This window comes from Ventrimonas sp. (genome assembly GCF_048380235.1).
GTDB lineage: Bacteria > Bacillota > Clostridia > Lachnospirales > Lachnospiraceae > Brotaphodocola.
The window spans coordinates 1-57,671 of the sequence record NZ_DBFCCJ010000050.1; the positions used below are offsets into that span (position 1 = coordinate 1).

Here is a 57,671-nt window from a genome sequence, read left to right on the forward strand (position 1 = left end):
AGCGCGTGCGAGTTTGGGTCGCAGGTCTGACAATAGGCGGCGCAGTGAACAAAGCGCAAAATTCCACCGTTTCTGCGTTTCTGTACGCGGTTTCCGGAACTTCGGACCTTTTAGTGGTTCCGTCTCAATATTTTTATTTGAGGTATTTCTCCATCATCGGGCACACATCCAGTGTCGCAAAGTAATCCTGCGGGGTCTCTGCTCTGCGGATCATCTGTACGGAGCCATCCTCCTTTAAGAGCAGCTCAGCGGATTTCAGCTTTCCGTTGTAGTTGTAGCCCATAGCGAATCCGTGTGCTCCGGTATCGTGAATGACTAACAAATCACCCATATCTATCTGCGGAAGCATGCGGTCGATGGCGAATTTATCGTTGTTCTCGCAGAGAGAACCTGTTACATCGTACTTATGATCGCACGGAGCATCCTCTTTTCCTGCTACGGTAATGTGATGGTAAGCACCATACATAGCCGGGCGCATGAGGTTTACTGCACAGGCATCTACGCCGATATACTCTTTGTGAGTGTGCTTCTCATGAATGGCCCTGGTCACCAGACAGCCGTAAGGTGCCAGCATAAAACGGCCAAGCTCGGTATAGATTGCCACATCGCCCATACCAGCTGGAACAAGAACCTCCTCATATACCTTGCGGACACCCTCACCGATCGCCATAATATCGTTCGGCTCCTGCTCCGGGCGATATGGGATTCCGATTCCGCCGGACAGGTTGATAAAGGTAATGTGTGCACCGGTCTCCTCTTTCAGCTTGACAGCCAGCTCAAACAGAACCTTTGCCAGCATCGGATAATACTCGTTAGTTACCGTATTGCTTGCGAGGAATGCGTGCATACCGAAGTTCTCCGCACCCTTTTTCTTTAGGATCTTGTAGGCCTCAAACATCTGCTCGGTAGTCATGCCGTATTTTGAATCTCCCGGATTATCCATGATGTCGTTGCTGATCTTAAAGATTCCGCCCGGGTTATAGCGGCAGCTGATCGTCTTCGGGATAAAGCCCAGAGTTTTCTCTACGCACTCGATGTGGGTGATATCATCCAGGTTGATGATAGCGCCCAGGTCATTGGCCAGCTTGAATTCCTCCGGCGGAGTATCATTGGAGGAGAACATGATGTCATGGCCGGAGAAACCGGTTGCATCAGACATCATCAGCTCAGTTGCAGAGGAACAGTCCGTACCGCAGCCATACTCCTGCAGGATTTTCAGAATATAAGGATTCGGAGTTGCCTTTACCGCAAAATACTCCTTATATCCCTTGTTCCAGGAAAATGCCTCTTTTAAACGCTTTGCGTTCTCACGGATTCCTTTTTCATCGTACAGATGAAACGGTGTCGGATAGGTCTTTGTGATCTCCTCTAACTGTGCTTTGGTTACAAATGGTTTCTTCTCCATGGTATCTCCTCTCTAAAATCAACGGATGCGCCAATGGCGTTTCCTCAATATACAAAATAAAAGAAAGAAGCCTGATCAGGCCGCAATCAAACTGATTGTAACCTATATCAGACTTCTTTGTCCAGTTCTTTCTATGAATATGAAAAATTATGAAAAATTACTCAACAACTACCACACGCATGATATTGGTGCTGCTTGCCGGCTCGTGGCGGGTGTTCTTGCTTACCACGCCTGCGGTTACAACTGCCACATCTCCGCTCTTGACTACATTTTTTTCTTTCAGAAGCTCAACCGAGGACTCAATCAGAAGGTCTGTGGAGTCTGCGCGTCTTGCCTGGAACGGCTTTACGCCCCAGTAAATCTGCATCTGGCGTACTGCGGTTGCGCTCGGGGAAAGGCCGATTACGGTTGTGCTCGGTCTCCACTTGGACAGCAGACGGGTGGTAAATCCGCTGATGGACGGAGCGATGATAACATCTGCCTCCAGGTCATGAGCGGTGGATACAGATGAGTAGCAAACTGCGTTGGAAATATTCTTGCGATTTGCGGTGGAAACTCTTCTCATGCGGTATGCATTATAATCCAGGTACTGCTCGGAAGTCTCACAGATCTGAGCCATCATCTTCAGAGCCTCTACCGGATATTTACCCATAGCGGTCTCACCGGAAAGCATTACTGCGTCAGTTCCGTCGTAAACTGCGTTTGCAACGTCAGTTACCTCTGCACGGGTCGGACGCGGATTACGGATCATGGAATCCAGCATCTGGGTTGCGGTGATAACCGGCTTGCATGCCAGATTACATTTGCGGATGATGGTCTTCTGGATATGCGGAACCTGCTCAGCCGGAATCTCTACGCCCATGTCACCACGCGCTACCATGATGCCGTCGCTGGCCTCGATGATGTCATCCAGGTTCTCGATACCCTCTGCGTTCTCGATCTTTGCGATGATCTGGATGGAAGAACCAGCCTCATTTAACATAGCGCGGATCTCGCGGACAGCATCTGCGGTACGGACGAAGGAAGCTGCGATGAAATCGAAGCCCTGCTCGATACCGAAGCGGATATCTGCTTTATCCTTCTCAGTCAGTGCCGGAAGCTTGATCTTAACGTTCGGTACGTTTACGCCCTTGCGCATGCCGAGCTCACCGCCGTTTACAACGGTGCAGACGATATCGGTGCCGTTTACTACTTCCTGAACCTTGAGCTCAATCAGGCCATCATCGATGAGGATGGTGTTGCCTGCCTCAACATCTGCCGGAAGTCCGTTGTAGTTGATGAAGCCGATCTGGTCGTCGCCGACAATTTCACGGGTGGTCAGGGTGTAGGTCTGACCCTCTTTTAAGGTTACTTTCTTCTCGTCTTTTAACAGGCCGGTACGGATCTCCGGTCCCTTGGTATCCAGAAGTGCTGCGATCGGGAGATCCAGCTCATCACGAATGCTCTTTAACATATCCAGGCGGGACTTCTGCTCTTCATAATCACCATGGGAGAAATTGAAACGCGCGATGTCCATGCCGTTCTCAGCAAGCGCCTTCATCAGATTGCGGTCGTTGGTGTTTGGTCCCATAGTACAAATGATCTTTGTTTTTTTCATTGATGTGTTGTCCTCCAAAATAGTTTTATAAATCTGTTAACATGAAACTAATCTATTTATTGCACAGAATCCTTTGTAACATGCTGATGCGTGTACAAATGATCCTGACAATACTCATAATTGCCCTCGCATTTGGAACAGTACCGGAACTCTAACTCCGGACCATCCAGCTCGGTTCTGCCGCACACCGCACAGCGGTGACGGGTCTTGCCCGGAACGACGATCTTCGCCTGCTGTTTGAATTCCTGCCGGCGTTTGATCTCCTTCGGCGCGTAGCGCCTGTAGTTTCGGGTCATCAGGAAAAACAGGATAATGGTGATCATGGAAATCACCAGCTCTACCTTCACGGCGATTCCTCCTGTGATAAAATCATACAGATAAACGGCTGTCTCCGCAACTGCCATCCATTTTGCCTTGACCGGAAGCACAAAAAACAGATAAAACTGCGCATCCGGGTTGATGATGCAGAAGGCCAGGAACAGAGAAGCGTTCAAAAATCCGGTGGATAACAGCCAGTACTGATGAAATACCAGGTAGCCCACAAAGGATGCCGCAATCTGTGCCAGCACTCCCATAAAGAAGAATACGTTGAAGCGGAAAGAGCCCCAGACATATTCCAGTGTCTGTCCCAGATTATAATATAGAAATAACGCGATCAGTCCATAAAAGATCTGGGTGAAGCTAAAAGAGCCAAAGGCCGGCGGATAGATCAGAAAAGTGACCAGGCGCCAGATCTGTCCATGCAGGATCATACCCACATTCAGGCTCAAATAGTTATAGTAGATCATGGGATCTAGCATCCACACGATCAGGCCGACCGCATAAAGAATGGTGATGTAATACATCAGATTGCGGATCGCGTATTTCTGATACTTTCGTTCAAAATCCGAAAAAAATTTCATGCAGTTTCCTTCCTTATAAAATATCATCAGAACAGGTTCCGTTTTGCAAAGATCCACGCTACCGCGCAAGTCAGGATCACGGAAAGTACGATGACGATGACGAATCCATAGGGATTCGTTGCAAACGGCATACTGCTGCTCAAGACATTCATGCCGTAAAAGCTGGACACCATGGTCGGGATCGACATGACGATGGTGATGGTAGCCAGAAACTTCATGACGATATTCAGGTTGTTCGAAATAACCGATGCAAACGCATCCATGGTTCCGCTTAAAATGCCGCTATAGATGTTGGCCATCTCGATGGCCTGCTTGTTCTCGATGATGACATCATCGAGGAGGTCTGTGTCTTCCGGATACTTCTTGATCTTCTCACTCTTTAAGAGCTTCTCCAGCACCACCTCATTGGAACGAAGGGAGGTAGTAAAGTACACAAGGCTCTTCTGCAGCTCCAGGATCTCGATGAGCTCCTGGTTTCGTGGAGATTTGTAAAGTTCTTTTTCTACAATATCACTCTTTTTATCAATAATACGCAGATACTGCAGGTAAAGGGACGCATTCTTGTACAGGATCTGAAGAATAAAGCGTGTCTTCATATAAGTAAAGAAGTCACGGACTCTTCCATCCATAAATGCGTTCAGGACCGGAGTTTCCTCCAGGCACACGGTAATGATGATGGTGTCAGACATGATAATGCCCATAGGGATGGTTACATACCAGTCTTTTTCGTTTCGTTCCTCGATCACAGGGATATCCACGAGGATCAGGCTGTAGTGATCTTCAATTTCAATACGGGACCGTTCTTCCTCATCCAGAGGTGCCCGGACATGATCCGGGTCGATCTCATAACGTTCCGCGATCTCGAGGATCTCCGTCGCTGTCGGGTTGGTTAATGCAATCCAGCAGCCAGCTTCTGCTTCATCGATCTGATGGATCGCGCCATCTTCCGTTTTAAATATGCGTATCATGCGTCTTTGGTTCCTTTCCCCTGTTTCGGCTATCTTATTATAAATTCTGAGTTCCTGTTTGTCAAATCTATTGACCGTTCTTTTTCACTTCTGACAGAAGTTATACAATTTCTTAACTAATTTTTTACGCTCCTATAAATTGTAATATGGAAGATTTTATGTTAAACTCTGCACTGTACACTGAGAGAGTGTGTGTTTTTAGATAAGGAGGCAGGGGTTTTCCCCGCATCAAATGAATTTATTACATAATAATACCCTAGGAATCGATATTGGTTCCACAACCGTTAAAATCGCAGTATTAGACAGTGAACAGCATATCTTATTTACCGACTACGAGCGCCACTATGCTAACATTCAGGAGACGCTCGTTCTTTTATTATCAAAGGCAAAAGAAAAGCTCGGTGAGATGACTGTTTCCCCAAGCATCACCGGCTCCGGCGGACTGACACTTTCCGGACACTTAAACGTGCCCTTCACCCAGGAGGTCGTAGCCGTTGCTACTGCCCTTCAGGATTATGCCCCGCAGACCGATGTGGCCATTGAGCTTGGCGGTGAAGATGCCAAGATCATTTACTTTACAGGAGGCATCGACCAGCGCATGAACGGCATCTGCGCAGGCGGCACAGGTTCTTTCATTGACCAGATGGCATCCCTCTTACAGACGGATGCAGCCGGTCTGAACGAATATGCCAAAAATTACCAGATGATCTACCCGATTGCAGCCCGCTGCGGCGTTTTCGCAAAATCCGATATCCAGCCGCTCATCAATGAAGGAGCTACAAGGGAAGATCTGTCCGCATCCATTTTCCAGGCGGTGGTCAATCAGACCATCAGCGGTCTGGCCTGCGGCAAGCCGATCCGCGGCACCGTGGCATTTCTTGGCGGCCCGCTCCACTTTTTACCGGAGCTTCGCCATGCCTTCATCCGCACCCTGAACCTGGATGCCGATCACATTGTCGCACCGGATCATTCTCATCTGTTTGCTGCCATCGGCGCAGCCATGAACGCAGACGAGAAGGTGACCGTATCCTTAAGCGATATGATCAGCCGCCTCACCTCCGGCATCAAGATGGAGTTTGAAGTCAAGCGTATGGATCCGCTCTTTGCATCCCAGGAAGATTATGACGCATTCCAGGCCCGTCATGCACAGCATCAGGTGAAAAAAGGTGACTTATCCACCTACAGCGGCAGCTGCTACCTGGGCATTGATGCCGGTTCCACCACCACCAAGGTGGCTTTGGTCGGCGAAGACGGAAGCCTGCTTTACAGCTTTTACGACAACAATAACGGAAGCACCATTGCCACCGCCATCCGGGCTATTTCCGAGATTAAGGAAAAACTGCCAGAGACCGCTCATATTGCCTGGTCCTGCTCCACCGGATACGGTGAGGCCCTGTTAAAATCCGCCCTGATGTTAGACGAGGGCGAGGTGGAGACCATCTCCCACTACTACGCAGCTGCATTCTTTGAACCGGATGTAGACTGTATTCTGGACATTGGCGGCCAGGACATGAAGTGCATCCGCATCAAAGACCATACCGTAGACAGCGTCCAGTTAAACGAGGCCTGCTCTTCGGGCTGCGGCTCCTTCATCGAGACCTTCGCAAAGTCCTTAAACTATTCTGTCATCGACTTTGCGAAAGAAGCTCTCTTTGCAAAGAATCCGACTGACCTGGGCACCCGCTGTACCGTATTCATGAACTCCAACGTCAAACAGGCCCAGAAGGAAGGGGCTACCGTTGCGGATATCTCCGCCGGTCTTGCGTACTCCGTCATCAAAAATGCGCTGTTTAAGGTTATCAAGATCACCAGCGCATCCGACCTGGGCAAACACGTTGTGGTTCAGGGCGGTACCTTCTACAATGATGCTGTTCTGCGAAGCTTTGAGAAAATCGCAGGCTGCGAGGCCGTCCGCCCGGACATTGCCGGTATCATGGGTGCATTTGGAGCCGCTCTCATCGCGAGAGAACGCTGCAATCCGCAGAAGGGCACTTCCATGCTGTCCCTTGACCGGATTCTTTCCTTAAAATATGAAACCTCCATGGCACGCTGCAAGGGCTGCACCAACCACTGTGTCCTCACCATCAACCGGTTTGACGGCGGACGTCAGTTCGTCAGCGGCAACCGCTGCGAGCGCGGCCTTGGAAAAGAAAAGGCCAAAAAAGAGATTCCGAACCTGTTTGACTACAAGTATCACCGCATGTTCGACTATGAGCCCCTTCCGGCAGATGAAGCCGAACGCGGTACCATCGGTATCCCGCGGGTCCTGAACATGTACGAGAATTTCCCATTCTGGGCTACTTTCTTAAAGGAACTGAAATTCCGTGTGATCCTGTCCCCGCAGTCCACCAGAAAGATCTACGAGCTGGGCATCGAGTCCATCCCGAGTGAATCTGAGTGCTACCCGGCCAAGCTGGTGCACGGTCATATTTCCTGGCTCATCCGTCAGGGTGTACGCGATATCTTCTATCCGTGTATCCCCTACGAGCGCAACGAAACTCCGCAGGCAGGCAACCACTACAACTGCCCGATGGTCACTTCTTACGCCGAGAACATCAAAAACAATGTGGAAGAGCTCACTGAGTTTGATGTCCACTTCATGAATCCGTTCTTCGCCTTCACCAACGAGGAAGTGCTGACAAAACAGCTCATCGTAGAATTTGGCAAAGAATATGATATATCCTCTGTCGAAGTGCAGAAGGCAGCACACGCTGCATGGGAGGAGCTTCTGGCATCCCGCCGCGACATGGAGAAAAAAGGAGAGGAAACCATCGCCTGGTTAAAGGAGCATGAGCGTCACGGCATCGTGCTGGCCGGCCGGCCTTACCATGTAGATCCGGAAATCAACCACGGTATCCCGGAGCTCATCACCTCCTACGGTTTTGCGGTTCTTACCGAGGATTCCATCTCCCACCTGGCTGACGCAGAGCGCCCGCTCATCGTTACCGACCAGTGGATGTACCACTCCAGACTCTACCGCGCCGCAACCTATGTGAAGAACAGCGAATGCCTGGATCTGATCCAGCTTAACTCCTTCGGCTGCGGCCTGGATGCCGTCACCACCGACCAGGTACATGATATCCTGACCGGTTCCGGCAAAATTTATACCGTATTAAAGATTGATGAGGTCAATAACCTGGGCGCGGCAAGAATCCGTATCCGTTCCCTTATCGCAGCCTTAAAGGTGCGCCAGCAGAAGCATTTCGAGCGCAAAGTTGTATCCAGCGCTTACAACCGTGTCATCTTTACCAAGAAGATGAAGAAGGACTACACCCTGCTCTGCCCGCAGATGTCTCCCATCCACTTTGAACTGATCGAACCGGCTATCCGCGCCTTCGGCTACAAGATTGAGGTTCTGAAAAATGACAGTAAAAGTGCCGTAGATGTGGGCCTGCAGTATGTCAACAATGACGCCTGCTACCCGTCCCTGATCGTCATTGGCCAGATCATGGATGCACTATTATCCGGCAAATATGACTTAGACCATACAGCCGTCTTCATGAGCCAGACCGGCGGCGGCTGCCGTGCCTCCAACTATATCGGATTTATCCGCCGTGCACTGGACAAGGCAGGCATGCCGCAGGTTCCGGTCATCTCCGTCAATGCCAACGGCATGGAGACGAATCCGGGCTTTACCTTCACCCCAAGCCTTATCACCAAGGCTATGCAGGGCGTAGTTTACGGCGATATCTTCATGCGCGTGCTCTACGCAACACGTCCTTACGAAAAAGTGCCGGGCTCCGCAAACGCGCTGCATGAAAAGTGGAAGGCACGCTGCATCAAGAGTCTCTCCACCCGTTCTGCAAATATGATGGAGTTCGGACGAAACATTAAAGGAATCATCCACGATTTTGATGAACTGCCACGTTTAGACGTGAAGAAACCGAAGGTCGGCATTGTCGGTGAGATTCTGGTTAAGTTCTCCCCACTGGCCAACAACCACATCGTGGACCTGCTGGAATCCGAAGGAGCCGAAGCTGTGATGCCGGATCTGATGGACTTCTTACTTTACTGCTTCTACAACAGCAACTTCAAAGCAGACCATCTTGGCGGCAAGCGCTCCACTGCCCGCCTGTGCAATTTAGGAATCTCCTTACTGGAATACTTCCGCAAGACTGCACGAAAAGAACTGGAAGCCAGCAAGAACTTCACCCCGCCGTCCCGCATCTGGGAACTGGCAGATATGGCAAAGCATTATGTATCCCTGGGCAACCAGACCGGTGAAGGCTGGTTTTTAACAGGCGAAATGCTGGAGCTGATTCACAGCGGTGTCAAAAATATCGTCTGCACCCAGCCGTTCGGATGTCTGCCGAACCACATCGTAGGAAAAGGCGTCATCAAAGAACTGCGCGCATCTCATCCGGAAGCCAACATCATCGCAGTCGATTACGACCCTGGTGCCAGCGAAGTAAACCAGTTAAACCGGATCAAGCTGATGCTGGCCACAGCGCAGAAACAGCTGCTCGCGGAAAATGACAAAGCGATTTCATAAAAATAGCAATTATAGGACGGAACTAATAAAGGTCCGGAAGAGAACGAGACCGCCTTCCTCTATTTTCACATATCCTTGTTTGCATCTTGATATGCTGAAAATCCCGGAAGGCGGTCTCATTCATTTCCTATTGTATTGGCTCCGCTACAAAAGACATGGACTACAACCCATATTCACTCTGCCATAAAATAAAACACTGCCAGAACATTACTATTCCCAAACAGTTACAGCTGCGGGGATAAAATTTTCAGCAGTTCTTCCCTGGTGAGGCTGCCGATGGAAACCTGCTCCCCGGATATAATCTGGTCTGCCAGATCCTGCTTCTGCTCCTGAAGCTTTAAGATATTTTCCTCTACGGTATCTTTCATGATCAGCTTAAATACCGATACCTGTTTTTCCTGACCGATGCGGTGTGCGCGGTCGGTTGCCTGGTTCTGGGCTGCCACGTTCCACCACGGATCGTAATGGATGACAACATCGGCAGCAGTTAAATTCAATCCGGTTCCTCCGGCCTTTAAGGAAATGAGAAAGACCGGTGTATCATCAGTCTGAAATGCTCCGGCCATGCGGATACGCTCTTCCTTCGGGGTTGCCCCCGTCAGTTCATGGAAGGTGATACCCTCTTTCTTTAAGCGTGCTCCGATCAGTTCTAACATGGATGTAAACTGGGAAAACAACAGAATCTTGTGTCCGCCTGCGATACCACCCGTGATCAGCTCCATACAGGTATCGAGTTTTGCAGAACCGCCTTTATAACGGTCAAAGCACAGTGACGGATCACAACAGATCTGGCGCAGCCTGGTGAGCTCTGCCAGCACCTGGATACGCTCGCTTCCATAGGTATCGCCGCTCATCTGCTCCAGTTCTTCCTTTAATGCCAGCGCATGAGCCGTATAGAGCTGCTTCTGCTCATCCTCTGCCATAGAATAAACCACAGTTTCCAGCTTGTCCGGAAGATCTTTTAAGACATCCTTCTTTAAACGCCGCAGAACAAAGGGCCCGGTAAGGCGCCGCAGACTCTCCAATGCATACGTATCTCCGTCTTTAACAATGGGTGCTTCAAACTGCCTGCGGAAGTGGGAATAGGTGAATAAAAATCCCGGCATCAGGTAATCGAAAATGCTCCACAGCTCCGCCAGACGGTTTTCAATCGGCGTACCTGTCAGCGCGCAGCGGGTCTGAGCCTTGATCAGCTTCACTGACTTGGCGCTCTGGGTCAGCGGGTTCTTGATATACTGCGCCTCATCAATGACCTGAAAACGGAACTGGAATGGTTCATAGCAGGTGATATCGCGCTTTAGCAGATCGTAGGAAGTGATGAGGATCTGAGGGTGGCGGATTACTGCTGTTTTCAAGGCTGCTTGCGTAGTTTCCATTCCTGTTTGCACTGCAATGCGCAGAATCTCTTCCCGCTCCGGCGCAGTGCCGGTCACAGTCTGCACCGTGAGTCCCGGCGCAAACCGTTTCAGCTCATTCTCCCAGTTGTAAACCAGGGATGCCGGACAGATGATCAGGGACTGAGACTCCGGATGCTCCTGGGCCTCGGCCTGCAAAAGCGCAATGATCTGGATCGTCTTTCCAAGTCCCATATCGTCTGCCAGAATTCCGCCAAAGCCATTCACATCCAGAGTCTTTAACCATCGGTAACCAGTTTTCTGGTAACCGCGCAGCACCTGCACAAGAGACGCCGGAACCACATAGTCACTGTCCTCCACTGACTTCATACCGCGGACCACCGCCCGAAACAGATTATCCCGGTAAAAGGTAATGCCGCTGCCCTCTTTTAACACACTGTCTAAATAAAGAGCACGGTAGACCGGAACCTTGACAGTGCCGGATAACAATTCTTCCCGCCCAATACCAAGACTGTCTGTCATACGGGCTACCGTCATCAGCCCGTTTTCACCGACATCTAAAAATTCTCCGTTCTTTAAGCGATAATACCTCTTCTTCGGATCGTAGCCGGCCAGGATATCTAATAGCTCGCTCCGGCTCATACCCTCTGCATCCACGTTCAGTTCCAGCCATCTTCCCGATGTCTGAATGCCTACCTTCACCTGCGGTGACGGCAACACGCGGATCTTTCTCGCCGCATCTGTTATCAGGACCTGCCCCAGGGAGATGAATTCTTCCATTCCCTCCGAAAGCAGGCGGTACAATGCTTCCTCGTCATTTCGGATCACCAGATATTCCGACTCGCCATCCCGGTACTGGAAATACCGGGTAATCACCTGACTGATCTTAAACTCCCCCGGCACGTCACGGCAGATGATCCGCGGCACCTTGTCATCATTGAGGGGCGAGAAAGAAAAATCGCCGTAGGACAAAAGCGGTTTCATGGTAATCTCGTCCGGTCCGGAACTGTCAAAGGAGAATTGCGCTTTCAGCTCCTTCGGTCGGTAGCTTTCCAGGTCTACATCGTGGACGGCAAGCTCCGCGTAGGGAAGGATTTTCTGCAGCACACGCTCATAAAACAGCGGAATATCACGCTCCTGAATGTCCAGGGTGTGGCTCTTTTTATCTTTCAGCACCTGCTCTAAAAACACGCCAAGTTCCCGAGATTCATTCTCATCAAGACACACCAGGCTTGTATCGTTGCCCACATACCAGCCCCGCTCTCCGGGAATGCCAAAGAGCTCCTGGTCTACGGAAACGGCAATACCGTCGCGTCCTGCCCGGCAAATCTGTATCGGAAGGCGCATGCAGTCCTGCTTCACCTGCACCGTGCAGTGGGTTCCGTCACCGAACTCCACCTCCAGATTCCGGTTCTCCATCAGCTGAAAGAAACGGTCCCGGTTGGCCCGGTTTAAATTCAGGGTGCGAAGTCCCTGCATGGTGACAAAGGAGCTTTTCCGAAACTGCTCAAAATGCTCCTGATAGACCTGCACCAGCTCCAGCAGCAAGGTGCAAAGCTCCCTGTCCTCCTCCGCAAAAGCGTTCAGGCTGTGATGAAAGGTCAGCTGCTTTCCGTAGGATACGCTGGCCCCCGTACGCACAGCCTCAGCAAAGGCCATCAGGTCCTTTATAATATAAAAACGATCCCGACCCAGTTTGAATTCCAGACTGGCAGAACCGTTTTTTAACATCAGGCGCGGCACCAGCCGAATTTCTGTCTCTTCAGCATCTTCAATGATCTTTGCCACTTCCCGGTTGGTATACTCCCGGATCATGGTACGAATTTCCTGAGACGTGGAGACAGGACGGCCGGAATGCTGCTCCTGTTCTTTTTTCCATTGTTCCCACACAAGCTTTGCGTGCGCGCACATGCCTCTGCAGGAATTTCCATTTACACAAGAACAAGAGTAGTCACGAACCTGACTACCCTTGACATATAAGCTCACCTTATATAAAGTATCTCCGTCCTGGACAGAAGCCCGGATTCCCTGCTCCCCCTTCCAGAACGTGCTGGTGGCGGACTCCGTTATCTTCATAAAGTGCCTCCTTGCGCCTATACATGCCTCAGCTCGATTCCGCTTCGCTCCATCTCGCTGCGCGGGCTTCGCCCTATAGATGCCAGCAAATCCCAAAGGCTCTGCGAGCAAGCTCACTCGCTTTCGGGATTCACTGTCCTCTGCATGTCACTGCTGTAACATCACATTCTAGATGGCGCCTCAAATCCGAGTACCTGGATGCATGCCTCCAGCACGCGTTTTACCAGAGTAATAAGGGCGATCCAGCCTGCCTGGCGCGCTTTGTCTTCCTCTGCCAGGATACGGGTATCGTGGTAGAAGCTGTTGAAGGCATTGGACAGGTCGAAAATGTACTGACAGATCTTGTGAGGTGCGGTCTCTGCGAAGGCGTTCTCCATCACATCGTTGTACTTGGACAGTTCCAGCATCAGGGTCTTCTCCGCGTCGCTGACTGCCGGAAGAATCGTCTCTGCCTTTATACCCGGATTCTGTGCCTCATACTTGCCCAGAATGGATTTGATGCGGACAATGGTGTACAGAATATACGGGCCGGTATTTCCCTCGAAGGAGATGAAACGGTCAATATCAAACACATAATCTTTGGCTGCCTGATTGGACAGGTCACCGTATTTTAAGGCTGCAAGTCCGACAATCTTTGCTGTCTCCTTGGCCTCTGCCTCGTCCATGCTGCGATTTTCCATGATACGGTTGTAAACAGCCTCATCGATATCCGCGATGAGGTGTTCCAGACGCATCACACCGCCCTCTCTGGTCTTAAACGGCTTGCCGTCTTTACCGTTCATGGTTCCGAAACCGATATGGATCATAGGAGTTTCCGGTTTTACATAACCGGCCTTCTTCGCCACACGGAATACCTGCTTAAAGTGAAGCTCCTGACGCTTGTCTGTAATGTAAACATACTTAACCGGCTGAAAATCCTTCTCACGCTGGATGATGGTTCCCAGGTCAGAGGTTGCATACAGAGCAGCTCCGTCAGACTTGCGGACGATACACGGCGGCAGCTCCTTGGAGTCGGTCGGTTCGGTGACGTCTACAACCAGAGCGCCCTGGCTCTCGTATGCCAGGCCTTTGTCCTGCAGATCCTGGATCAGCCACGGAATATACTCTTCCGCATCGCTCTCGCCTTTCCAGAGTTCGAAATGAACATCCAGGTTGTCATAGTTTCTCTTTAAATCAGCCAGGGAAACGTTCATAATGTGCTTCCAGATGGCAGTAAACGGCGGATAGCCTTTCTGAAGCTTAAAGGTAGCAGTCTGGGCGCGCTCCTTAAAAGCCTCGTCCACTTTGGACTTGCCGCTGGCGGTCGGGTAGATGTCTTCCAGCTCACTGATGGTAAATGGTGGCTCAGACGGATACTCTCCGGTGTAATTCTCATCAAAATAAACCAGATCCGGCTTACGGTCACGCAGTTCCTCGATAATGAGTCCCATCTGCAGACCCCAGTCACCCAGATGTACGTCACCAATCATATTGTAGCCTAAATATCGGCCCATGCGCTTTACGCTTTCACCAATAACAGCAGAACGCAGATGGCCGACATGCAGCGGCTTTGCCACGTTGGCTCCGCCGTAGTCCACAATGATGGTCTCACCGTGGCCTTCTTCCTCCACACCAAGCTTCTCTTCCCTGGCCATGCCGTTCATGAAATCAGCAAGATAAGCGGCATTTAAGCGGATGTTGATGAAACCAGGCATCACGGCATTGATCTCGGAAAACATGGTGTCGCCGTTTAACTTCTCTACCACCTCATTTGCAATGTCGATGGGTTTCTTTTTATAAGCCTTGGCTGCAGCCATAGCACCATTGCACTGGTACTCACATAAGTCCGGGCGGTTGGATAAGACAACCTTTGCATAAGACGCATCGTAGCCACAGGCGGTAAATGCAGACTTCATCTCGTCTGCGATCAGATCCAGAATTCTCTTCACCTTTTTCTCTCCTTTGATCTTAGTTCTTCCTTTTATCCTGATGTATTATTATACCTGATTTACGGGTAAAATGCAAGAAAAGGGATCGCACCGCACGGCACAATCCCTTTTCTGTGACAGCTGTTCACACACTATGCAGACAGCCACATCATTTTGCTGCTTCTGTTACGCGATCCACCGGCCATTCTCATCTACAGAATAGCCATCCGGAGTCTGTTCCTGACAGAACATGCTCCCTGCCGGATACTGCACGTGATCATACGGTGCGAAATAATACCATACGCCGTCAATCTGCTGCCATCCGGTGAGCATAGAGCCTTCACCCGGAAGCAGGTAGTACCAGCGTCCGCCGGATAAGATCCAGCCGGTCTGCATAATGCCTTCTTCGTTGAAGTACCACCACTTGCCGCCTCGGTACATCCAGCCGGTCTGGTATCCGCCGGTCTGTTTTGCAAACTGCCAGGTTCCTGCCTCAGTCAGGATCCAGGTTCCCTGGGTTCCGCTCACAACCGGCCGTCTGTTGCCTCCGTATGACGGGAATCCAATCTTTGTGATATTTCCGCCCTTACTTGAAATATTGTAATGGGGAGTTGCAAAGATTTTTGTGTTTCCATCCTTATCGGTAATGGTGAAGGTGTAGCGGATGAAGGTATCGTGGCCGGTTCCGCCTTCCAGGTAGAACGGAGCGCCGCTCATCCACAGATGCCAGGTGTTCTCTCCGCCCTCGGTGGAAATATCCAGCTTATGCTGATTTCCTGCTCCCATCATGCCGCTCTGGGCCTCTCCTCCATTTTTACCTGAGTAATCAAAGGTGTACTCCATGTCTTCTTCATCGTCCACCGCTCCACCCAGGATAAAGGTATCACTGCCATTTCCAGTTCGGATGATAGTCTCTGCCATAGTAGTTACTACGTTAATCCGGTTGTTTCCGCCCGGTACCAGAACAAACAGGCTGCCCGGGATCCGGCTGAACTGCAAGAGCGCACTGTTTGCGCCGCCTGCGATCTTCACACGGTTTCCGAAGAGATCAATCTGCTCATCCTCCATGGTGGTGGTCAGCTTCACGCTGCCCGGTGTAGCTAACGTAAACTGCTGTTTCTCAGAAGAACTTTCCATATCCAGAGAAATATCGGAAGTTTCACTCTCTGAGGTTGCCACATCCAGATTGCCGATCTGATCGGTTACGCGGACATTTACCTGATCCGCGCCGGAAAGCTTCGTGTTCTTTGCTTCCAGGCTTCCGCTGATATCCAGGGTTCCTCCGTCTGTGCGGATTTCCACGGTATCACCGGCCTGCAGACGGTTTTTCACACTGAGGTTTCCTTCATTATCCAGAGCCAGATTTCCGGATACCACTCCGGTCATCTCATTCACGCGGGTCTTTAAGTCTGCGTTGTCCGCTTTTACAACCAGGTGATCTGCTTTCACAGTTGTACCAGCAGATGTCAGGTTTCCGGATACTTCCAGTTCCATATCTGCTGTTGCCTCTGCCTTACTCAGATTCAGGCTTCCCTGATTCTTTAAGTAAATGTTTTCTGCCGTGAGAGCTGCATTCCTGGCCTTAGTCAGAAGCACATTGTCCTTCGCGCCGATATTTCCATCTGCCCGGAGGGAAATCTCCTCTGCTGATACATTCACGCTGTTTTCCTGATCCGGAATACCGTTTACAATATCTCCGGCAGCTGTCAGGGTGATCCGGTCAGCTGCTTTCAGACTGCCAAGCTTCAGCATGCCTTCTGCCCTACTGTCTTTTAACCAGATCTGACGGTCAGTCTCTGCATTTAAAACGCCTTCCGTCTCCGTGGTGATCCAGTGCTCTGAAGATCCGATATTTCCAATGTTTCCAGAATCATCGGCTTTCGCAGTCAGAGTAATATTGCTGCCCCGGAAGTTGGTCTGGTCTTCTTCCTCTTCTGCGAGACCGTTTAACAGATCACCGCCGGTCACAGTAAAGGTGATGTCATTACGGTCATCCTCCGTGCCTGCTTCCACATGGCCGATGGTAAAGGTTCCATTCACATTTCCGGTAATGGTTCCGGTCGCGTAAATATTCACCTGTTTTCCAGCCGTCATATGATTCACCGTATAGTCGCCCTGTACATGGCTGGTAATGCTTCCGTTTTCTGCTTTGATACTCTCAATAGCAGTGCTGCGATCCATGCGTAAGAAAATGCCACCGTTTGCGGAACTTAACTCGGCAATCGGGAGAATTCCTTCGGTTCCGATATCGTGAAGGTTGATGCTGCCGTTGGCCTTTACGATCAGCGCATTCTGTGCCGGATCCAGACTCTTATCCACGATCAGGTTAGTGGTCAGCGCTTTTTCATCCGTTCCAACAGTATCTGCTTCCAGAACAATGTTTCTGGCAGTGACATTAGCCTCAGTGTCCGTGTCTTCCAGACCATTTTCCATAGCTCCGACTGTCTTAATCTTCACGTCACTGCTGTCAGAAGAAACTTTCTTCAGTTTCAAAATCTTGCTGTTATCCTGGATATACACGCCTGTCATGGTTTTCACCTGCAGTTCCAGTTCAGCCTCACTTCCGTAACCTTTCACTTTCAAGTAACTGGTGTCTTCCGCGATCTGCTCTGCGATCATATCCAGTTTCTTGGTTGTTGCATGAACATCATCGTTTCCAATGCTTCCTGCAATTACCTTACCAGCTGCCTTAACCAGAATATGCTCCGGTGCAGTCAGCTGCTTCACAGTTACATTTTTCAGTGCTTCCAGCTCAATGCCCTTCTGTGCTGTCAGATGGTTTACTGTCATATCGTCCAGTACTTTCAGCCAGATACTCTCCGCTGCATCACCATCCAGTGTCGTTCCCTGTACCTTAAGCGTCCGGTCCGCGGTTCCGATGGAGCCATCCACTGCAGTCAGTTTCAGATTTTCGCCGGTCACATCTGCCTGATCTCCATCTTCAGTTCCGGTCATGCCATTTGCCGTGATCTGAATGTCGGATCCGGCTTTAACTCTGCCGATGGATAAAATTCCGCTCTCTCCTGTGTTGTCTAAGTAGATGCTTCCGTTTTCTGCGGCCGCAGTGATGGAGGTTACCTGGGTCTTTAATGGACTTTCTGCGGTTCCAATGCTGCCGTTTGTACTGGTTAAGTCAGCGTCTGCTGCGATCACAGTTGCTGCGGTGTTCTTGCCGATGATGCTGCCTGCTGTCTTAAAGACGATATTACCTGCCGCCTTTAACTGTCCCAGGTTTACATTTCCGGTCAGATCGGTCAGATAAATGCTGCTCCTATCTGACACTGCGCTGAGAGTGCTGTTTCCTGCTTCCACATTCATCACTTTATCGGTGTTTCCGATACTTCCTGTGGTTGCGTGAAGAAGTATGCTGGATGCGGTGATCGCTGCGGTAGTTCCATCTGCTTCATTTGCAATACTTCCAGCTGTCAGGGAAACCGTACCGTTATTTCTGCTGCTTGTGATATTCTTCACATAGGCTGTGCCCTGCTGTGTTACATAGATATCACCCATGGAAATGATTTCCATATTGCCGGAAATATTAGTTCTTAAGTTCTGATCTGCCGTTCCCACTGCACTGCTCTTTAAGATCCGAAGAGCGTCTGCCTTGATGTTGATGTCTGAGTCAAGTGCCTTCACTGCCTTGTCAGTGCTGATCTCTACCACACCATCGGAAGTGATGGAGCCAATGGCCAGCTCCCGGTTCTTTGCTTCAAGATAGATTGGTCCGGTGCTGTTTGCCGCAGTGTTGAATCCCTTCGTTCCAACCGATACACGAATCGGATCTGCGGAAGTACCAAAGTTCTTTGTTATCTGAACGGACATGCCAGCCGCGCTCAGATCCACACTCTGGTTTCCTTGTCTTGTTACAGTGCCGGCCACCAGAGTCAGATCATCACCAGCAGTGATGGTTTCCGTCAGATTGATGTCCACATCCGCATTGCCAAGACCGCGGATTTCTGCATCATTCCCGGCATTGATGCTTCCAAGATCATATGTGCCGAGACTGTCATACTCGTACTCAACGGTCTTACCCTGAGTCATATCAGTTATATCCTGGGTTTTCTCAACGGATTTTACCGTTACACCAACATACTGATTCTTCGTTTCATCATAGGTAATGTAATCATATTCCTTAATTACCGTTCCAGCTTTTACTACTTCATACTTCTTTGTATCCTTGTTGTAACGAATCTGATCATACTCACCTGCATCAGAACTTCCCTCTGCTGGTTTGTAAATCAAAGTGACCTCATCATCCACTAGCCAGAAGGTCTTCGAAAGCTGATCTGTGTAAGTTCCATCAGTCAATGTTTTCAGATACCGGATTGCATCGTCGCTTCCCAGTGTCATGGTCTGCGCCTGACCATTGATCACAACTTTTACCTCACCAGTAAAGTTGCCAGCTTCATCGGTCAGATACTCCGCTGACCGATCCAGTTTCTGATAGTTCACATTTCCATCCCTATCTGTGGTTACCAGATAATACTCAAAACCAGTGGTGTCATACCGCTCTTCTACATGTTTTCCATCTGCTGCCTGATATTCGGTTGTACATGCGGAATCTGTATAATACCTGGTCTTCCACTCACCATTGGCATCTAATTCCGTTTTCTCATACAATGTCTGAGAAATTTCCTGTACTGCCCTGGTGCTTGCTGACACAATATTCAATGCAGTATTCACAGATTCTGTGGTTGTATAGGTCTGTTTTCCAGTTACCGGATCTTCAACCAGAACACCAACCAGCAGCTTCGGCAGATCCATAATCAGGCGTACATTCCTGCAGTTAACAGACTGAATCAGAGCCTTATCTACGTTTCTGATCTTCGCTGCTGCTGCGTTTGCTGCCTTCTCTGCTTCTGCTGTCGTTGTTCCCTGGACTTCAATATAGCGTTTCAGTCCAACCTGGAGATAAACATTGCCTGCTGCATCCACAATCAGTTCCGGACGTTTCAGACTATTATCATCATTGCCCGTTACAAACAGATTCACATGAAGCGGTCTGCCATCAGTTCCTACATTTTCAGCATTTTGAATATTGAGCTTTGCTACATCCAGTTTCGCATTATCTCCAAAGTATACGCTGCCTTGCTGTCCATTGAACAGAACATTTAAGACTGCTGTGTAATAGGAGAACCATCCATCAAAGATTACATTCTTTCCGGTATTGGTTGTAATGGTTACTTCTGGCTGATTGGTGTTATCCACCACATCATCCATCACAAACTTGGAATAATCACTGCAAAGGATGGTGTACGCGCAGCTGTCTGCATCGTACTCTGCTAAAAGATCGATATTTTTCAAAATCAGATTCTTCGCAGAGTTGTTGGTAATATTTAATCTGGTGATCACATTGTTGCTGTGAATCTTCACGGTTCCGCTTACTTTGCCATAGAGTGACTCAATCTTTAAGCTTCCGTTTGCCTTGGAACTGAAAGATTTGATGATGACATTGTCACCATTCTTCTCATAGGTTACATCGCTGTTCGCAATATTTCCATTTTCGTCAATGACAATACTTACGTCCGCATTGCTTCCATAATAGATATTACCATTTAAGATTACGTTGTTTTCAGATTTGTATTCCCCGTTTTCCTTCTTATCGGTTGCACTCTGGAGAATCTTTTCTACTACAATCTCCTCTACCCAGGTGATGACCTTCACGATTGTCTTTGTAATCCACTTGACGATCTTATTCAGAGGCCACGGAAGCTTTTTACAAATCTTTTCGGAAACCTTTTCAATGACATTCTTGGTTCTGGTAACAGTCTGTTTGATAAATTCCGTTACCGTTTCTGCCTTATACTCTGCTTTCTTTGTATAAGACACTTCGCTCTCGCTCTTTGCTGCCGCGCCAATGGCGATATCCTTTGCGTTCATGGAAGAATCACTTCCGTAAATTTCTACATTGCCATAGACTTTTGTGTTATTGGTTGCTGTAGAAATGACAGAACCAGTACCGCCTGCGGTATAGCCATAGCTGTAAGCATTGGTATAAATATCATTGGTCGAAATTGCATACAGAGTCAGTGTCTGACCTGCGTGCAGCCTTACGTTGGTGCCAGTTACTTTTGCGTTTGCTGTCACATTTACCGTCGCGTTTGGCTTAGACTGGGTATTGATGATAGAACCAGTCTCGGAATATGCCGATGCATATGCGTAAATCCGGCCGATCACTGCCTGAATATCCAGGTTTTTCGCCGCTGACAACTCTGTGCAGCTTCCAAGATTGATCAGCGAATTGATAGTCATCCTGTTCACAACATCGGTGGAAATGTGGCTGAGGCCATCTACGGTAAATTTAATTCTGCCGTAAACCTTTGCTTCTGTATTGGTACTTGTTCCAATAAATACATCTCCGGACTGTGCATTCACTGACGCATGGCTGCCGGTAATTCCATTTAAGAACTCTGCCACTGCATTGGCTGTAGTGGTTGCCTCTGCCTTTACGTTGGTTCCTGCTGCCACTCCGCCAGCTCCGCCGTAAGCGGTTAAGTTGGAAGTAATGTCTTTCGCTGACGCATAAATCTTAATATTGCCCTTATTTGCCAGAATCGCGGACGGATAAATCTTAACCCGCACATCATCGGTCACATTCTGAACTGCCTTCGCGACACCTTTGGCAATGATTGCACCTGCGATTGCAGTTGCGTAACCTTTATAAGAGTTATTGGATGCCGCGATGATCACGATTGCGTCACCATCCTGATCTGCATCGATTGCTGTCAGCTTGCTTCCGCTTCCCACTTCCGTGTAAGTCTGATTATTAACTGTGGTGTCATCGCTGACGTCATTGGCTGATCCGCCAAATGCTCCGGAAGATGCCGTCGCTGTGGTGTCTTTGTTGATGCTTGCGGCTGCCTGGATCAGGATATTCTGTGCGGTAATGGTACTTCCGGTTACTCTTGCAGTAGTCTTATTGGTAATCTTCGTGGTGATCTTAGTCAGACCGCCTGCCGCAAAGCCCGCTGCACTGTGTCCGGATGCATTGCCATTTACATCATGCTCATCCTGTGCTACTGCAGATGCCGCTCCGTTCGCTGTGATGGTACTGTTTGCAATCTCAGCTGTGGTTGTAATATCTTCTGTGATTTCCAGGTTCTGTGCAGTTCCGGCTGCCAGAAGTCCGCCTGCGGTTCCTTTGGCAGTTCCTTTTACAGTTCCGCTGTAATCTGCCAGAACGGAGACGTTTCTTGCATTGATAATGGTTGTTCCGGTGATCTGTGCAATAGTCTTGAAGGTATTTTCGATCTTCACCGTAACACCACCCACTGCCGCGCCACCAGCTGCCGCTAAGCCTGCTCCGTTACCGGTTAAACTTCCGTTGGCTTTGCTGAGTACCAGGGCGTCCTCTGTCAGTGTCAGAGTTGCATTAGTTACTTCCGCAGTTGCACTGCCGTCTACAATGATTTCCGAAGATGCACCGGAACCACTTACCAGACCACTGGCTGCTCCTGCATATGCATTGGATTCCAGATTGCCGGCTTTGCTATAAGATTCATCGTCATTTACATTAAACAATGCCCGTACTCTTATATTCTTAGCCTGAATCTTGCCGCCCGTAACAGCCGCCAGCACAACCGGTTTTACTGTCAGTCTGGCAATCGCCGCCTGAACAGATCCGCCTACTGCTGCTGACAAACCATACGCATTTGCTGTTGCAGTTAAAATACTGTGGGCCAGAATATCGTAAGTACCCTTTGATGCTGTTACATTGGCTCCACTTGCTACTTTTGTTGTACTTCCTACCTCTACAAGTGCAAGAGTCACAGATCCTGTTGCTCCATAACCTACACCTGCTGCTGTGGTGGTTGCTGTAGAGGTAATATTCTGATTTGCATTCAGTTTCACATTGCCATTGATAGATGCCAAACTGCTGCCGCTAAGTACTTCTACGATGGTTGTTCCAGTTACTTTTAATCTGGCTGCTGCCATTCCAGCGGATGCCCATCCACCAGCATAACCGTCTGCTGTCGGATTTGCAGTGATGATTAACTGTGCTGATACGTTAACTCCGGACTTACCATTTAAAGAACCGGTGCTTCCGATCAGAACCTTCGTTGTTCCGGTCACATCCATGTAAGCTACGGCTGCGCCCAGTCCGATGACTCCTGCGGAACCTGCTGCCGCCTTAAAGGCATTGCTGGTAATCTGGTTCTCTGCGTTGATGGTTACGGTGCCACTTGCATTGATAGTTCCGTTGATCTCTGCCTGAACCGTGCCATTTAAGATTGCAATGGCTACTGAACCGCCTGCTGCCAAACCACCTCCAGATACAGAACCTGCATATGCGGTTACTGCGGTTGTGTCTGCTGCTTTGATATTGGTGTTGCCTGTTAAGGTGATCACAGTTCCAGAACCGATTCTCGCCGTTGTTGCATTGGCAGTTTCTCCTGTGAAGTAACCTGTGATATCCAGTTTCAGGCTTTCGTCAGTCAAACCATTGGCATTATTCAGAGCCTCGTTAATGCTGCTCTGGCTATTGGAACTTACGTTGTTCGTGTCATCACGCTTCATAGCCGTCTTTGCATCATCACTCTGCTTGCTGCCAACCAGAATTACCAGTACACTGCCGGATACAGCGCCGACACCTGCGGAACCTGCAACTACATAAGACGTAATGTCCCGTTTAGAGTTTGCTGTCAGATTCAGGTTCACTGCTGTAATACTGCCGTTTGTTCCAATCTCTGCCAGAACGGTATTCTTGAAGATCAGAACTGCTGCTGCACCGCCCACAGCTGTTCCACCGCCGGATAAGGTACCTGCTGTCATATTAATAGTTGCAATATCTTCTGCCAGAACGGTTAAATCACCGTTCAAAATGATATTTACGTTGTTGCCAATTCGTGCGGCTGAATCTGCATTGGCAATGATCAGGATCAGGGATCCGCCCACTGCAGTGCTTCCGCCAGTTGCTGCTGCCACCACACCGGTGATAGTTTCTTTGGATTGTGCATTCACATTCAGAGAACCGGCTTGGATGGATGTGTCATCCAGCACTTCCGCCTTGGTATGGCTCTTGAAGATGATGCTTGCTCCTGCGCCGCCCACTGCGACTGCGCCGCCAGATACGGATGCCGCACCGGAAGTAATGTACTGCCAGTTGATGGCTTTTACATTGACTGCTGCTGTACCTGCCTCAATAGTTCCGCCAAGCTGGCTGGTTACGGTATTCTCTGTGTAGAGAACGGATGCGCTTCCCGCGCCGCCTGCCAGACCGCCTGCTAAGCTGGTTGTCAGAAGGAATATATTGTTATCGCTGACTGCCAGGACGTCAACTCCGCCTGGTGCATAAACCGTACCATTTAAGATGGCCTCTACGGTCTTCTTTAAATAAGTCACTACGATGGTTCCCGTTGCTCCTGCGATACCGACTGCCGCACCACCAGCTGCCGTGTCAACCTCCGTGGAATCCATGGCAATGACCTTCACACTGGAACTCCGTGTTACGTGTTCCCGGCTGTTCTGATTGATTCTCGCTCCGGTATCTACTTTTGCCCGTATTACCGTATCAGAAACAACTGTGGTAGAAGCAATGGATCCCGCTGCGCCAGTACCTGCAGAACCAGAAGCAGTGATTGCCATCAGATTATTGGTGTTAAATGCTCCGATGAGAACGCCGTACTGAGTCGCTTTCTTGCGGTTTCTCTTCCGGTCGCCATCATTGCCATCTAACTCGCCGGTATAGAAAGTAATACCTGTCGTTCCATAAGTATCTAACCGAGCCAGTTTTCCAACCAGTGCCTGAACCGTATTGCTTGCTTTCACAACCGCTACACCTGCCGCGCCGCTGACGGATACTCCGGTTGCGCTGATGGCAGTATTGGCTGATCCTGCAATCACATACAGATTCTGGTTATCTTCTGCCCAGATTGCGATGCTGCCGTTTGCAGTCAGAATGGTAGCTGCAGTATTGGCTTTCACCTCTGCTGTAGTCTCATTCTTTATGATGATCGTAGAAACTGCTCCGTTCACAGCACCTGTTGGTGTTGCACCAACTGCCGCACCGGCACTGACTACAACTACCACATAGGCTTCATCACTGATTGCCTTGATGATGATATTTCTTCCGCTGGTTAATACTGCGCCTTCATCTACATAGGCGCTGGTCACCTTCTGGAAGGTAATGGTATCGTTGGAGATGCCTGCACTGACTGTGCCGCTGGCGGCTATATTACCTGCCACATCCTGAATGGAAGTGGTATCCACTGCGATCACCAGAATATCACCATTGTTCTTTGTTGTAACTTTTGCATTCTTTCCGATCCATGCTTTGGTCTCACTGCCAAATACTAATACATTGACAGAACCAACTACCGATACGGCTCCGCTTGCTGCTCCGCTGACTACCCAGCTGCGGATCTTCTGGGAAGATTTCGCACCTACTAAAACGCCAGACTGAGCAGACTCATTGGACTTAGAAGACACATAATCGGTCGTCGTATCCTTATCATTTAAGTTCTTATAATTCTCATTTACATCAGAAGTTGCTGTGCCGTCTGCAAAGTTTACATTTCCTCTGTTTGCATTGGCAGTAACGACTGCACCATCACCAATATAAGAATGTGTCTTGTTAGAGAAAACAATCACATTGGTAGCCACACCAATTCCTGCTGCGCCACCGCCGCTTACGCTTCCGTTGATCACCCGGATGTCCTGAGCACTTTCTGCCAGAACGATCACGTTGCCATCTGCGTATACGTTTGCATTCGGTGCGATATAAGCAGCTGCCTGCTCGCCAGCTTTGATGACTGTGATGGTTCCTGCCACGGATGCAGAACCAGCTGCACCACCGCCGCTGGAAATGAAGTTCGGAATCTCTAAAATATTCTGTGCGTGAACTTTGACATTTCCTTTATCAGCTCTTACCGTACCGCCAAGTCTTGCCTCTGCAGTGCCCTTGATGATCGCCAGATTCATGGAGATACCAACGGATGCTGTGCCGCTTCCGCCTGCTGCTCCTGCAATTGCATCTAACTTTGTCTTTTCTGTTGCTTCTACAGTAACATCGCCGTCTGTTGCGGTTGTGGAACCACCATCGCCAATGCCTGCATATGTCTTATCATCTACAGAAGCGCTGGTAAAGTATCCGCTGATCAGAGACTTGTTCTCTTCTTTCAGTCCGGTGATGATGCTATTTGCCTCATCCACATACTGATTATTCTGGTCGCCAGCGCCAACTGTCTGACCATAACCATGATTTACTGCCGCCTGGCCACGCTTTGATGCTTCATCACTTGCTTTGTCAGAAGAATTACCGCCGCCGTTTGTATTGGCCTTGTTGGCGTCGCTGTCTGCAGTTGCAGCGCCAATGGAAAGTACCAGAATGCTTCCGTTGACACTTGCAGTTCCGCCTGCACCTGCCATGACAGCTTTCGCTGTAATGCCGCGGTCTGACGCTGCCTGAACTAAGATTGCCTTTGCAAGCACTGTACAATTGTTGCCAATCATTGCAGTTACGGTATTGCGGTAAATCGCAACTTCAATCGCTGCTCCGATTGCCGCAGTTCCGCCAACAGTTACATTACCTGTCTTCAAATTCAGGCTGGTTGCATCTTCTGCTTTTACTGTGATCGTTCCATTCTCTGCTTTCAGAGTACATCCGTTTCCAACAATTGCCTGTGTGGTCACATTCATGACTAACACTGCGAAGGAACCGTTCACGGCTGCTGTTCCGCCTGCGCCCGCACCAATCACCGTCATATCGATGGTTTCTTTGGATACTGCACAGATCAGAATATCGCCACTTGCTGCAATTAAGGTTGCACCTGGACGAACCTCTGCAAGAGTTTTGCCCTTGAATACGATGGTTCCCACCGATGCGCCTGCTGCCGCCGTTCCGCCGCCCTGAATGGATGTTGCGGAAAGCTGCAGGTACTGATTGGACTCTGCCTGAATGGTAATAGTTCCAGCTTTTAAGGTTCCGCCAACACTTGCGGTTGTAGTATCCTGAAGAACGATAACCGATACGGTTGCTCCTACACCGGCGGTTCCGCCTGCTGCTGCGCCAATGACATTGGCGTAAATCTGATTGTCGGAATGAGCCAGAACTACAATTGCATTTTCTGCAAAGATCTGTACTCCATCACCAATTCTTGCTGTGGTTTCTTTAATTCCTGTGTAGACAACCACTGCACCGGAGACACCTGCTGTTCCGCCGCCTGACGCCGCACCACCCGAGACACTTTCTACGGTGTCATTGGATGCGATGACATGAACGCCGGACTGCTGATGCGCTCCCTGACGGCTGCCCTGATTTATTCTGGCATTTGCATTGATAACCGCCTGGGCTTTCGCCTTTTCTACTACGGTTACTGTTGCAATGCCGACACCTGCGCTGGATCCGCCTGCTCCGGTAACTGCGATCGCGTGAATATTGGTTGTGTTGAAAGCACCAATGATGATGCCGTTGATGGTCATCTGGTTATGTTTTCCGCGTCTGGAAACCACATTGCCGCTGGTGCTGTCTGTTGTAATTGTCAGCTTGCCAAAATTACCGCTGACACTGTTCTTGCCAAGAGCATCCAGTGCAGCGCCAATTCCTGCTTCTGCCCATGTTCTGTGAGTATCCGTAATCACAATCACACCTGCGCCAACACCTGCGCTTCCAGCGCTGATTGCTGCAGAACCTGCTCCGGAGAGGATGGTCTGCTCTGCTTCTGCGGTTACCTGGATACTGCCATCTGCAGAAATCACAGTTCCTGCTGCGTCTGCGTTCTCATTGTTGCTGTCTGGAGTTCCGATCAGCGCGAATACGTTCTGTTTTGCTACAATCACTGCTACAGAACCATTCACTGCCGCACTGGAACCACCGGCAGCTCCGATCACCAGATCTATCAGAGTATCATCACTCTTTGCAGAAACGATCACGTTGCCGCTATTGCTGGTGGTAATCTTTGTTCCCTTGCCAACACCTGCGTAAATCAGTCCCTGATATACGATAGTATCGATGGAAGCTCCAACAGCTGCACCACTGGTAGATAATCCCAGGCTGCCAACGATATCAATGATATCGGTACTGCCCAGAGCAATGATCTGTACATCGCCGTTGGCATTGATCACGGAATTCTTACCAACCGCTGACTTCACCGTGTCCCCGACAACTACCACTGCTGCAGAACCGGTTACCGTTGTTCCGCCTGCGGATACGCCGCCGCTGATGACGATGTTGATAAATTTCTTATCTGATGCTGCTGTTACAGCTACATTGTTTCCATAGATCGTTGCATGGTCACCAATCAGTGCCTGAGTCTTTCCATCTGCAATCACATCTGCATTGGAAAGTCCAACTGCTGCACCGCTTGCAGAACCGGCAAATCCGCCAGCCAGAACCACGTTGATCATGGAATCTTTCGCTGATACAGTTACATTGCCGCGGCTATTTGCGTTACCGATCTGTGTATAATCGCCAATCTTCGCCATAACATCGTTGCTGATGACGATGACGCCGATGGAACCAGATACAGATGCGCTCTTGCCGCCGCCTAAACCAATGACAAAAATATCATTCTTTTCTGTCGCATCTGCACTTACAGTCAATCCGCCAGGAGCGATAATCGCTGCATAATCACTGCTGGTTCCGTCTGCGATCTCTGCCAGAACCTTCTTTAAGAATACGTTCACCTGTACAGAACCGCCGACACCGGATTTTCCGCTGCTGATTGCCGCGCCGCCGGAAACGATCACGATGACAGTCTTGCTGTTTGCAGTTACAGACATCGCATTGACGTTATAAGTTCCGGTTCCAGCTCTTGCAACGGTACTGCCCCTGATCACATTGACTGCCGGGCTGACTGCTGCTGCCACACCATTGCTTCCAGCTGCCGCTCCATTGACGATCACTGCCACGATGGTCTCTTCGCTGTCTGCACTTACGGTTAAGTTTCCGCCAGCCGTAATGTTTGCGCCATTGCCAATCTGTGCCAGAGTATTGGTATTGACCACGATCACGCTGACAGAAGCACCGATTCCGTGTCCGCCAGATGCCGCGATACCGCCGGTAATTCCGGTATAGCCAAGTCTGGATGCTGCGGTTAATTTTACGTTACCCTTCGTTTTAATGGTTGCGTTTTTGCCAATCTCTGCGGTTACGTTGTTTCCATTTACGAAAATGTTAACAACACCTTCTCCCGCAGCCTGTGTTCCATTGCCTGACTTGGAAGAAGAAGCCGCTGCTGCTACCAGAATCGAAGTCAGATCCAGTTCACCGGATGCGCTGATAGTCACATCGCCATTGCATGCCCCATCGTTTGCACCAGTAACCTTAGAATCTTCACCAAGTCCTGTATAGACTTCAGAATTATGAATGATGGTATTGATGCCAACACCGGCACTCTTGCTGCCGCCATATGCCACGGAACCTGCGATGGTCACTGCATTTACTTTGGAAGCTGCTTTGACGGTCAGACCATCGGTCAGAATCAAAGTTACATTCTTGCCAACCAGTGCTGCCACATAATCATTGATCACCAGAACCGTAAAGGAACCTGCTCCGGTAAATTTTGTATTCTCAGCAGAAGCTGCTCCGCCGACGGCTTCCAGGTAGTAGTTATTATTGGAAAGAAGATTCCAGAGATCCTTTACTACACTGGCAAGATCAGATAATTTCAGGTCTTCAGAACTCTGTGCATCATCGGTTGTATTGATCTCAACCTTACCATCTTTGATCTGAGTGGAACCAGTTTTGATCACGCCATTGATCTTGATGTTTCCGCCAATATCATCAGCACTTGCACTTACCTGCTGTTTCTCTGCATTGACCAGAAGACTCTTTGCTGTGATCTGCGCATTGTCACCGATCTCTGCAGTTGTCTTGTTGTTCACATAGATCATGGCATAAGATGCGCCAATTCCTGCTGTTGTAGAACCACCTGCGGATTCGCTGGTCTTTCCGCTGCCGTTCTGCTCATTGAACTTGCTGCTGGTTACAGATGCGCCCCATGCCCGGGCTGCCAGTTTGCTCTGCTCAATGGCTTCTACTGTTACATCGCCATCGGAATAAATTACTGCGTTATTTCCAGCTTTTGCAATTGTTTCTGCATTTGATACAATCAGTGCTACCGCGCCTGCTGCTGCCGCACCACCAGCTGCAGAACCATTTGCTGCTCCGGCAATGGCTTCTGCACCAAGTCTGGTCCTGTAATCCTCATCCATATTGTGTCTGGTGATTGCCCGGATCAGCACATTGCCAACTTTCATATTCTGAGTTTCATCACCCAGATTGCCAGTTAATTCTGCTAAAGTCTTACTGTTATTGATCACCACTGCCACACCAAGAGCAATGGAGGTTTTCTTAGAAACGGCCGCTCCGGTTGCCAGCATCTCAAAGTTGTCAAGGTTCTCTGCTTTGATGGTAACTGTTTTAGCCTTCTTCACAGTACCGGATACTCTTGTGCTTACATCGTGGGATACGATGGAAACGCCGACTGCTGCTGCCACGGATACCGGATTTTCCTGATTGGTTATGGTTCCGGTCTTGCCGCTCTGAGCATCCTTCTTTGCATTTGCCGCATTGGCTGCATTCGCTCCTGTAGTGTCGGTTGAACCACTGTCCACAGAATGCTCGGAAGTCTTCACATCTGCTGCCGCCAGGACTTTGTTGGAAAGACTGGTATCAGAACTGGTCTTGTTCTTATCCTCAGCGTTCAGCTTGCTGTCGATCTTCTCGTTTACTTTATTATCAGAAGAAGTATTGCTCTTTCCAGAGTTGTTATTGTTTTTCTTAAATGCTGAACCATCTAATATAGAAGCAATGGTTGCATTGTACTTCTTCTCGTAACGGGATAAATCTACACCAGACGCCGTTGCGTACGCTTTTGCCAGATCCTGTGCTTTGGCAATGGCATGTACGGTAAAGTTTCCGTCAACCGATGCAGTTCCTGCCAGAAGTGCGCTGACTTTCTCTGCCACCAGGTTTACGGCTACGGAGGCACCGACTGCTGCGTTCTTCGCTTCCGCATCGCCCTTTGCGGTGGTCTCCGTCTTAGAGACACTCTCTGCGTAAATATCCAGATTGCCACCGGTATCAACAGTTGTTCCGCTGCTGATCTCTGCGTTTGCATTGCTGCTTACCAGAGATACAGAAACTGCTGCGTCCAGGGAATCATACTTTCTATCAGCCTTATCAGAAGTACTCTTGCCATCGGCATCTTCGTATGCATCATTACCAGCTTCCACATAAGTTTCCATTTCACTGTTGATCACAGATTTCACAGCGAAATTGCCTGCTGTTTTAATATTGCCGCCTGCAACTTTTGCATCTGCCGTTGTGTCCGCAATGGTCAGTCCGAAGGACGCGCCTACGCCAACACTCTTATCACTTCCGCCAGAGCTGCTTCCGCTATTGCTGCCGTTTCCGGTACTGCCGCTGTTTCCGGTACTGCCGCTGTTTCCGGTGCTGCTGCTGTTTCCAGATTCTGCTCCCTCAAGGTCTGTGCTTGCACCTGCCTTGGTGGTAATCTTCTGGTTCACCTTTGCTGTCACACTGCTCTCCTGACTGCTTTGTGCTGTCAGGTTTCCATTCACGTTTGCAGTATAAGCAGTATTAAAAATATTGATTGCAGCCGCTCCGGCTACGCCTACGTTGGAAGCACCTGCACCGGAAATACTGATCACTTCGATGGTATTGGCTGTTTCTTTTCCGCTACTATCAGTCGGCATTCCTGCACGAACCAGGAAATAACCGGTCTTGTGGCTTCCGGAAATCTCTGCCCGGTTCACTAAATTACCGACCAGAATTGCTACGCTGACGCCTACACCATTAGTGCTTAAAGTGGAAGATGCATTGGCTTTCACAGTTACATTGTTGTGTGCCAGGGCAATCACTTCCAGCTTACCACTGGAAACTGTATCTGCTTTGACACTGGCTACAGTTTCATCATTCCATACTTCCACTGCCACAGCCGCCGCTGCGGTTACTTTTCCTTCGGTGGTCTCTGCGGACTGTGGAGTCTTTGACTCTGTCTCAGAGATTCCATCCGTACCGGAACCGACTTTTTTGCCGCTTGCCAGTGCCTTGTTCACCAGATTATCCGGCGATTGCGGATCACTGTCATCACTGCTATCAGAATTGCTGTCATCTTCACTCGGTGCATCTGCTCCATTGGCACCGGCAATGCTGATGGTCTCTGCCGAGTTTCCGCTTTCTGCTTTTACACTGATGTCCTTTGCACCTGTCACCTTACGGTTCATGTACGCATACTGATGAAGCTTTCCTGCGGATACGGTCACGGCTCCGCCCACTGCCACGCTGCTGCCTGCAGCCTTTCCGCTGGCCCTGGTGGATTTCTTCTTATTTGATTTTGCGTAGACCGTCAAATTTCCGACCAGTGCGACTGGCTGACTGTTCGCTGCAACCTTTGCTCTTGTGGTTCCATTTAAAATGTTTACTACAACCACCGGAACGATTGCCTTGCCTCCGGCTGCTCCGGCAATGGCTTCCACAGTAATCTCACCCTCAGATTCTGCTTTCACGGTCAGGGAGTTAAACTTGTTGCTGTTTCCTGTTCCGTTTACTACTGTCGTCTCTTCCAGATCTGCGGTTGTAGTATTGCTGACTACACCAACACCAATTGCCGTTCCGACACCGGTGGACTTTGCAAATTCTTTCTGGGAATCATCGGATCCGGCTTTTGTTGCTGCGTTGCTCTTACTGCTCGCTGTAATAGAAAGATCTCTTTCTATATTAATAGTCGCCTTGCTGATGTAGGCATTTGTAATGTCATTTACTACATTTACTGAAACAGCTCCGCCCAGTCCAAAATTGCCCGAGTTAAATCCTGCTGTTGTACTTACAGAAGACAGATTATCGTAGTTCCTGGTTTCTGTTTTTGTTGTTCCATTTTCGTCCACTTCCACCTGGACACTCTGTCCGCCTGTAACTGCCGCAACTGTAAGATCCTGTGCGTTGATCGTTGCATTTGAAATATAAGCTTCATTGCGGTTATTCACAACTCCAACTCCGATTGCCACGCCTGCTGAAATGTTGGTACCACTCTTTCCGGAGGTATCACCATTGGCTTTCATAGTGATCAGCTGCTTTAAACCTTTTACTCCATTGGTGTTGTTTGCTGTTAAAGTAATATACATGGTATATACTTTGTAAGTAGTTCCATTTTTTGTTTCATCCGTAACTTCGATTCCTGTCATATCCTTCGGAGCAAAACCGAAACTGCCTGGAAGTATGAATACCAGCTTGTATTTTCCTGCTGTTAATTGCTGATTTCCATTTATTGACTGGTCTTCATTCTGTGTGGCTCCGTTTGTAAATTTAATCAGTCCGTCTTTGTCCAGGAATGTCTGATTATATGGATTGCCGGTATCTGTCTGACCGTCCTGTGTTACTTTCGTCAGAGTTGCCGTTACCGGAAGTGTGGTAGATCCATCTTCTGTCACTGCCGCAAACCGGAATTCATTGTCATCCGCGTCATTCTCTAATCCGCTTGGAATGGTAGAAGCATCTGCAACCGTTGTATTATTGGAAACTGCGTTTGCGAGCACTTCTACTTTTCCGCCGGCATTAATTGTGCCTGTTGTTGTAATAGATGCTTCATTTGTGGAATTTACAATTGTTACTGCGATTGCTCCAACCAGCTGATTTTTAGTATTACTTGTCTTTGCCAGTTTCACAATTCCGTTATACCCTTTTCCGGAAGCAATCTCGATTACCTGATCTGCCGGAACTGCATAACCACTCGGTACAATGATGGTTATGGTATAGGAACCATTCGCAAACTCCGTTCCTTCATAAACATTACTCTTATCCAGTGTCCAGAGTCTTGGAGCTGATGCAGTCCCTTCGTTTGGCGTAATCTTTACGGTAACGCCTGTTACATCTTTTCCAGTTGTGTCTTTAAATGTAAGTTTGATTTTATTGCTGATTTCTTTTTCTGCTTCTTCAAAAAGGCTTCCCACTCCGCTGTCTTCGCCGCTGGCTGTTTCCAGAGACTCGCTTAACTTGCCTTCTACTTCATCTTTGTGGAACCAGCTGCTGATCTTCGTCTTGGCATCAGAAGCCATCTCGCTGCCCTTCTGTTTCAATCTAGTAGTCAGCTGAATGTTTTCCAGGGAATTGTTGATGATTCCAAGGATCGTATTCAAAGCTGTTTCCTTTACAGAAGAATTTTTCTCCTCCGACTTTACAGATTTTACAGTGGTGCCATTCACTCCATGCTGCGTGGAGGAAACCTTCAGGTTTTCTACTTTTGTAACATTGACATTTCCGCCAATATTTGCCATGGTGTCATAATTGATCACCGATACACCTGCAAATGCTCCGCTCTGGCTGGAATTGGTTTTCTTTCCCAGCGCATTGGTTGCTGCTGCAGCATTGCTTTCTGCCACCAGAATCAGGTCGCCGCCTGCAGAAATGCTGTTCTGTCTTGTACTATCAATACTTACTTTAGTAGTTCCGCCGATGACAGAAACGCCAACTGCAATATTTCCTGCTTTTGCATCTGCATTTACATCCGATTTGATCACGGATTTTGCTGTCATCTCAATGTTTTTGGTGGATCTGAAATCACTGTTCTTTACCAGAACTGCTGAAGAAACATTCGCTACATTGACTGCCACTCCAATGCCAACACTCTTCGTGCTCATGGTCAGATCATTCATAGAAGATAAGGTGATCGTATCTGCGGTAAAACTGCAATCCTCAATCTCAATGATGGTCTCGATATTTTTTACATTTGCCAGGTATCCGTCGATATCCTCAATCTTGTCATTGACGGATGACCATACGCCTGAATCACTGGTATCTGCATCGACCTCTTTTCCTGCCGATGCGCTGTCCGCCGCTGAAGATGCTTTGTTTGTCGCTGTAATGGTGATCTCGGATCCCTTGTCTTTATCGTCCGTATCACCACTGGCGACAATTGTCATATTTTTTATGCCGACATATGTCGTATCCGAATCATACACCTTCTTGACTACATTCAGGAATACATCCCCCGCTGTGGCGGAGCCGGTATCCTGAGCGGTAAGCTTCAGTTCTTTGACTTTCAGCGTCACGTTCTGACTCGGCTTCAATTCAATCTGCTTAGCAATCAGTTCCATAATGGCTGTTGCCAGATCCAGGACTTTATTCTCTGTATTCACTGGATCCCGGAAGCTGATCTTCGTCTTTGAAGCGATCTTTACTGAGGTGATGTTTGCATTCGTGTAGGCGGTTTTCTTTGTTGCTGCCCCACTCTTCACGATAACGGTCAGCTTTGAGTTATCACCGATGGAAATTTCAATGGCTTCATCACTTCTGACATCAATTGCCGTAGAGTTTGCATCCTCCACTTCCAGCTCATTCGCTGCCTGCACTGCAGGAGCTGCTTTCGGAGCCGCCTGTGCTGCAATCTCCTGCTTCTGCTCTTCCGGTATCCCTGCGGCAGTTTTTTCTTCAGCCACAGCTGTCTCCGGCGATTCCGGTGATTTCGCATCGACTGCACCTGTCTCCGGCGATTCCGGTGATTCCGCATCGGCTGCACCTGTCTCCGGCTGACCGGCTTTGGTCTGTTCCGCTCCATCCGGATTTTCTCCAGCGCCCACTGTATCTGTTCCAGATGTTTCAATGCTGCTGTCCTGGCCTTCTCCAGACATTCCCGTGTCCTGCTGTGTATTTCCAGCGTCTGCACGGTTCTTATCTTCCGAATCTGCACCAGAATTCACGCTTCCGTCAGAAACGCTTCCCTGCTCCGGTTCCTGTATATTTTCTGAACCTGTTCCAATTCCAGGATTACTCTTGTCTGTGGAATTCTTGTCATTCTCAGAACCAGTGCCTGTCTCAGAAGTGCCGCCAGACTGATTTACAGATTCAGATCCTTTTCCGGAATCAATTTCCGAACTGCTTCCATCCTCAGAGTTTCCACTGTTATCTTCCGAGCTGCTTTCACTATCAGAACTGGTACTTTCGGAACTGCTGTCTCCAGACGAGCTGTCTCCGCTGTCTCCGGAATTTTCCCCGGCTTCGCTGCCGCCGGAACTGCCGCCGACTTCAGAACTTCCGCTGTCACCAGAAGCATCCCCGCTTTCGGAACTTCCGCCCCCGCCAGAGCCTCCTCCGCCCGAACTGTCACCGGCCTCAAAGCTTCCGCCGCCAGAATCTGCGCTGTCTCCGACCGCAGCATCCTGACTGCTTTCATAGCCGGAATCTGCAGTGCCGCCGGCCGCATAAGAAACCGATGTCCCTGTAACTGCCATACACAGTCCCAAAACCGCGATCATTCCTTTTGCCCGTTTCATGGTCTTTCGGTACTCTAACATTGCCTTTTCCTGTATACCCATAGATTCGCCATTCCTTTCTAAACGTAACTGACTCGTCCTTTTTACTATATGTATCCGTAGCTTTTATGTTTTCTGACTTTTTTGTCATCCTTTGGAAAAATACAGTTTTCTACTTTGATTATACAGAAATAGACTTCTTCATTCAATGTTTTCTGCATGAAAGGCATGAATATTGACATCGAAAACTTATTTTTGAAATTTTCCTACTGCAGCCGCTCTAACAGCATTTCTCTGGTTTCCCGGTACTTCTTCACCGGAATTGGAATCCGCGTCCCGTCGATCAGTACCACCTCATATTTCTTGATCCGGGAAATGCACTCCGTGTTGATAACATAGCTCCGGTGCACTGCCGCAAACCTCTCATCTGCTTTCTCCTGAAACTCTGTTAATGTCATACGCACTGGTATTTTCGCTCCGGAAAGAAAAGCAATGATGCTTATGCGTCCGCCTGCCTCCACATAAAGAATCTCAGATAAAAGAAAGATGTGTTCCCGGTCCTCCAGATCTGCAGCCATCAGCTTGGTTTTATCTGTCAGTGTACTAAACCGGCGCATTAGATATTTATGCGCCATTCTGCCCATGGTGCTGGGAAACATCTCATCTCCCACTGTTTTCAGTTCGCCCAGCGGATTGGAAATATGCATATGACAGATTTTCAGTTTCCCATCTCTCTGCTCCCAGACAAACGTGCAGCGTTGCTGCACCTGAAGGAAAAATTCCACACGCTCATCAGTCGTGACCAGATAACGCCCTGCCACCGTACAGACATTTCCACTGTTTTGCACTACAAAAAAATCCTGTTCCATTAAATGGCATGGTTTTAAATCCCGCATAGTACCCCGCAGATCTTCCGCAGTCGCTTCCCTCCCGACAATAAACTGCTTCTGCAGTGTCCCGGTCCATAATACATCCTCATCACAGTAAGACAGTACCAGTTCCGGATTCAGCTGCCAATACTGCATCAGGCACTCCCGCGTCAGTTCCAGTGCCTCCTGCGCCACCTTTTTTTGCATAAGCATTTCTCCTCTCTGTCCTAAAAATCCGCTGTTGTTGTCATAAATTATAGCATTTTGCCAGCTCTAATGTCAAAATTTTGCTATTTTTATTGAGTTTTTAGATTACTTATGATACTCTGAGGTTATTAATCCATAATTTTAACCCTTATGAACCTGCATAAGAGAAAGGGGCATTTATGAAACATCATTCTACAGGCCGCCGCGGTCTTTTCTTTAAAATCAACGCACGAAAAAAGGGGATTGCCTTGATTCTCATTGTATCTCTGGCGCTCCCCTACGTGTCCACTGCATTTCTGGAACAGTATGAACAGCACCGGTCGCATCAGGCAGCCGAACAGCTTCAGGAAAAGCTGCAGCTGTCACTGGACGAGCAAAATGCTGCCCTGGATCATTTTTCTGAACTTGTGACCCAGAGCAATTATGATGAAGCACTTGATGAAATCAATCATCTGCTTGCACTGGACAGCGCTAATCCCCAGTATTACCTGAAACGAGCCGGACTTTATGTCCTGTTAAACCGGTCCGATGAAGCCATGGCCGATCTGGAAACCACTATCCGCCTGGCCCCGGATCTCTACGATGCAAGACAGCTCCGGGCACAGCTTCTGGAGGAAAACGGCAAATACGCCGAAGCCCGTACCGACTACGAAACCATGTACCAGATTGATCCATCCCAGACGGATGTACTGATGTACATCGCAGACTGTTACCAGCAGCAGATGGACTACGAAAATGCCATCACCGCTTACAACAATGCGGAAAAAGCACTCCCGGAATATGCCGATGCAATTGCCTATGCCCGCGGTGTCTGCCGTTATTCCCTTGAAGATTTTGAGGGTGCTCTCGCCGATTTTCAGAAATATGCCGTCGCAAAGCCAGAGGACGGAGAACTGAATTTCCTCATTGGCTCTTCCTACATGAACCTGGAACAGGAAGAAGCCGCGGAAAGCTATCTCCGAAAAGCCTATGAACAGGGTGCTTACCTGGCTGAATGCAATTTCTACCTTGGTTCCATCAGCATGAACCGGGAAGACTATAAAACGGCTATTCCGTATTTCACTGCCGCAATCGAGGGAAACTGCTTTGCGGATTTTGCCTTCTACAACCGAGGAGTCTGCTATCTTCATACAGATGAAGCCAGTCTGGCCAAAGCTGATTTTGAGTATGTGATGGAACATTCCACGGATTCTCAGCTCATGTCCGATACCAAAGATATCCTGGACCAGCTCAGCCGATAACCCGCGGCAGGACCAAACACCAGTCCGGATGCAGCAAAAATACCGCAAAAGCCCCTGCTAATCGCGGCAAAACACGGCAAAACACGAAAAAACAGTTGAAAAACAGCGGTTTTTAGTATAGAATATAGTAGATTAATCGCGAGTACGCAAATTCAAGGAGGAATATCACATGATTTCAGCAGGTGATTTTAGAAACGGCATTACCCTGGAAATCGAGGGTAACGTATACCAGATCGTAGAGTTCCAGCATGTAAAACCGGGTAAGGGTGCTGCTTTCGTAAGAACCAAAATCAAAAATGTTATGACCGGTTCCGTAGTAGAGAGAACCTTCCGTCCGACCGAGAAGTTCCCGTCTGCAAGAATCGACCGTGTTGATATGCAGTATCTGTATGAAGATGGCGATCTGTACAACTTCATGAACATGGACAACTACGAGCAGATGGCTCTCGCAGCAGACGTGATCGGTGATGCATTAAAGTTCGTTAAGGAGAATGAGATTGTTAAGATCTGCTCTTACAATGGTAAGGTATTCTCCGTAGAGCCGCCGTTATTCGTAGAGCTTGAGATCACCAACACCGAGCCGGGCTTCAAGGGTGATACCGCACAGGGCGCTACCAAGCCGGCAACCGTTGAGACTGGCGCAACCGTATACGTTCCGCTGTTCGTTGACAACGGTGATAAGATCAAGATCGACACCCGTACCGGTGAGTATCTGTCCAGAGTTTAATACTCCGCACAGTTTTGGATCTGAACTGATTGAATGCAAAAGAGGCAATTCCATTTTCAGGAACTGCCTCTTTTTTATTGTTATGATTTGTTTTGCATTTCACGCTTATAGAAGTGCAGCACCACTGCCTCCAGATAGCGCTTCAGCACGATCTGGATTTCTTCTTTGGGGTTGATGGGTTTTACCAGGATTCCGTAGATTCCGGCGCGGTTTGCACCGTACACATCGGTAAAAAGCTGGTCACCCACAAACAGTACCTCCTCTTTGCAAAGCCCCATCTCCTCTACCGCACGATTATAATTCTTCACGCCCGGTTTTCCGGCCTTGTAAATATAGGGTGACTGCACCTGCTCCGCAAAGGACTTCACCCGCGGTTCTTTATTATTCGACAGCAGAAGCGTCTGAAATCCCAGACTGTGAAGCCTCTGAAACAGGGCCAGTGCCTGCTCGTCCGCCGGAGCCCCATGGGGAACCAGAGTATTATCAATATCAAATATAACTCCCCTCTTCCCTTTTTCTCTCCAGTCCTCCCAGTTAATACCGTAGGTGCTGTCCACCCATTCCTTCGGGTAAAATGGTTCTAATATCACAGTTGTACTCCCGTCTTACTTTCTCTTATTTTCCAGAAGCTTTCCAAGCTCCTCCATAAAGGTGTTCACGTCTTTGAACTCCCGGTAAACAGACGCAAAACGCACATAGGCAACTTCGTCCAGCTGTTTTAACTTCTGCATGACCAGTTCGCCGATGGCAGAAGTCTCCACCTCCCGGTCCTCCATGGTAAAGATCTCGTTCTCAATTTCATCGATCATCTGGTTGATCTGCTGGATGGAAACCGGACGTTTATGGCAGGAATGAACCACACCCGACTCGATTTTAGAACGGTCATACGGTTCTCTTGTCTGGTCTTTTTTGATGACCATAAGCGGCATGGTTTCCAGTTTCTCATATGTGGTAAAGCGCTTTCCGCAGACTACGCACTGACGACGGCGGCGAATGGAGCTGTTATCCTCTGCCGGTCTGGAATCAATGACCTTGGTATCTGCTGCGTTGCAAAATGGACACTTCAAGTTATTTTCCTCCTGTGTATCACTTTTGTCATTATTTTAACCCATCCTTTGCACAGGTGCAAGTAGTTTTGAAACCCGAAACCGTCTGCCCACTGCACAAACCTAGTCACACTTGCACGGCTTTTCGATGTCCTTTAGCTTCCTGACTTCAACCAGAATGATATCATCCCCAATCTGGCACACATCCTTAAACGGAATGATATACTCCTTCTCCCGCCCAAAAATCCCGCACAGGCACCCGGGTCCCGGGACGATCAGATGCGTGATGCAGCCGTTTTCCGGATTAAATTCTACATCGCCCACAAAGCCCAGCTTTTTACAGTCACAGATGTTGATGACTTCTTTTTTTTTAAATCAAAAATACGCATAGGCCACATCCGGAATGAAACGTCCTTACTGTAGTCTATGCGTATAGTTTCCAGGCAGTTCCTGAAAACTGTCTGATTTTATTACATCTGCTTAGCGATTAGAATAACGGAACTACTGCACCCTCGTAGGTCTGCTCCATATACTCCTTCACTGCATCGCTGGTCAGGGCCTCAATGAGAGCTTTGGTCTTCTCATCATCTTCTTTACCCTCCTGAACTGCTACCACGTTTCCGTAGGTGGTTGCTGCCTCAGAATCAGAAGCCTCCACTGCCAGAGCATCAGATACCTTTAAACCAGCCTCAATTGCGTAGTTGCCGTTGATGACTGCGATGTCAACATCCGGAAGGGAACGCGGAACCTGTGCAGCCTCAACCTCAAGGATATCAAGGTTCTTCGGATTCTCAACAATGTCTGTCTTGGTTGCCTTTAAGCCTGCACCATCTGCCAGCTTTAACAGGCCCTGTGCTTCCAGAAGCAGCAGTGCGCGTGCCTCGTTGGTCGCATCGTTCGGAACAGCCACCTTTGCGCCATCTGCCAGCGCATCCAGAGTTGCGGTCTTGCCTGCGTAGATGCCGAACGGCTCGTAATGGATCTTGCCTGCGCTGACTAACTTGGTTCCTCTCTCCTCATTGAACTGCTCCAGATACGGAAGATGCTGGAAATAGTTTGCATCCAGATCACCAGCGTCCAGTGCCAGGTTCGGCTGAACGTAGTCGGTATACTCAACGATCTTTAAATCATAACCTTTCTTTGCAAGTTCCTCTCTTGCAGCCTCCAGAATCTCTGCATGGGGAGCCGGGCTTGCACCTACAGTCAGTTCCTTTAAATCGTCAGTCTTTGCTTCTGCTTCACTGCTCTCTGCCTCTGCTGCGGTAGTCTCGGCTGCCTCTGCCTTTGTCTCTGCTGCAGTCGTCTCAGCCGGTTTGCTGCCACCACATGCGGTCAGGGCTGCTGCTGCTAAAAATGCTGCTGCGATTACACCAATGTTCTTTTTCATAATACTTATCCTCCTCGATCAATAATTTTGATTTATATGGCCTTTAGCCGACAGCCGTCCTGCGGCTGCTAAATCCATTTTAACGTATTCTCTTGTCGCTGTTTCTTGCCAGTCTCATGCCGATTTCCTGAATGATCTGTACGATGATGACCAGGATCGCTACCGTCACCAGCATAATGTCGGTCTCATAACGGTAATAACCGTAGTTGATCGCGATACCTCCCAGTCCACCGCCGCCGACCGCGCCTGCCATGGCAGAATAGCCGAGTATGGTGGTGGTGGAGATAGCCGCTCCGATCAAGAGAGACGGCTTTGACTCTGGAAGCAATACCTTCCAGATGATCTGAAAGGTGGAAGCTCCCATGGATTTTGCTGCTTCAATGACACCTGCATCGATCTCCTTGAAGGAGGATTCTACCATACGGGCAATATAAGGAGCTGCAGAGGCCACCAGCGGCGGTACCACTGCCCTCCAGCCCAGGCTGGTTCCCACCAGTTTTCTGGTAACCGGAATCATCATGATCAGAAGAATGAGAAACGGTACCGACCGGAGCAGGTTGATGATCAGTCCCAGCACCTTCTGCAAGGCCGGGATGGGACGAATGCCCTCCTTGTCGGTCACCACCAGGATGATGCCCAGCGGAATTCCGATGATATAGGAAACGATGGTGGAAATGATCACCATACATAAGGTTTCTCCGATTCCGTTCCGAATCAGTTCTAAAATCTGCTGACTAAATAGCATCACTGTTCACCTCCTCATACGGCACCTGCACGGTCTTTAAATAATGCAGGGCTCTCGCCGCGTCCGCTTCATCCTCCGGCAGCTGAATGATCATCTGACCATAAGCCGTGCCGCCAATATCCTTCGTGGAAGCGTACAGGATGTTCACCGGGACCTTGCTGGCCAGGATCATATTGGCCAGAACCGGCTCCATGGAGGATCGTCCGTCGAAGGTGATGCGGATCTTTCTGGATTTGTCGAATCTTACATTTTCCACCGCATCGCCCAGAATTAACTGACGGCCAATCTTAGACTTTGGCTCAGAAAAGATTTCTGATACCCGGCCATACTCAGCAATCTGGCTGTGGTCGATGATGGCCACCCGGTCACAGATGGCTTCAATGACCGCCATCTCATGAGTGATTACAATCACGGTAATGCCTAAGTCCCGGTTGATCTGTTTGATCAGCTGTAAGATCGACTTGGTCGTGTTCGGGTCAAGGGCACTGGTAGCCTCGTCACACAAAAGCACCTTCGGGTTTGTTGCAATGGCCCGGGCAATGGCCACTCTCTGACGCTGTCCGCCGGAAAGCTGTGCCGGATAAGCCTTTGCCCTGTCCTCCAGTCCCACAAGCTTTAACAGCTCCATGGCGCGCTCTTTCGCCTGCTGCTTTGGAATTCCCGCAATCTCCATGGGGAAGCACACATTCCGGAGAATATTTCTCTGGGCCAGCAGGTTGAACTGCTGGAAGATCATTCCCATGGACTGTCTTGCCTTTCTCTGTCCGGCATCATTTAACGCCGCCAGATTTTCTCCCTCAAACAATACCTCACCGGAGGTCGGGATCTCCAGCATGTTGATGCATCGCACCAGCGTGCTCTTTCCTGCACCGGAAAGTCCGATAATTCCGAAGATTTCTCCACGCCTGATTTCCAGATTAATGTCATCCAGGGCTTTGACCGGCCCGTTGGCCGTTTTGAATTCCTTGCCCATGTGCTTTAACTGGATAATGGTTTCCTCTAATGCCATACTCTTTTCCTTTCCCTGTGATACGGAAATGACGGATTTTCCTATGAAATAAAAATGCCGTAAACCTGCAACAGGCTTACGGCTTAGAATGCGTTCTCGTCTCTGATTTTATGCTTCTTCTATGCTCTTTCCTGACCCTGCAGATTACTGATGAAATTGATTGCATACAAACATACGGCACATGTCCATCATCATGCCGCACATCATAGCCATATTCATCTGCATGGTCTTAACCTGAGTCATAGCTGATTCCTCATTTCCGTAGTATGTTTTTACTACCCTATGTGGCGTATTCTACGCCAGGGAAAGGGGTTTGTCAAGAGATATCTGTAAATTTGTTGAGACCGTTTTTCTCTGCAATGCAGGCTCGAAAATGCTTCGCATTGCTCATTTAAATCACATAGTCGCCGCCATCTTCGGTCTTCATCAGATCGGCAATGGTATAGCTGTCAAAAAATTCATTGATCACGCTGTTTAAACGGGTCCACATAGGCAGGGTCCGGCAGTGCGGCGCTATTTCGCAGAGCTTGGCACCTGCCTCCAGACAGCTTACCGGCGCCAGGGAGCCTTCCGTCAGGCGCAAGATTTCTCCTACTTTATAATCTTCCGGCGCCCTGGACAGGCGGTATCCGCCGCCTTTTCCCTGGGCACCTTCCACAAAACCGGATTTCGACAGGTTGGACATGATAGATTCCAGATATTTCTGAGAAATGTCCTGTCTCTGTGCCACCTCCTTTAACGGAGTAAATGTCCCCGTGGCATGTTCTGCCAGATCGATCATCACGCGCAGTGCATATCTTCCTCTTGTTGAAATCATCATAATCCCCAACCATCCTTCTCATATTCAATCTATCGTTCTATAACGCTCCGTTACCCTCACAGTTTCCTGTTAATCTGCAAATAACGGAGTAGACAGGTAGCGGTCTCCGGTATCCGGGAGCAGCACTACGATTGTCTTACCCTCATTTTCCGGGCGTTTTGCCAGCTCTATGGCAGCCCAGAGAGCCGCGCCGGAGGAAATTCCTACCAGTACGCCTTCATTCTTTCCAACTTCCTTTCCGGTTGCAAACGCGTCATCGTTGCTGACCGGAATAATCTCATCGTATATCTTGGTATCCAGCACTTCCGGTACAAAGCCGGCTCCGATTCCCTGGATCTTATGTGCTCCTGCCACACCAGTGGAAAGCACTGCGGAGGAAGCAGGCTCTATCGCAACCACCTTGACATCCGGGTTTTTGGACTTTAAGAAACGTCCGGTTCCGGTGATGGTGCCTCCGGTACCGACACCTGCCACAAAATAATCTACCCGGCCATCGGTATCCTCCCAGATTTCCGGTCCGGTGGTCTCAAAATGTGCCCTGGGATTTGCCGGATTCACAAACTGTCCTGTCACAAATGCATTCGGAATTTCCCTGGCCAGTTCATCTGCCCTGGCAATCGCTCCCTTCATGCCCTTTGCCCCCTCGGTGAGGACAAGCTCTGCACCATACGCCTTCATTAACTGGCGGCGCTCCACAGACATAGTTTCCGGCATTACGATTATGATGCGATAGCCGCGGGCTGCAGCCACAGACGCCAGACCAATTCCTGTATTGCCGGAGGTCGGTTCAATGATCACGGAATCCGGTTTCAGCTGACCGCTTGCCTCAGCAGCATCGATCATAGCCTTGGCAATGCGGTCCTTTACAGAACCTGCCGGATTCAAATATTCCAGTTTTGCCAGGATTTTTGCCTTTAAACCAAACTTTTTCTCAATGTTTGTGAGCTCCAGAAGCGGGGTTTTACCAATCAGCTGATCTGCGGAAGTATAAATTTTTGCCATCCTGATGTCCTCCTTGCATTATGCACCGTTATTATTTTACTGCTTCAAAGCCATGTTTCAGATCGTCAATAATATCATCGATATGCTCGGTACCGATGGAAAGACGGATGGTAGTCGGCTTGATACCGCATGCCAGCAGGCCTTCCTCATCCAGCTGGGAATGGGTGGTGGATGCCGGATGGATCACCAGAGACTTCACATCAGCCACATTTGCAAGCAGGGAGAACAGCTCCAGACTCTCCGTAAATTTCTTTGCGGTATTGACATCGCCTTTGATCTCAAAGGTAAAGATGGAGCCTGCTCCGTTCGGGAAATAGCGGTCATACAGCTCTTTCTGACGACCGGTAGACAGGGACGGATGATTTACCTTTTCTACCTGTGGATGATTCTTTAAGAAATCTACAACCTTCAGTGCGTTCTCTACGTGACGCTCTACTCTTAAGGACAGAGTCTCCAGCCCCTGCAGTAACAGGAAGGAGTTGAACGGAGAAATGGTAGCACCCAGATCTCTCATCAGAGTTGTACGGAGCTTCGTGATGTAGGCAGCATTCCCGCATGCCTCAGTAAATACGATGCCATGATAAGATGGGTTTGGCTGGCTTAATCCCGGGAATTTGTCGTTCTGTGCCCAGTCAAACTTGCCGCCGTCCACAATAACACCGCCCATTACGGTACCGTGGCCGCCCATAAACTTGGTTGCGGAATGTACCACGATATCAGCACCATGCTCCAGCGGACGGAGCAGATATGGAGTAGCGAAGGTGCTGTCTACAATGAACGGAATGCCGTGACGGTGAGCGATCTCTCCGATTGCCTCGAGATCGACCACATCTGAATTCGGGTTGCCAAGCGTCTCTGCATAGAGCAGCTTGGTATTCGGCTGAATGGCTTTTTCAAAGTTTTCCGGATCGGCCGGATCCACCAGGGTAGTAGTGATTCCCTGCTCCGGCAGTGTGTTTTCAAACAGGTTGGTGGTTCCGCCGTACAGGTTGGTGGAGGATACGATATGATCTCCTGCCTTTGCAATATTCTGGATTGCGTAAGCGATCGCTGCGGAACCGGATGCGGTTGCCAGTGCTCCGATACCGCCCTCCAGGGCTGCAACTCTCTTCTCGAAGACATCAGAGGTCGGATTCATCAGTCTGGTGTAAATGTTGCCCGGCTCAGTCAGCGCGAAGCGTCCTGCCGCCTGTGCGGAATCCTTGAATACATAAGAGGTGGTTGCATAGATCGGTACGGCTCTGGAGTCTGTTGCCGAATCTGCATTTTCCTGTCCTACGTGAAGCTGAAGAGTCTCAAACTTGTAATTCTTGCTCATGGTATGTACCTGCCTTTCCATTCATCCATAACGGTTCCGTTACTTAAGATCGTGTTTTAAATTACCCTGTATTTCCATAGGTGATTCGTTGTTCTGTATTATAGCCACCATAACCTACTATGTCAATAGGTTTATCGGTGTTTTTTGAAAATACAACAGAATACAAAAAAGCAGCAGTAAAATGAATCACATTTTACTGCTGCACTCTCATCCATTTCGTATTCGTTTTGATAACAGATCAGCCGCACAGATCCACAATCGCCTGCGCGAATATCTTTGCGCTTACCAGAAGCTCGTCTACAACTGCGAACTCATCCGGTCCATGCATCTTGTTGTCAGTCTCCGGCATAGCTGCGCCGAATGCCACGCCATTTTCCAGATGATGAACATAAGTGCCGCCGCCCAGTGCCTGACACTCGCCCTTACGGCCGGTATACAGCTCGAACGCAGCCAGCAGGGTCTTTACAAAATAGGAATCTGCAGATACATGATGCGGTGGGATCAACGCCTTGTTTAACAAAGTAAGACCCTGCTCTGCCATGCGTGCTCTTACAACCTCAAGCACATTCTCATCGTTCCCGCATACCGGGATACGGCCGTCAAACTCACCATCCATGCTTACTGCATCTACGGTCAGCATGTTGAAGGAGAGGGTAAGATTTCCGGAAAGCTCATCCTCCATAGCCACACCCAGGGTCTTTCCGTTTACATCGCCATGTGGGAACAGGGATGCTGTTTTTCTGACCATGTCAACCTGCGGGCAGGATGCAAAATCCAGTTTTCCAAGGAACACCAGAAGGCCGGTCAGCGCATTATTGCCCACATCTGGAGTAGAGGCGTGAGCACCGATTCCGGTGGCGGTAATTTCAGTCACTGTTCCTTCTGCCGCAAACTCAAAACTGATGCCGGTCTCTTCCTTTGTCTCGGCCGCAGCTTTTTCCAGCGCTGCCATCTCAAAGCCCTCTACCGCAGCCTTCGCCTTGCCAGGAACAACATTCACCTTAGTTCCTGCCTTGATAGAAACCAGTCTCGGAAGTGCATCGGATGCTTCAAATCCAGCAGTAAAATGGCCCGGAAAACGTCCCTTTTCCGTATTAACCAGCGGATATTCCGCATCCGGAGAAAAGGTCATCGGCGCTTCTTTTTCAATGCTGTAGTAATGGCGGATATCGCTGCTGCCGCACTCTTCATCCGTTCCCAGGATCAGGCGCACGTTTTTCTTCAACGGAATACCAAGCTCTTTGACTGCGCGCATCGCGTAAAGGGCAGCCACTGCCGGTCCCTTGTCATCTGCGGTGCCGCGTCCGTACAGCTTTCCATCCTTTAATACCGGCTTGAACGGCTCGGTCACAGTCCAGCCTTCCCCGGCCGGTACAACATCCAGGTGTGCCAGGATATCCAGCTGATGAGGAAGCTCATTCATATCCACACAGCCTACATAGCCATCGTAATCGCAGGTCTCAAAGCCATAGCCTTCTGCCATGTCCAGTGCCATGTCCAGACACTCAGCAGTGCCAGGCCCAAACGGCATATCCTCCTCTACCGGCATCTTCTCGCTGTTGACACGGCAGAGCTCGCAGATATCTTCCAGCATCTCGTCTTTATGCGCGTCTACCCACGCGCTGATTTTCTCTTTATACATAACAAATTCCCCCTGAATTATTTTGTCATTGCTGCCAGAGTCTGGTTTACCAGCTTGCCGTCTGCCTTGCCCTTTACCCTTGGCATCAGGACCTTCATGATCCTGCCCTTGTCTGCCGCGGTCGGCTGCTCAATACCAAGCTCTGCCAGTACACCCCTGATCACCTCAGTGATCTGCTCTTCATTCATATCTTCCGGAGCGAACTCTTTATATACGGCAAGTCTTGCGGCAGCCTCCTCACGGATGTCGGTGCGGTCTGCCGGAGCCAGGTCGTAGGTCTCCTGAGTCTGGCGGATCTCTTTCTTTACAACTGCATTCTCCTCATCCTCAGTCAGCTCTTCACGTTTGTCGATCTGCGCGTTCTTCAGTGCGGAAAGCAACATGGACAGGGAATCTTTTCTTGCCTTGTCTTTTGCCTTCATAGCCTCTACCATTGCAGCTCTTACTACGTCAATCTTGCTCATATCGTAACACTCCTTTTCTGTTTTATTTGCTTTTAGTTGCGTCCGAATTCACTCAGCTTCAGTCCCGGATTACGGTCCTCCACCATGCCAATGCTCCAGCTGTTGACAAAGATCAGCAGCGGATTGTCCTTTAAGTCCTTGATGCGCTTCATGTCGGAGGTTCCCTGGATCTTGGCTACATCCACCTCGTCCTTATTCTCGATCCAGCGGATATACTCGTATGGCAGCTTCTCCAGCTTCACCTCTACATTGTACTCATTCTCCAGTCGGTAGGTCAGAACCTCAAACTGCAGCTCGCCGACTACGCCGACAATGATCTCTTCCATACCGGTATTGAACTCCTGGAAGATCTGGATCGCGCCCTCCTGGGCGATCTGGCTGACACCCTTTAAGAACTGTTTGCGCTTCATGGTATCGATCTGGCGCACGCGGGCGAAATGTTCCGGAGCGAAGGTCGGGATACCCTCAAACTCAAACTTCTCGTTGGACAGGCACAGCGTATCTCCGATGGCAAAAATACCCGGATCGAATACGCCGATGATATCGCCGGCATAGGCCTCGTCCACGATCTTTCTGTCCTGCGCCATCATCTGCTGCGGCTGGGACAGACGGATCTTCTTGCCGCCCTGAACGTGGTTTACCTCCATACCGGCCTCGAACTTGCCGGATACAATACGCATGAACGCGATACGGTCACGGTGCGCCTTGTTCATATTTGCCTGGATCTTAAAGACAAACGCGGAAAAATCATCGGTAAACGGACTGATTTCTCTTGTGATAGCCCGTCTCGGCAGCGGAGAAGTAGTCATCTTCAGGAAATGCTGCAGAAAGGTCTCTACACCAAAGTTGGTCAAAGCGGAACCGAAAAATACCGGAGATAAATTTCCGCGGCTGACACGTTCCTGATCAAACTCATCGGCTGCACCGTCCAACAGCTCGATCTCATCTAAGAGCTGCTGATGGTAATCTGCTCCGATCACAGATTCAACATCGGTTCCCTCTACCGGGAAAGTCTGGGACGCAATCTCCTTCTGTCCTCCCATGGCAGCCGTGAAGGTCGTGATAGTCTTTTCGTGGCGGTCATACACACCCTTGAAATTCTTTCCGCAGCCGATCGGCCAGTTGATCGGACAGGTGCGGATGCCAAGCACGTTTTCGATCTCGTCCATCAGCTCAAAGGGATCTCTCGCCTCACGGTCCATCTTGTTGATGAAGGTAAAGATCGGGATGCCTCTCATGACACAGACCTTAAACAGCTTGATGGTCTGGGCCTCAACACCCTTGGATCCGTCGATGACCATGACCGCGCTGTCGGCAGCCATAAGGGTACGGTAAGTATCCTCAGAGAAGTCCTGATGTCCCGGGGTATCCAGGATGTTGATGCAGTAGTTATCATACTCAAACTGCATAACGGAAGAGGTAACGGAAATACCTCTCTCCTTCTCGATTTCCATCCAGTCGGAAACTGCATGCTTTGCAGCCTTTCTTCCCTTTACGGTACCGGCCAGGTTGATGGCACCTCCGTAAAGAAGGAATTTCTCAGTCAGGGTTGTCTTACCGGCATCTGGGTGGGAAATGATCGCAAAGGTTCTTCGTTTCTTAATTTCTTCTGTAATATTTGACAAAAATAAGTCCTCCGTTCTATAGGTGAAAGCGGTCTGAATCCATCCGCTTTTTCTGTTCGTTTCAGTTAGCTGACTGCGCAGCTTCCGCGCAGTTACTCCAATCTTACATTTTATCAGACATACTGCGCTTTGACAAGAGTCAGAGTTGCCGGAAACCATGGCATTTTCATTGAAAAATTCCTGATTTTAATGCTTTCCGTCAAAGATCCGGTTCAGCAGCTCATGCGCCACCTGGTCCTTGCTCATCAGCTCCAGCTCCTCTGCGCCATCTTTTGTGATGACAGTCACAAGGTTCGTGTCCGTTCCGAATCCGGCTCCGGCTGTGCGCAGGCTGTTCGCCACGATCATGTCTACATTCTTTTTCGCAAGCTTTGCCCGGGAATTTTCCAGCATATTCTGAGTTTCCATGGAAAAGCCGCAAAGCACCTGTCCCTCTCTCCGGTGGGCTCCAAGCCATGCCAGAATATCATCGGTGCGTTCCAGTTCAATATTCATGTTGCCATCGCTCTTTTTCGTTTTCTCGGCTCCGACAACAGCCGGACGGTAATCTGCCACAGCCGCTGCCTTGATAATGGCATCCTGCTCTGCGCTGACAGAAGTTACCGCGTCAAACATATCCTTCGCACTGATGACCGGCACAAGCCTCACCCCCAGCGGCGCCTTTAAATCTACCGGTCCGCTTACCAGAATCACCTCTGCTCCTCTTCTGGCTGCTGCCCTTGCAATGGCATAGCCCATCTTTCCGGTGGAGTGATTGGTGATATAGCGCACCGGATCAATGGCCTCCCGTGTTGGCCCGGCCGTTACCAGAACCTTCTTTCCAGCCAGATCTTTCTCACAGGCAAGTTCCTGTAAAATATACTCAAACAAAGTCTCCGGCTCCGGCATCTTTCCGGCTCCGGTATCGCCGCAGGCCAGATAGCCACTGGCCGGTTCAATCACATGCATGCCGTATTTCCGGCAGATGTTCAGATTGTCCTGGGTGATGGGATTTTCATACATCTGGGTGTTCATGGCCGGAACGATATACTTCGGACTCCTGCAGGCCAGAAATGTGGTAGTCAGCATATCATCTGCAAGACCGTGCGCCACCTTCGCGATCACATTGGCCGTAGCCGGAGCGATCATAAAGATATCTGCCTGCTTGGCCAGAGAGACATGCTCCACCTGAAACTCAAAATTCCGGTCAAATGTATCTACCAGGCATTTTTTCCCGGTCAGAGTCTCAAAGGTGGTCGGGGTGATAAAATTCGTTGCATTCTGTGTCATGATCACCCGCACATTGGCATGCTGTTTTACCAGCATACTGGCCAGATTGGCAATTTTATAAGCAGCAATTCCGCCGGTCACACCCAATACTACGGTTTTTCCTTTTAACATAAGAACCTCCTCGTTCTTCTTCAGATCAGTCATATTTTATGAGTATAGCATATTTTACCGGACAGGAAAAGGGTGAAGTGGATCGCTCCTTTTTCAATTGTCATTCCCTGTAAAATGTGATAGGATGTAAAATAATATACAGGCTTTTGCACCTGTGGGCCATCACCATTTATCATAAATAGAAGGAGTTTTTTCCATGATTTTAGCACTGGATATGGGAAACAGCAACATCGTCATTGGCTGTATCGATTCCCAGAAAACTTATTTTGTAGAGCGTGTCACCACTGACCACGCCAAAACCGGAACCGAATATGCAATTAATATTAAAAATATTCTGGAGATCCATCAGATCAACCCTGCTGACATTGAAGGAGCTATCATGTCCTCCGTTGTTCCGCCGTTAAACGCAGCGATTTCTTCTGCTGTAAAGAAAATCCTGGGCTATCACCCGATGCTGGTAGGCGCCGGCATCAAAACCGGCATGAACATCATCATGGATAACCCGAAAACCGTCGGAAGCGATATGATCGTAGATGCCGTAGCTGCCATCAGGGAATACCCGGGTCCGATCATCATCATTGATATGGGTACCGCAACTACCATGTCCGTTGTGGATAAAAACGGCAACTATATCGGCGGCATCATCTATCCGGGTCTTCGCGTTTCCCTGGACTCCTTAAGCAGCAAGACGGCACAGCTTCCGTCCATCAGCCTGGACATTCCGAAGCGCGTCATCGGCAAAAACACCATCGACTGCATGCGCAGCGGCATCATGTACGGCAACGCCGGCATGATCGACGGCATCCTGGAGCATATGGAAGAAGAGCTGGGCGAACCGGCTACCATCATCGCCACCGGCGGTCTCTCCCGCTTCGTGGTTCCGCTCTGCAAACACAAAATCATCTATGACGATGCCCTGCTCCTGAAGGGGCTCATGATCATTTACGAAAAAAACAAGGCATAATCCCTATCACTTTGCCCGCAAAGCAGAGCAGGAAGAACCTTAACTGTTCTTCCTGCTCTGCTTTTATTCCATGATCAATTTTTCTATTATGCAGTAGTGTTTTTTCGTCTCACGGTCATAATTGATTCCAGCCAGAAGCAGATTTCCGCGATACTCCTTCAGCGCATTTACATACTGCTTTTCTTTAATCTGGGCAATTGCCCCCTCTGCGGTCTTATCCCATTTTAATTCCACGACAATCGCAGGTTTATCCGCATATAATTTTCTCGGAATATAGCAAATATCTGCATAGCCTTTTCCTGTGGGCAGTTCGCGGATAATCGTGTAATATTTCCTTGCAAAATAAAGAGCAAGATTTATGGTACAGCTCAGAGCATTTTCATCATTGCACTGCAGAATAGAAATTTCCTGATGTGCCTGCTCAATTCCCTGCGCCACTGTATCTGCATCCATATTCCACAATGCCTGAAGAAGTTTTCTGGACGCCTGAACTGCGTCCATAACTTCATGCCATCTCATGGTACTGATGGCATGAATATATTCCTGAGAAACTTCTTTGTTTGGAATTGCTACCGTTTCATTCTCACTGTCATAGGTCAGATAGCCCAAATGTACCAGCAGTGTGAGGACATCATCTTTAGAAGAAAAGCTGGTCATGTCATTGGCAAATGTTCCGGTATTGATTGGGACTGTTTCTCCGGCCAGCATCTGTACCACTGCATCCTTTAATCCATCCAAATTCATTTGAATGTAAAGTTTCAAAGCTTCATAGGTTTCTGTCTGATTCCAGTAAGTTCCAAATTTGTGGCGCAGCATTGCCTCCACAACAGATTTCGGACTGTACATGGAATAGCAGATGTCACCGTCTTTGCTGTGCTGTATCAGGCCGTAACCATCATACCAGGCTCTGGCCTCTTCATAATTCATCTGGTAAGTTTCGCATAATGTCTGAACCTCATCTTTCGTAAATCCGAAATACGGGGCCATATCTCCTGGTTCTGTCATAGAATACTCGGTAAACATATTAAGTGCAGAATGGGAACCGTATTTTTTGACCGGAAGGATTCCTGTCATGTAAGCCAGAGCCACATAGCTCTGATCCTTCAGCCAGGCTCTCAGAAAATCCAGATATTTTTTCTGAGCCTCCTCACTGTGTTTGTATTCCCGAAACAGGCAGTCCCACTCATCAATCAAAATCACAAACGGATGTCCGGTATGAGAATAGACATCTTTCATCACCTGGATCAGGCTTTTCTCATCACGAAAACGTACCTGATGATATGCATCCAGCAGATCAAAAATCAGAAACTTCTGAATTCGCTCCAGCATTTCATCTACATTCTTCGTTCCGCTTAAAAATTCCTGCATATTCAGTTTGATAACATCGTACTGATTCAAATGTATTCCATATGATTTCTGACTGCTGATTTCCAGATGTTCAAAAAGCGCAGAGGAATCAACACTTCTGTCATAATAAGCGGCCAGCATATCTGCTGCCACCGACTTTCCAAATCTTCTCGGACGACTGACACAGATAAAACGCTGCATAGTATTCAGATAGCGGTTTGTCACATCAATCAGCATACTTTTATCCACAAAAATCTGCGAATTTACCGCCATTTTAAACAATGCATTTCCCGGATTCAGATAACTTCCCATTCCACACCTCCCGCCTGTCCATAAACAGATGCTGATTCATTCTGATTTCTATATATTAACCATATTATATCCCAGCAGGTTCCATATCACAAGGAAGAAAAAAGTTCTGCACTTTGAGAAATCGCTCTCATTGTGCAGAACTTTTTCACTTCACATTAAGCAGCGTGGAACCCGCCTTTCTTTCTATCACTTGCTGCTTCAAACTCTCTCAGCTTTGCCAGTGCCTCGGCGCTTAAGCTGGTCGGCACTTCAATCTGGACGGTTACATAAAGATCACCGAAGGTCTTCGGGTCCCGCATATTGGCTACGCCTTTACCTTTCAGGCGGATCTTGGAGCCGGACTGGGTGCCCGGTTTGATGCGGCAGGATACACGGCCATTTAAGGTATTGATGATCGCTTCGCCGCCCAGTACTGCAGTAGTAAACGGAATGTTCGCTGTGGTGTAAACATCCGCGCCTTTTCTGGTAAAGCCAGGCTTCTCCGCAACATGAATACAGATCAGCAGGTCACCCGCCGGAGCACCGTTTACGCCTGCGCCGCCCTTGCCCTGCAGGCGAAGGCTCTTGCCGTCCTCCATGCCCGCCGGAATGTGCAGCTGCAGCGTCTGCTTCCGTCCGTCAGAACCAGTCAGCGTGATCATCTTATCACAGCCAAAAGCTGCTTCATCGAAGGTAACAGTCAGGTCGGAAGTGATATCCTGACCTCGGCTCTGATATCCGGCACCGGAGGTAAAACCTTCAAACCCGCTGCCGCCAAAACCGCTGTGGAAGCCGCTGCCCTGATAGCCACTGCCACCAAAGCCACTATGGAAACCGCTGCCCTGGGAACTGCTTCCGTAGGCACTGGATGTTCTCCTCTTTCCGCCATGTCCTCCAAACATTCCACCGAACATGCCGCCCAGAATGTCATCCATATCTTCCGGATTTCCTTCAAAGTGGAACTCCTGGTACCCGCTGTTCGGGTTACCGGAATAACTGTGGAAGCCGCCGCTTCCACTGCCAAAACCGCCATGGAAGCCGCCAAAGCTGCCATATCCTCTGGCTGCCGCCTTCGGATCGAACCCGGCCTCAAATGCTGCCGCACCAAACCGGTCGTACAGTTTCTTTTTCTCCGGATCACTCAATACATCATAGGCTTCATTTATCTCTTTAAACCGCTCTGCTGCCACGGCATCGTTCGGATTGCTGTCCGGATGATACTTTTTGGCAAGTTTACGGTATGCTTTCTTAATTTCTGCTTCGCTCGCTGTTTTAGAAACACCGAGCACTTCATAAAAATCTCTCTTTGCAGCCATTGTTCTCACCCTGCTTTCTAAATCGGCTGCTGCCCGTTCAATTCATATGGCAACAGCCTGTATGAGTTCATATTACAACATCATCTTGTTCTATTTGTATTATAACACGCGTTTTACGAATAGCAAGGGGGAAGAATAAATTTAACAAAGAAAACACAATTACCATTTTTATTATAAGTCAGGTCCGGCAGAACCTAAACTGTAAAAAACTAAAAATCGTACCGCACCACCTCGCAGTTCTTCACGCCATACCCTGCAAATTCTTCATTGGTCATGTCCGTAAAATAAGACTGTACCACTCTGGCAATACCATTATGAGCCACCAGGATATAGGTCTTTTCACCGGACTGTGCCTTGATTTCATCCAGTAGATTGTAAATACGCTGAGCCAGCCGCAACATGGACTCGCCGCCCTCATAGTTGCAGACAAAGGACTGCTTAGCCACCTGAAACGCTGCTCCGTTTCTCGGTGTGGATTCCCACCTGCCAAAGTTTTGTTCCTTCAGACGCTGTTCCACCCTCGCGGGAATGCCGGTCACCTCCGAGATATGTTTTGCCGTGTCCGCCGCCCGCATCAGGGGAGAATATAAAATCTCATCCGCATAAATATGCTCTTCCAGAATCTTTTTTCCCGTCGCAATGGCCTGCTCATGTCCCAGCTCTGTCAGGGCAATGTCTGTGGCCCCGCAGATTTTTCCTTCCACATTCCATATTGTCTGTCCGTGTCTTACAAAATATAAATGTCCCATGGATTTCTTTTCATCCTCCTGCAATTGCTTATATTTCTCCCTTATTTTACCCTACTTTTTTCTCATCTGCAATTTTCTGGAAGTATAATTGTGAGCATTTCCGTAAATCATGTTCTATGTATCACATCCCGGAACATAACACAATTTGCGGAGGTAAGGAACATGGCAGGCTACAAAGTGGAAATCTGCGGAGTCAATACGGCGAAGCTGCCCCTGCTTACAAATGAAGAAAAGGATACGCTCTTTCGGCGGATCCTGGATGGTGACGAAGAAGCAAGAGAACAGTACATCAAAGGGAACCTGCGCCTGGTCTTAAGCGTGATCCAGCGTTTTTCCAGCAGCAATGAAAATGTGGATGACCTATTCCAGATCGGATGCATCGGACTGATCAAAGCCATCGATAATTTTGACATTACCCAGAATGTCCGTTTTTCAACCTATGCGGTTCCCATGATTCTGGGTGAGGTCCGGCGGTATCTGCGGGATAACAATTCCATCCGAGTCAGCCGTTCCCTGCGTGATACTGCCTACAAAGCCATCTATGCACGGGAAGGTCTGACACGGAAAAATGCCAGAGAGCCAACTCTCATGGAAATTGCCCAGGAAATTGGCATCAGCAAGGAAGATATCACCTACGCGCTGGATGCCATCCAGAGCCCGGTCAGCCTTTATGAACCCATCTACACCGACGGCGGTGATCCCCTCTATGTGATGGACCAGATCAAAGATAAGAAAAGCTCCGAGGAAAACTGGGTGGAAGAAATCTCCCTTCGTGAGGCCATGAACCGGCTGCCCGGACGGGAACGCCACATCATCGACCTGCGCTTCTTTGAAGGAAAGACCCAGACCGAGGTTGCTGAGGAAATCCACATCAGCCAGGCCCAGGTGTCAAGGCTTGAGAAAAACGCGCTGAAAGCCATGCGGAATTACCTGAACTGAAAAACAGGAAAAGCAGGAAAGAATCCAGCTACTCCAGCCAGTTTCTTTCCTGCCTCTATTTCCAAAATATCCTATTTCATTTCCAGGTTCAGACCATCTTTTGAAAATACATGAGCTACATTTCCGTCAAAGGTAAACTGAACATTTGCACCGATAGACAGGTTCTGCCCCTTGTCCAGGTTCATGGTATCTACAATAATGATGGTGTCCTTGCCGCAGGCGGATGCATGGAGATGTACCGCGCTTCCCATCATCTCGGCTACCTCAATGGTTCCGTGGATGCCGCTTTGGTCGTCTGCCAGCAGTGTGATATGCTCCGGTCTCACACCAAGGGTGATTTTCTGAGATTTCACCTGTTTTGCTTTCAGACGTTCCTGCTTCTCAGCAGAAAGGGCAACCTCGATTCCCCCCACCTTGACGCTGTAAGCACCGTCTTTTTCCACCAGCTCCGCATCAAAGAAGTTCATTTGGGGCATACCGATGAAGCCTGCAACAAACAGGTTATACGGATGATCGAATACCTCCTGCGGAGTTCCAATCTGCTGGATGACACCATCCTTCATGATGACGATGCGGTCGCCCAGGGTCATAGCCTCTGTCTGGTCATGGGTAACATAGAGGAAGGTGGATTTGATTCTCTGACGCAGCTTAATGATTTCCGCACGCATCTG

General features: G+C 49.1%; 30 protein-coding genes (1 of these 30 running past the window's edge). 5 read left to right on the forward strand and 25 right to left on the reverse strand.

Annotation, left to right across the window (positions count from 1 at the left end):
* Positions 1–133 precede the first annotated feature (133 nt).
* The 4 genes from ACMP1L_RS08400 to ACMP1L_RS08415 all read right to left on the reverse strand — a co-directional run bounded on the left by ACMP1L_RS08400 (position 134) and on the right by ACMP1L_RS08415 (position 4,872).
* A complete protein-coding gene (locus ACMP1L_RS08400; protein ID WP_418452665.1) occupies positions 134–1,405 on the reverse strand; it encodes a diaminopimelate decarboxylase in 1,272 nt (423 codons plus the stop codon).
* Between the two features lie 157 nt (positions 1,406–1,562).
* Positions 1,563–3,002: a pyruvate kinase gene (gene pyk / locus ACMP1L_RS08405; RefSeq protein ID WP_118732768.1), complete on the reverse strand. Its 1,440-nt coding sequence runs from the start codon at positions 3,000–3,002 to the stop codon at positions 1,563–1,565.
* Positions 3,003–3,058: 56 nt separating this feature from the next.
* Positions 3,059–3,904 (reverse strand): hypothetical protein, encoded by an 846-nt coding sequence (locus ACMP1L_RS08410; protein ID WP_418452666.1) that lies wholly within the window; start codon positions 3,902–3,904, stop codon positions 3,059–3,061.
* Between the two features lie 26 nt (positions 3,905–3,930).
* On the reverse strand, positions 3,931–4,872 hold the full coding sequence (locus ACMP1L_RS08415) for a magnesium transporter CorA family protein (protein ID WP_118534430.1): 942 nt from the start codon (positions 4,870–4,872) through the stop codon (positions 3,931–3,933).
* 232 nt (positions 4,873–5,104) lie between these two features.
* Here ACMP1L_RS08415 and ACMP1L_RS08420 point away from each other — a divergent pair, with 232 nt between their 5' ends.
* A complete protein-coding gene (locus ACMP1L_RS08420) occupies positions 5,105–9,364 on the forward strand; it encodes an acyl-CoA dehydratase activase-related protein (RefSeq protein WP_418452668.1) in 4,260 nt (1,419 codons plus the stop codon).
* A 224-nt stretch (positions 9,365–9,588) separates the two neighbouring features.
* Here ACMP1L_RS08420 and ACMP1L_RS08425 read toward each other — a convergent pair whose 3' ends face one another.
* The 4 genes from ACMP1L_RS08425 to ACMP1L_RS08440 all read right to left on the reverse strand — a co-directional run bounded on the left by ACMP1L_RS08425 (position 9,589) and on the right by ACMP1L_RS08440 (position 36,988).
* The gene (locus ACMP1L_RS08425) at positions 9,589–12,795 is read right to left on the reverse strand and encodes a DEAD/DEAH box helicase (protein ID WP_418452669.1); all 3,207 of its coding nucleotides are present in this window, start codon (positions 12,793–12,795) and stop codon (positions 9,589–9,591) included.
* Positions 12,796–12,956: 161 nt separating this feature from the next.
* The gene (gene argS / locus ACMP1L_RS08430; protein ID WP_118732772.1) at positions 12,957–14,723 is read right to left on the reverse strand and encodes an arginine--tRNA ligase; all 1,767 of its coding nucleotides are present in this window, start codon (positions 14,721–14,723) and stop codon (positions 12,957–12,959) included.
* A 165-nt stretch (positions 14,724–14,888) separates the two neighbouring features.
* Positions 14,889–35,975, reverse strand: coding sequence for a hypothetical protein (locus ACMP1L_RS08435; protein ID WP_418452670.1), 21,087 nt, complete (start codon positions 35,973–35,975; stop codon positions 14,889–14,891).
* A gap of 203 nt (positions 35,976–36,178) precedes the next feature.
* Positions 36,179–36,988: a LytTR family transcriptional regulator DNA-binding domain-containing protein gene (locus tag ACMP1L_RS08440; protein ID WP_418452672.1), complete on the reverse strand. Its 810-nt coding sequence runs from the start codon at positions 36,986–36,988 to the stop codon at positions 36,179–36,181.
* A gap of 179 nt (positions 36,989–37,167) precedes the next feature.
* Between ACMP1L_RS08440 and ACMP1L_RS08445 the strand changes: the two genes are divergently transcribed.
* Together ACMP1L_RS08445 and efp are read left to right on the forward strand one after the other, a co-directional pair.
* Positions 37,168–38,229, forward strand: coding sequence for a tetratricopeptide repeat protein (locus ACMP1L_RS08445; protein ID WP_418452673.1), 1,062 nt, complete (start codon positions 37,168–37,170; stop codon positions 38,227–38,229).
* 169 nt (positions 38,230–38,398) lie between these two features.
* Positions 38,399–38,956, forward strand: a complete 558-nt coding sequence (efp, locus tag ACMP1L_RS08450) for an elongation factor P (protein ID WP_118732776.1) — start codon at positions 38,399–38,401, stop codon at positions 38,954–38,956.
* 80 nt (positions 38,957–39,036) lie between these two features.
* Here efp and ACMP1L_RS08455 read toward each other — a convergent pair whose 3' ends face one another.
* The 13 genes from ACMP1L_RS08455 to coaBC all read right to left on the reverse strand — a co-directional run bounded on the left by ACMP1L_RS08455 (position 39,037) and on the right by coaBC (position 51,394).
* Entirely contained in the window at positions 39,037–39,543 is a 507-nt protein-coding gene (locus ACMP1L_RS08455; protein WP_418452712.1) for a YqeG family HAD IIIA-type phosphatase, read from the reverse strand.
* An 18-nt stretch (positions 39,544–39,561) separates the two neighbouring features.
* Positions 39,562–40,023, reverse strand: a complete 462-nt coding sequence (nrdR, locus tag ACMP1L_RS08460) for a transcriptional regulator NrdR (RefSeq protein WP_418452674.1) — start codon at positions 40,021–40,023, stop codon at positions 39,562–39,564.
* A 102-nt stretch (positions 40,024–40,125) separates the two neighbouring features.
* Positions 40,126–40,326 (reverse strand): PRC-barrel domain-containing protein, encoded by a 201-nt coding sequence (locus ACMP1L_RS08465; protein ID WP_475544532.1) that lies wholly within the window; start codon positions 40,324–40,326, stop codon positions 40,126–40,128.
* Between the two features lie 163 nt (positions 40,327–40,489).
* Positions 40,490–41,389, reverse strand: coding sequence for a MetQ/NlpA family ABC transporter substrate-binding protein (locus tag ACMP1L_RS08470; protein WP_177303971.1), 900 nt, complete (start codon positions 41,387–41,389; stop codon positions 40,490–40,492).
* A gap of 79 nt (positions 41,390–41,468) precedes the next feature.
* Entirely contained in the window at positions 41,469–42,134 is a 666-nt protein-coding gene (locus ACMP1L_RS08475; RefSeq protein ID WP_418452675.1) for a methionine ABC transporter permease, read from the reverse strand.
* Complete coding sequence (locus ACMP1L_RS08480; protein ID WP_418452677.1) at positions 42,124–43,143, reverse strand: methionine ABC transporter ATP-binding protein; 1,020 nt, start codon at positions 43,141–43,143, stop codon at positions 42,124–42,126. The genes ACMP1L_RS08475 and ACMP1L_RS08480 overlap by 11 nt, the downstream gene beginning before the upstream one ends.
* Before the next feature lie 391 nt (positions 43,144–43,534).
* The gene (locus ACMP1L_RS08485; RefSeq protein WP_118732781.1) at positions 43,535–43,963 is read right to left on the reverse strand and encodes an RrF2 family transcriptional regulator; all 429 of its coding nucleotides are present in this window, start codon (positions 43,961–43,963) and stop codon (positions 43,535–43,537) included.
* Positions 43,964–44,032: 69 nt separating this feature from the next.
* The gene (cysK, locus tag ACMP1L_RS08490; RefSeq protein WP_418452678.1) at positions 44,033–44,965 is read right to left on the reverse strand and encodes a cysteine synthase A; all 933 of its coding nucleotides are present in this window, start codon (positions 44,963–44,965) and stop codon (positions 44,033–44,035) included.
* 31 nt (positions 44,966–44,996) lie between these two features.
* Positions 44,997–46,283 (reverse strand): O-acetylhomoserine aminocarboxypropyltransferase/cysteine synthase family protein, encoded by a 1,287-nt coding sequence (locus ACMP1L_RS08495; RefSeq protein WP_118732783.1) that lies wholly within the window; start codon positions 46,281–46,283, stop codon positions 44,997–44,999.
* 238 nt (positions 46,284–46,521) lie between these two features.
* Positions 46,522–47,925: a Sapep family Mn(2+)-dependent dipeptidase gene (locus ACMP1L_RS08500; protein ID WP_418452679.1), complete on the reverse strand. Its 1,404-nt coding sequence runs from the start codon at positions 47,923–47,925 to the stop codon at positions 46,522–46,524.
* A 17-nt stretch (positions 47,926–47,942) separates the two neighbouring features.
* On the reverse strand, positions 47,943–48,389 hold the full coding sequence (locus ACMP1L_RS08505; RefSeq protein WP_418452681.1) for a GatB/YqeY domain-containing protein: 447 nt from the start codon (positions 48,387–48,389) through the stop codon (positions 47,943–47,945).
* Positions 48,390–48,421: 32 nt separating this feature from the next.
* Positions 48,422–50,014 (reverse strand): peptide chain release factor 3, encoded by a 1,593-nt coding sequence (locus ACMP1L_RS08510; RefSeq protein ID WP_118732786.1) that lies wholly within the window; start codon positions 50,012–50,014, stop codon positions 48,422–48,424.
* 186 nt (positions 50,015–50,200) lie between these two features.
* Positions 50,201–51,394 carry a bifunctional phosphopantothenoylcysteine decarboxylase/phosphopantothenate--cysteine ligase CoaBC gene (gene coaBC / locus ACMP1L_RS08515; protein ID WP_418452682.1) on the reverse strand — a complete coding sequence of 398 codons (1,194 nt, stop codon included), beginning with the start codon at positions 51,392–51,394 and terminating at the stop codon, positions 50,201–50,203.
* 196 nt (positions 51,395–51,590) lie between these two features.
* Here coaBC and ACMP1L_RS08520 point away from each other — a divergent pair, with 196 nt between their 5' ends.
* The gene (locus ACMP1L_RS08520) at positions 51,591–52,358 is read left to right on the forward strand and encodes a type III pantothenate kinase (RefSeq protein ID WP_118732788.1); all 768 of its coding nucleotides are present in this window, start codon (positions 51,591–51,593) and stop codon (positions 52,356–52,358) included.
* 63 nt (positions 52,359–52,421) lie between these two features.
* Here the strand turns inward: ACMP1L_RS08520 and ACMP1L_RS08525 are convergent, their stop codons facing one another.
* The 3 genes from ACMP1L_RS08525 to ACMP1L_RS08535 all read right to left on the reverse strand — a co-directional run bounded on the left by ACMP1L_RS08525 (position 52,422) and on the right by ACMP1L_RS08535 (position 56,061).
* Positions 52,422–54,017, reverse strand: a complete 1,596-nt coding sequence (locus ACMP1L_RS08525; protein WP_418452683.1) for an AAA family ATPase — start codon at positions 54,015–54,017, stop codon at positions 52,422–52,424.
* Between the two features lie 155 nt (positions 54,018–54,172).
* The gene (locus ACMP1L_RS08530) at positions 54,173–55,312 is read right to left on the reverse strand and encodes a DnaJ C-terminal domain-containing protein (protein WP_418452684.1); all 1,140 of its coding nucleotides are present in this window, start codon (positions 55,310–55,312) and stop codon (positions 54,173–54,175) included.
* 209 nt (positions 55,313–55,521) lie between these two features.
* Complete coding sequence (locus ACMP1L_RS08535) at positions 55,522–56,061, reverse strand: histidine phosphatase family protein (protein ID WP_418452685.1); 540 nt, start codon at positions 56,059–56,061, stop codon at positions 55,522–55,524.
* A gap of 162 nt (positions 56,062–56,223) precedes the next feature.
* Between ACMP1L_RS08535 and sigG the strand changes: the two genes are divergently transcribed.
* Complete coding sequence (gene sigG, locus ACMP1L_RS08540) at positions 56,224–57,000, forward strand: RNA polymerase sporulation sigma factor SigG (protein WP_418452686.1); 777 nt, start codon at positions 56,224–56,226, stop codon at positions 56,998–57,000.
* Between the two features lie 71 nt (positions 57,001–57,071).
* Here sigG and ACMP1L_RS08545 read toward each other — a convergent pair whose 3' ends face one another.
* Positions 57,072–57,671, reverse strand: the 3' portion of a protein-coding gene (locus ACMP1L_RS08545) for an ABC transporter ATP-binding protein (RefSeq protein WP_418452688.1). The gene runs 573 nt beyond the window's last position; only the last 600 of its 1,173 coding nucleotides appear in the window; its start codon lies beyond the right edge, outside the window; its stop codon occupies positions 57,072–57,074.

What these genes read in the sequence shown, in the direction of transcription:
- ACMP1L_RS08400 (WP_418452665.1), bottom strand. Translation starts at nt 1,405, where the DNA reads ATGGAGAAGAAACCATTTGTAACCAAAGCACAGTTAGAGGAGATCACA.
- pyk (WP_118732768.1), bottom strand. Translation starts at nt 3,002, where the DNA reads ATGAAAAAAACAAAGATCATTTGTACTATGGGACCAAACACCAACGAC.
- ACMP1L_RS08410 (WP_418452666.1), bottom strand. Translation starts at nt 3,904, where the DNA reads ATGAAATTTTTTTCGGATTTTGAACGAAAGTATCAGAAATACGCGATC.
- ACMP1L_RS08415 (WP_118534430.1), bottom strand. Translation starts at nt 4,872, where the DNA reads ATGATACGCATATTTAAAACGGAAGATGGCGCGATCCATCAGATCGAT.
- ACMP1L_RS08420 (WP_418452668.1), top strand. Translation starts at nt 5,105, where the DNA reads ATGAATTTATTACATAATAATACCCTAGGAATCGATATTGGTTCCACA.
- ACMP1L_RS08425 (WP_418452669.1), bottom strand. Translation starts at nt 12,795, where the DNA reads ATGAAGATAACGGAGTCCGCCACCAGCACGTTCTGGAAGGGGGAGCAG.
- ACMP1L_RS08435 (WP_418452670.1), bottom strand. Translation starts at nt 35,975, where the DNA reads ATGGGTATACAGGAAAAGGCAATGTTAGAGTACCGAAAGACCATGAAA.
- ACMP1L_RS08440 (WP_418452672.1), bottom strand. Translation starts at nt 36,988, where the DNA reads ATGCAAAAAAAGGTGGCGCAGGAGGCACTGGAACTGACGCGGGAGTGC.
- ACMP1L_RS08445 (WP_418452673.1), top strand. Translation starts at nt 37,168, where the DNA reads ATGAAACATCATTCTACAGGCCGCCGCGGTCTTTTCTTTAAAATCAAC.
- efp (WP_118732776.1), top strand. Translation starts at nt 38,399, where the DNA reads ATGATTTCAGCAGGTGATTTTAGAAACGGCATTACCCTGGAAATCGAG.
- ACMP1L_RS08470 (WP_177303971.1), bottom strand. Translation starts at nt 41,389, where the DNA reads ATGAAAAAGAACATTGGTGTAATCGCAGCAGCATTTTTAGCAGCAGCA.
- ACMP1L_RS08475 (WP_418452675.1), bottom strand. Translation starts at nt 42,134, where the DNA reads ATGCTATTTAGTCAGCAGATTTTAGAACTGATTCGGAACGGAATCGGA.
- ACMP1L_RS08480 (WP_418452677.1), bottom strand. Translation starts at nt 43,143, where the DNA reads ATGGCATTAGAGGAAACCATTATCCAGTTAAAGCACATGGGCAAGGAA.
- ACMP1L_RS08485 (WP_118732781.1), bottom strand. Translation starts at nt 43,963, where the DNA reads ATGATGATTTCAACAAGAGGAAGATATGCACTGCGCGTGATGATCGAT.
- cysK (WP_418452678.1), bottom strand. Translation starts at nt 44,965, where the DNA reads ATGGCAAAAATTTATACTTCCGCAGATCAGCTGATTGGTAAAACCCCG.
- ACMP1L_RS08495 (WP_118732783.1), bottom strand. Translation starts at nt 46,283, where the DNA reads ATGAGCAAGAATTACAAGTTTGAGACTCTTCAGCTTCACGTAGGACAG.
- ACMP1L_RS08500 (WP_418452679.1), bottom strand. Translation starts at nt 47,925, where the DNA reads ATGTATAAAGAGAAAATCAGCGCGTGGGTAGACGCGCATAAAGACGAG.
- ACMP1L_RS08505 (WP_418452681.1), bottom strand. Translation starts at nt 48,389, where the DNA reads ATGAGCAAGATTGACGTAGTAAGAGCTGCAATGGTAGAGGCTATGAAG.
- coaBC (WP_418452682.1), bottom strand. Translation starts at nt 51,394, where the DNA reads ATGTTAAAAGGAAAAACCGTAGTATTGGGTGTGACCGGCGGAATTGCT.
- ACMP1L_RS08520 (WP_118732788.1), top strand. Translation starts at nt 51,591, where the DNA reads ATGATTTTAGCACTGGATATGGGAAACAGCAACATCGTCATTGGCTGT.
- ACMP1L_RS08525 (WP_418452683.1), bottom strand. Translation starts at nt 54,017, where the DNA reads ATGGGAAGTTATCTGAATCCGGGAAATGCATTGTTTAAAATGGCGGTA.
- ACMP1L_RS08530 (WP_418452684.1), bottom strand. Translation starts at nt 55,312, where the DNA reads ATGGCTGCAAAGAGAGATTTTTATGAAGTGCTCGGTGTTTCTAAAACA.
- ACMP1L_RS08535 (WP_418452685.1), bottom strand. Translation starts at nt 56,061, where the DNA reads ATGGGACATTTATATTTTGTAAGACACGGACAGACAATATGGAATGTG.
- sigG (WP_418452686.1), top strand. Translation starts at nt 56,224, where the DNA reads ATGGCAGGCTACAAAGTGGAAATCTGCGGAGTCAATACGGCGAAGCTG.